The organism is Micromonospora sp. DT53, from assembly GCF_049841535.1.
Lineage (GTDB): Bacteria > Actinomycetota > Actinomycetes > Mycobacteriales > Micromonosporaceae > Micromonospora.
The window spans coordinates 288,165-345,835 of record NZ_JBNCKM010000007.1 but is presented as its reverse complement, the minus strand read 5'-3'; the positions used below and the strand labels follow the sequence as shown (position 1 = coordinate 345,835).

Here is a 57,671-nt window from a genome sequence, read left to right as displayed (position 1 = left end):
GACGGTGTTCCAGTAGTCGGCCCCGACCGCCTTGGGTACGACGGCGAGCTTCAACGGACCGCTCGCGTCCTTGGTCGCGCCGTCGCCGCCGTCACGGACCTCGACCCCGCCGCAGGCGCTGAGCAGAGCGGTCGCCGCGGCCGCCGCCAGGATCGCCTGCGCGCGCAGGAGGGGTCCTCGCGTCCGCCGGCTGGTGGTGGTGTGTGCCATGGTGTGTGTCCTTCCTCGTTCGGACTCTCGGAATGGCATGTCAACCCCGTGATTCCAGCCGCCGGCGGCGGTACTGGTCGAAGTAGACGGCGGCCCAGATGATCACGCCGACGATCACCTGCTGGTAGTGGATGCTGATGTCGAGCAGGACGGCGCCGTTGCGGACCAGGGCGATGAGGAACGCGCCGATGATGGTCCCGACGATCCGGCCCTGCCCGCCGAACAGGCTGGCTCCGCCGATGACCGCGGCGGCGATGACGTCGAGCTCCAGCGAGATCCCATAGTTGGGCTGGCCGGAGTTGACCCGGGACGCGGCGATCATGCCGCCCAGCCCGACCAGGACGCCGGCCAGCACGTACACCCCGGTCAGGTGGCGACCCACCCGGATGCCGGAGCGGCGGGCCGCCTCCAGGTTGGAGCCCATCGCGTAGGTGTGCTGACCGAAGCGGGTCTGGGAGAGCAGGAAGGCGACCCCGACGGCGACCAGGACGGTGATCACCACGGCGAACGGAATGCCGAGGATCTCGCCGTTGCCGAGCAGTTGGAAGGATCGGGGCAGGCCGTAGACGCCGACCGCTCCGGTGATGATGAAGACGAGGCCGCGGCCCACCGACATCGTCCCCAACGTCGCGATGAACGGTGGGATCCGGGCCACCGTCACCAGTAGCCCGTTCAACAGCCCGGCCAGCGCGCCGACGCCGATCGCGACGGCCGTCGCCGCCCACAGCGAGAAGCCGAGGTCGCGCACGACCATCGCGCCCAACACGCCGGCGAGCGCGGCGACCGACCCCACCGACAGGTCGATGCCCTTCGTGATGATGACCATCGTCTGGGCCGTGGCGATGATGGCGATCACCGCCGTCTGGGCCCCGATGTTGAAGAGGTTGTCCGCGGTCAGGAAGTACGGACTCGCGAAGGTCAAGGCGATGAACAGGACGACCAACGCGGTCGCGGCCGTGAACTCGGAGACGGCGTGGGAGACCCGTTCCCGGAACCAGTCGCTGAGTTCGCCGCGCTGCGTGCCGGCGGTTGCCTCGGCGCTACTCATCGTCGGACCTGACCTCCCCAAGCGTGGCGCTGGCACCCGACGGGAACCCGCCGACGAGCCGAACGTCCGTGCGCGACCGACCCGGCTCGGATGGCAGTGCGGCAACGTGCCGCACGACCCTCGAGATAGGTCGGATGTTTGCCCCGATCAGGCGTTACCTTCCCACGCATTCACGTATGTTGCCAAGGTCTTACGGGCATGTTTTGCCATCGTTACCTGCACCACCGAAGGCATACATCTGACCAAACGCCATCGGCCGCCGTCGCTAGCATGTTATCGATAACATGCTATGTCCCCAGTTCGGAACCCGCTGCCGGGTCAGAAAGGGCTCAGTTGGTACACCCGGGCGGCGGTCTCACGCCAGATGGCCGCCCGCTCGTCCTCGGACAACGGGTCCAGCAGGTCGCCGAGGACCGTGACCCAGCGGGTGTACGAGGTGGCGAGCAGGCACACCGGCCAGTCCGAGCCGAACATCAGCCGATCCGGCCCGAACACGTCGAGGGCGTGCTCGACAGCGGGCCGCAGGTCGGCCGTCGTCCAGGACGCGCCGTCCACTTCGGTCACCAGGCCGGAGAGCTTCGCCGTCGTGTTGGGCTCGGCCGCGAACGCGCGGAGGTCGCGGCGCCAGTCACCGAGATCGGCGCGACCGAGCGGGGGCTTGCCGAGGTGGTCGAGGACGAACCGCACCTGGGGCAGGTCGCGGACGAGTCGGGTGGCCGCCGGCAGCTGACCGTGGCGCACCAGGAGGTCGAAGGCGAGGCCGGCCGCGCCGACCGCGGCGATGCCCCGCCGCACGTCGGGGCGGTCGAGATAGGCCGGGTCGGGCTCGGACTGGACCAGGTGGCGGATCCCGACCAGCCGTTCGCCGCCACGCGCCTTCCGCAGCCGGTCGAGGCGACGACCGACATCGGCGGCGGTGAGGTCGACCCAGCCGACCACCCCGGCGACGAGAGGATCGTCGGCGGCGATACCGAGCAGCTCGGGCGTCTCCGACCGAACGGCGACCGACTGTACGACCACGGTCTGGGTGACCCCGGCGGCCCGGGTCGCCGGGGCGAGTTCGACAGGGGTGAAGTCGTCGTCGATCGCGGCCATGGTGTGCGGATCGATCCAGGGCTGTGGGTGCCGCGCCCGGACCCAGAGGTGATGGTGCGCGTCGACGATTCCCGGCCGTCGCGCGACCTCGCCGGTCGTCATCGGACCCATCCTGGCGTGTTCACGTTCACCCCCGCCCCGCCACCGACCGAACCCCTCCGGGTAGACCCGGAGCCACAGAGTCGATCTGGCAGGTTGACCATGTTAGCGGTAACAGGCTGTTCCCGCGTCGCGGAACGCGCGCCGGACCGAATTCCCACCGGGTCGCCTTTTGGTCTGACGAATCCGCCGGCACCGACGGCTGGTCCGACTCGTTGACCCTCCGGTGGGCGGACGCCGTCCGAGCGCGGCGCCCGGGTTGACCGCCTGAGGTGGCACCGATACCGTCGACCCACTATCTGCGGCGACGCGAGGGAAGCCGGTGTGAATCCGGCGCGGTCGCGCCACTGTGAGCGGTTCCCAACCACAATTGGGGGCCGCGAGCCAGGACGCTCGGTCGTCCGCAGCCTTGCGATGGGGACGCGTCATCCCTGGGGAGGTTCGTGTATTCATGTCTAGTTCCGCTTCCAGCCAGCCGGTGGTGCACCCCGTCGGCAGCGCACGTCTCCTGTGGACGGCTCTGGCGACCGTTGCCGTGCTCACCCTGCTGGCCTACCTCGTCGCCTTCGACCAGGGGGCGGTGTCGCGCAGCGGGATGTACCTGCACGAGCTGATGCACGACGGCCGGCACCTGCTGGGCGTCCCGTGCCACTGAACACCACCACCGCTCCCCCGTTCCTCGCCGTCCTCGTCCGCGGTCTGCTCGCCGGCCTGCTCGCCGGCCTGCTCGCCGGGGCGTTCGCGTACGTCGCCGGCGAACCGCACGTCGAGGCAGCCATCGCCATCGAGGAGGCGGCGGCACACGCCGAGCCCGCCGCTGGTGCGCACGACCACGAGGACGCCCTGGTCAGCCGCACGGGTCAGCGTGGCGGCCTGTTCCTGGCCACCGGCCTGTTCGGGGCCGCGATGGGTGGCTTGCTGGCCACGGCGTACGTCCTGCTGTCGCGTCGGCGGCGCGCTGACGACGACGGGCGGTCGGGCCTGCTGCTGGCCGGCGCGGCGCTGCTCGGCGCGGTGATCGTGCCGTTCCTGAAGTACCCGGCGAATCCGCCGGCGGTCGGCGACCCGGCCACCATCAACCAACGGACCCTCACCTACCTGTTGATGGTGGTGCTCGGGCTGGTGGCCGTGTGGGCCGGCTCGCTGGGCTACCGGGCGGTCGGGGCCCAGGCGCCGCCATGGCTGCGCGCCGCCGCGGCCGTGGGCGGGTTCCTGCTGGTCGCGGCAGTGTCGTACGTGGTGATGCCGTCCTTCCAGGAGGTGCCGGCGGACTTCCCGGCGACCCTGCTGTGGAGTTTCCGGCTGGCCTCGCTCGGCACCCAGGTCGTGCTCTGGACCGGCATCGGCCTGCTGTTCGCGGCCCTGATGCATCACGAGCGGCGTCGCCGGTCCGCCACCGCGCTGCCGAGCACGTGACCGGCACCAGCCTCCGGCTGGTCGCCCACGGTCGTACCGCCGCTCTGCGTCGGGCCCGCTTCGGCGGCACCGACGACGGCCTGGACGAGGGTGGCCTTCGTGCCGCCCTCGCCCAGGCCCACCCGGGTCCGGACCGGCGTGGGCCCCTCGGCGTGCACGACACCTGCCTGTCCAGCCCGGCGGCGGCGGCCCGACAGACCGCCGACGCCCTCGGCCTGCTGCCGACGATCGAGGCGGCGTTGGCCGACTGTGACTACGGCGACTGGTCCGGACTGTCGCTCGAGGAGATCGCCGGCACGCACCCGCAGGCGTTGCGCGACTGGCTGTCCGACCCGGACTCCGCGCCGCACGGCGGTGAATCGGTCACTGCCGTGCGGGATCGGGTCGGTCGCTGGCTGGACGAGCACCGTGGCGCCGGTCGACGCGTCGTCGCGGTCACCCACCCGCTGGTGATCCGGGTCGCGGTCGTGCACGCGCTCGGCCTGCCGACGGCGACGTACCGACAGGTGGACGTGGAGCCCCTGGCCGTCGTCCAGCTCACCAGCCAGGGCACGCGCTGGCACCTCCGGCTGGGCCCGCACTGAGCTGAGCGGTGGGTGGACGGCCCGCTGAGCCCGACCGGACGGTCTGCTTCAGCCCTCTCGAGTGCGGACCAGGGCGGCGGCGCGGCCCAGGGCGGATTTCTCGACTGCGGACAACGCGGGGTCGACCCGGCGCTGGCCCAACGCACGCCGTAGTTGGCTGACCCGGGGCGGCTCCGCGCGTCGCTGAAAGGCGTCGAGGCCGTCCCGGGCAAAACCGGCGAGTTGGGCGTCCGAGCCGACCGCCACCTCGGCGAGGATGAGAGCGGTCATGGCCACGTCCAGGTCGGCCGGGCCCTCGTCCGCATTGCGCCAATCTATGACCACCGGCCCGCGCGAGGTCACCATGACGTTCTGTGGGTGCAGATCGAGGTGCAGGACGCGGTCCGCCGGGTCGGCGCTGAACCGGGCCGGCAGGGTGTGGAGGCGGTCATGCAGGCCCACAAGCTGGTCAGCGGCCGCGCCGATGCCGGTGCGCCCGGCGAGCAGCGACGCCAGCAGAGTCTCGCCGTCGAGTCGTTCGAGCACCAGGTCGGGCCCTTGCGCGTCGTACACCACGGGCACCGGGTAGCCGGCGGCCCCGACGTACGCCATCAACGCCGCCTCGGGCGCGCTGTCCCCGCCCTGGCGGTAGCGGCGCAGCACCCGCGACTCGTCGAGCGCGTAGACGTCGGCGTCGCGCCCCGAGGCGAGCAGCGCGTGATCGGCCATGGCAGACGACGCTAACAGTCGGTCGCGCGACAAACGCGTGGGGCGGGCCCTGATCGCGGCCCGCCCCACGCGGCTGCACTGTCCCCGGCTCGGTGCTAGCCGGTGACGGTGAACGGTCGGGACACAGTCGTCGCCGACGTGGCACCGTTCAGCGTGACGCTTGTCGCGCCCGCCTTCGCCGCACCCGGAACGCTCACCGTCGCGCCGGAGAGGACGCCGTCACCGTTCGCGCGCACGATGCTGACCGCGAGGCCGGTCCCGAACGTGATCGTGACCGCCTCGTTCGGTACGAACCCGGAACCGTCGACCATGATCGACGTACCGCGCGGCCCCGAGGTGGTCAGCAGCGCCACCCGCGGCTGGTAGGTCCGCGTCTCCGGCTCCCCGGTCACCTGCACGGTGGCCGTGGCCGGCGTACGCGAGGACGCGCCCGTCGCGGTCACGGCGTACCGCCCGGGTTGCGCGTCACCGGAGGTCGGCACCGAGGCGCGAACCGTTCCCGTCGCGGAGGCCGCGACCTTCACGGTCCGGCCCGGGTCGGTGCCGACGCTGACGGTCACCTGCTCGCCGGCGGCGAAGCCGCTGCCGTCGACGGTGACCGCGCCACCGGTGCTGACGGTGCCGGACGCGGACAGCGCGATCGCCGGCTGCGATCCGCCCCGGGCCACGGTCACGGTGAAGGACTGGGTGCCGCTCGACATCGTGTCCCACGCGGTGACGCGCACCGTGTAGGCGCCCTCCCTCGGGTAGGTGTGCTGGCCGCTCATCGCACCGGACGCGCCGATCGTCACGTCGTCCGGAACCGTGCCGTCACCCCACTGGACGCGGGCACGGTAGCCCGTCGTACCGGGAACGCCGCCGGTCACCGCGCCGAGGTTCGCCGCGAGGGCCTGCCCGGCGGTGGCCGTCTGGTCCTTCGGGGCGACGGTCGCCAGCGCCGGTGCGGGCGTGCCGTCGTTGGCCACGGCGAACACGTGGATCCGACCCGCCGAGCGAGGGTCGCCGGTCTGCGTCGGCAGGGTCACCGACACCAGCGTCTTGCCCGCCGGGATCTGGTACGGCGCGGTGGCGAACAGGAACGGCTGGGCGCCGTCACGGCTCGTGCCCTGCAGCCGGTACGCCGTCCGGGCGACGATGATGTTGCCGTACGACGGGGTGCCGTTGGCGTTGCCGCCCAGCGTCCAGTCGCTCAACTGGATCGGAATGCTGGCCGTGCTGCCGTCGCTGAACGTCGCCGTGCCGGTGGTGCTCTGGTTGCCCTGCGTTCCGGCGCCGATGAACGAGATGCTCTTCGCGTCCGCCGGAAGGTCGAGGACGGCAGTCGCCCCGTTGCCGGTGGCGTTGTCCGGCTGCCCGGCCGGGATCACCGGCAGGGTGAACCGCAGCTCGGTTCCGGGAACCTGCCGGGGCTGGCCCTGGGTCGCGCCGCCCGCCGCGAGGGCCGCCCGCGAGTACGCCCACGACTTGGCGTCGCAGTCTGCCGCCAGTGCCCCTTCGTCACCGACGCAGACGCTGTCGAACGCGGCGGTGAGACCGGAGGCCGGGGCGTACGCCACCTCGACGCCGACCGTCGCGGAGCTCTGGCTGTCGCCGTCGGTCACCGTGACGTTCGCCTGGTGGTAGCCCGGCGTGGCGTAGGTGTGCGACCCACCGATGCGGTAGACGGCCCGCGAGCTCAACGTCACGGTGCCGGCGGTGACCGGCGTGCCGTCACCCCAGTCGATCGTGGCCTGGTAGCCGCTGGCGTCGCCACCGATGACGGTGGCCAGCGGCACCGAGACGGGTGCGCCCGACGTCGCGTGCACGCCGTCCGCGGCGGTGACCGCGATGTCGCCGCCCCCGAGGTCGAGGTCGCCCCCGGCGAGCAGCTCGACCTCGGCGAGGTTGGTCTGCGCGGCGCCGACGGTCTTGGTGACGGCGAGCCGGAACTGCGCGAACCGCCCCGGCTTGTCGATCGAGTACGGGCGGGTCTGGTTGCGCCACGGGAACACCTGGCCGGTGCGCGAGTCCAGTGTGGTCCAGGTGAGGCCGTCGTTGGAGCCCTGCAGGCGCCAGTCCGCCGGATCGCCCACAGCGGCCCCGGACGTGACCGTGTAGTACTTCGGCTTCTGCTTGCCACCACGGAAGGCCCAGGTGATCTGCGGGGTCGCCGAGGTGAAGGTCAGCTGGGTGGTCGACGAGTCGTCGAACAGCTTCGACGCGTCCTGACCGCCGGTCGCGGTCGCGGTGCCGAGACCGGGCCCGGTGACATCCTGCAACGGCTTGGGCGCCTCGTCACCCTTGGTGAGCGACGGCGGCGCGTCGTTCTTGCCGCTGCCCCACGACGACGGCCTGGGGCCCATCTGGAAGTCGATGGTGCCGCCCTTGGCCAGCGTTGCCACATCCAGGGACAGGCCGCGCTGCTTCTTGCCGTTGACCCGCACGTCCTGCACGTAGACGTTCGCCGTGCTGTTGTTCGGCGCGTTGACCACGATGTCGCCGCTGCTGCGGTGCACGGTCATTCTGGTGAACTGCGGCGAGCCGATCGCCCACTCGGACGACCCGGCCTGCAACGGGTAGATGCCCAGCGAGCTGAGGATGTACCAGGACGACATCTCGCCGTTGTCCTCGTCACCCAGGTAGCCCTGGCCGATCTCACTGCCGACGTAGAGGCGGCGCAGGATCTCCCGTACCTTCTCCTGGGTCTTGGCCGGCGCGCCGGCGACGTTGTACATGTACGGGATGTGGTGCGACGGCTGGTTGCTCATGCCGAGCTGCCCCATCCGCACCGCGCGCGCTTCGAGCATCTCGTGGATGACGCCGCCGTACCCACCGGGGCGGTCGGCGTTCTCCGGGGTGGTGAAGAACGCGTCCAGCTTGTCCCGCAGCGCCTTCTGCCCGCCGTACAGGTTGGCGAGGCCCCGGCCGTCCTGCTGCGCGGTGAACGCGAAGTTCCACCCGTTGGTCTCGGTGTAGACGCCACCCCAGTCCAGCGGGTCACCGGCGAGGAAGTTGCCGGCGGCGTCGCGGCCCTGGAAGAGCTTCGTCTTCGGGTCGAAGAGGTGGACGTAGTTGCGGGCCCGCTCCAGGAAGTACCGCGACTCCTCCTTGAGCCGTGCGCGCTGCGACTTCGGCGTGGCCGGGTCCTTGGCGAGCGCCGCACCCATGTTGCCGATGCCGTAGTCGTTGATGTAGCCCTCCAGTGCCCAGGACACCGACTCCCCCGTGGACGTCGGCGTGTAGCCGAGGAACAGGGAGCTCTCGATGCCCTTGCGTCCGACCGCGCTGCGCCCGGACGCGACGGTCGCGTCCTTGACCGCCGCGTCGTACGCCGCGAGCGGGTCGGGCAGCTTGACCCCGGTGAGGTACGCCTGGGCCAGCGCCACGTTCGCGCTGGTGCCGGTCATCAGGTCGGCGTAGCCGGGAGACGACCAGCGGGCGATCCAGCCGCCGTCACGGTAGTGCTGGACGAACCCGTCGGAGATCTTGGCGGCGACGTCCGGGTACAGCAGCGCGTAGGCGGGCCACACGGTGCGGTAGGTGTCCCAGAAGCCGTTGTTGACGTAGATCTGGCCGTCGACGATCTTCGCGCCGGTCTGGGTGGCTGTCGACGCGCCGTTCGCCGCCGAGACCGGGCTCGCGTACCGCCAGCGCGGCGCGGCGGCGGTGCCGGTGTTCTCCGACTGCGAGTTCGGGTAGAGGTTCAACCGGTACAGGTTCGAGTACATCGTGACCAGCTGCGACTCGGTGGCGCCCCGCACCTCGACCCGGCCGAGCCGGTCCTTCCACCCGGCCGTCGCGGCGGCGTGGATCTGGTCGAAGCTCTTACCGGAGACCTCCAGGTCGAGGTTCCGGCGCGCCTGGTCGACGGAGAGGAACGACGTGGCGAGACGCATCGTCACCTCCCGTGACGCGGAGACGTCGAAGGTGGCCGACGTCGCGGTCGAGGCCGTCGGCGCCCGGTCGAAGGCGCCGGAGACGAACATCCGGCTGCGACCGGCCGACAGGCCGCTGCCGTTGTCGACCCAACCGGTGAACGTGCCGTCCGTGCCGATGGTGAACGTGCCGTTGTGGAAGACGAGGCTTCCGGTCGCCTGCCCGGTGGGGAAGGTGAACCGCATGATCCCGGCGTGGTCGGTGGGCGACACCTCGGCGACCAGGCCGTTCTGGAGCGTGACCCGGTAGAGGTCCGGCTGGGCCGTCTCGTCGTCGTGCCGGAAGGCGACCGCGCGGCTGGCCGGCTGACCGGTGAGGGGCCCCCCACCGACGACAGGCATCACCGACATCTGGTTGCGGTCACCCATCCAGGGGCTCGGCTCGTGGGAGATCGCCAGGCCCTGGAGCATCGGGAGGTTGGCCTCGTTGTTGACCCGGTGGTACTCGTACTCCCACGAGTCGGAGGTCGCGTCGGTCACCGGGGTGAAGAAGTTGAACCCGTTCGGCACGGCGGTGATCGGCAGGTTGTTGCCGCGCGAGAAGCCACCTGTCGAGTTGGTGCCCCGTCGGGTGTCGACGTAGTTGGTCAGCTTCGAGCCGTCGATCGACGCCGGCGCGGCCGTCAGCTCGATGTCGTCGAGCCAACCCTGGAACCGGGTCTCCCCGGTGGCCTGCGGATTGTCGTACGCCAGCAGGATCCGGTCGATCGTCTTGCCGCGCGCGACGGTGCCGAGGTCGGCCTGCACCATGTTCCACTGGTCGGCGAAGAGCACCTTCGAGGCGCCCTGCCCGGCGCCGGTGAGCGGGTTGCCGTGTTGGTCGGTCGGCGAGCGGCCACTCAGGTAGCTGCCGTCGGTGAAGTGCAGGTCGACGGCGGTGTAGGTGGACGGGTAGCGGCCGTCCCCGTTGGTGAGCTCGGGGAAGATCTTGTACGACAGGCGGGTCTTCGGCCCGACCGGGATGGTGACGTCGAACAGCTTGTTCGTCGCGTACGAGCGGCCGTTGCCCTCGGCGCCGCCGGAGTAGCGCAGCGCGGCCAGGCCGGTGAACCCGACGTCCGGCTTCGTGGTGTAGCCGCCGTTCGGGCCGGCGGTCGCCTCGCTGACCATGGGGGTGGCCGGCGGGCGGACGTTCGAGCCGTCGCTGATGTTCCAGTCGGCGAGCTGCACGAGTGAGTCGCCGGAGTTCGCGGTGACGTTGAGCCGGTAGAAGCCGTACGCGTTCGTGTTGGTGAAGTTGTACGTCCTGGTGGCGAAGCGCCCGCTGAACTTCTCGCCGGCGCGCTTGTCCAGGTCGGTCCAGGTGCTGCCGTCGTTCGACCCCTGGATGACGAAGTCCCGGGGGTCCCGGGTCGGCGCGTCGTCGGCCGCGGTCAGCGAGTAGCGCACCACCGTCGCCGGCTTGGCGAGTTGGTAGGTCACCCAGCCGGTCGACGCGAACACGAGCCACTTGGTCGACGGGTCGTCGTCCTTGAGGTTCGCGGCGACCTCTCGCGGCTGGTTCTCGCCACTCGCGGTCACGGCGCTGACCTGGCCGAGCAGGCTGCCGGGCAGGGAAGCGACAGTGCCGCTCAGGTTGCCCTGGACCGGCTTTCCGTTCGCGCCGACCTCCACGGTGCTGGTGGCGGGCTGCGGGTCGGCGGACTCGAACGAGGAGGTGAAGTTGCCGGGTGGTGCGGGGGTGGGGGCGGCGTTCGCCAGGGGCGCGGCGACGAGCAGGCCCAGCGGTAGCAGGACGGCTGTCGTCGCCGCGATCAGGCGGGGAGAGAGGGGACGCGCAAGGGGGGTGTGCGACATGAGGGACGGAGCCTTTCGACTCGAACCGGGTCGAGTACGTCGAACGTCTGGGCAGAGTGGAGCGGGTGGTGGTCGGGCCCTGACATCGTTGTCATAGGAGTTCGTGAACAACGAGAGCCGGAGCGGTGGACTGTCGCTGATAGTTCCGGGCGCACCACGGCCATGTCAACGGGTTGGTCGCGCCGAACGACCGCCGCCCCCCTACCGGGCCCCGGCGGTCGATCTGCCGGGCCTCGACTCCGTCCGCCGACGGACGCCGAGGCCCGGCCACCGATCAGCAGTAGAGGTTGGCTCCGGCGGACACGCCGAGGATGCCGACGAACTGCTGGTACCTGGTGACGCGACTCTGCACCTGGGCGGGGTTTCCGCCGTCGCACTCGATGGAGCCGTTGATGCTGCGGATCGTCTGACCGAACCCCGCGCCGTTGACCATCGCGTTGTGGGCGGTCATGGTGCCCGGCCCGTTCTGGGTCATCCAGTACCAGATACCTGTCTTCCAGGCCACCGCCGCGTCGGTCTGCACCAGCCACGGATTCGCCAACAGCGGCAGGTTGAGCGCGTTACCGGCGGCGTTGTAGTTGAAGTTCCAACTCAGCTGGATCGGCCCCCGCCCGTAGTAGGCGGCCTGCCCGGCGGGGCACCCGTACGGCTGCCCGTAGTCGCAGTAGTGCGGGTAGTTCGCGGTGTTCTGCTCGACGACGTGCACGAGCCCACCGGTCTCGTGGTAGACGTTCGCCAGGAAGGCCGCGGCCTCCTGGCGCTGGACGGTGGCGCTGCCACTGCGCGCGAACGCCGGGTAGGCGCTGAGCGCGGCGACGAGTCCGGAGTACGTGTAGAACGAGTTGCGACCCGGGAACATCTGGTTGAACTGGGCTTCGGTGACCACGAAGCCGCCCGGGTTGGTGGGCGGCGGGGTGGTCGGGGGTTGGCCGCCACAGGTGTAGGGCTCCCAGTACCAGGTGCTGACGACTGGGTCGTACCCGGGATTGTCGTGCTCGGCGATGTAGTAGGCGCCGTTGGTGTACCGCACGATCGCCCCGGTGGCGTACCAGGTCCCGGCGGTCCAGTTCGGGTAGCTGCACGTCCCGCCGGTGGGCGGGGTGGTGCCCCCGACGCACGCCCCGAGGTCCTCCCAGACGCCTGTCGTACCCGGCGGCGCTTCGTTCTGGGTCCACCACTTCGCCCGGTAGTTGCGGCCGTTGTGGGAGACCTGGGCGTCTCCCCAGTAGACGGCCGAGGCCTGCCACGATGCTGAGCAGGCCGCCGCCGACGCGGCGGTGGCCGGGATGACCGCGACCAGTCCACCGGCGACGATCAGTGCCACCAGCGCGACCAGCGCGCGCAGTCTCGTCATGTGATCACTCCAATCCTGGGACCTCACCTGCCGAAACCCGAGCCGGATATCGACCGAAGTCACGGTAACACCTTCTGTTCACACTCTTTACTATTCCGTGCGGGTCCTGGCGCGACGGACCCGCCGATCGACGCCCGATAATTCCGGCCGCTTTCCGGATCATGTCGAGTGCGACCCCGTCGATCGCCGCGATCGAGACACCACACGAGCCCTTCCTCGACCGCGACATGCCTGGCCAGCCCTCGAACGGCCTTCTGCGGCGTTCCGGGGATGTTCCGGAACTTGTTGACGCGTTGGAATTCTCGCTGTAATACTCCGATCCATTGAGGTCAATGCAATCGGCGCGGTCTCACCTCCACCACCCCACTCATCCACACCTGTCTGGACGCTGCCCGCACACCGGGCGCGTCCGGCCTGCGCGAAGGGGCACCAGATGAGCAGGCTCTTCCCCCGCACGGCCCTGTGGTCGAGGCGGTTGCGCGCGGCGCTCGCCGTCCTCGCCACCGCCGTCGCCATGTGCGGCGTCGTCCTCGCGGCCACCTCGACCCCGTCGAGCGCCGCCACCTGCAACGGCTACGTCGGCCTCACCTTCGACGACGGTCCGACCGGCAGCACCAGCGCGCTGCTGAACGTGCTGCGCAACAACGGCGTACGGGCCACGATGTTCAACGTCGGCCAGAACGTCCAGAACAACCGGTCGGCCGCGCAGGCCCAGGTGGCTGCCGGCATGTGGGTCGGCAACCACAGCTGGAACCACGCCCACATGACCTCGATGAGCCAGTCGCAGATGCAGTCGGACCTGTCCCAGACCAGCTCGGCGATCCAGTCGGCGACCGGCAGCCGACCGGTGCTGTTCCGGCCGCCCTACGGCGAGACCAACTCCACCCTGCAGTCCGTCGCCTCGTCGCTGGGCATGCGCCAGGTGATCTGGGACGTGGACTCCCAGGACTGGAACGGCGCCAGCGTCAGCCAGATTGTTGCCAACGCGAGCCGACTCCAGGCCGGTCAGGTCATCCTGATGCACGACGGGATCCAGAACACCCGTGACGCGATCCCGCAGATCATGGCCAACCTGACCAGCCGCAACCTGTGCCCCGGCATGATCTCGCCCTCCACCGGCCGCGCGGTCGCGCCCGACGGCACCACCCCGCCGCCCACCACCACCCCGCCGCCCGCCGGCGGCACCTGCACCGCCACCGCCACGACCCCCAACGTCTGGGGCGACAGGTACAACACGTCGGTGACGGTCAGCGGCGCGAGCACGTGGACGGTGGTCGTGGCCATCACCTCGCCGCAGCGGGTCTCCACCATCTGGAACGGCACCGCCACCTGGGACAGCAGCGGCACCGTCATGACCATGCGATCCAACGGCAGCGGCAACACCTTCGGCTTCACCACGATGACCAACGGCAACAGCAGCGCCCGCCCGCAGATCCGCTCCTGTACCTCGGGTTGACATCGCCGAGGTTGAGTCGTGCGCGGTGGGTGCGCCCGGCACCCACCGCGCACTGCGACCCGGCGCGCGGACCAGACCGCGCTAGCCTGCACCGATGCGACACACCCTCACCCCTGGGGACGACAGCCTGCACGGCCACTTCTCCCCCGCTCTCCCGCCGGTGCTCACCATCGACCCTGGCGACACGGTCACCTATCGCACCCTGGACTGCTGGTGGTCCGCCGGCCCGTACCCCGGTGGGGCGAACCGGGACCGGCCGCGGGTCGCGCAACATCGGCCCGACCACGGCCACGCGTTGATCGGCCCGGTCGCGGTCCGCGGTGCCCGCCCCGGCCAGACCCTCGCGGTACGCATCGATGCGGTCGTCCCGTCCAGCTGGGGAACCACGGTGGCCGGCGGCTGGCCAAGTGGGTTCAACGAGCGCTACGGCGTGCAGGACCAACAGGTGGTGCACGCCTGGACACTGGACCCGGCGACGATGACCGGCCACAACCAGCACGGCCATGAGGTCGCGTTGCGGCCCTTCATGGGGGTGCTCGGCATGCCACCCGCCGAGCCGGGACGGCACTCGACGACCCCACCGCGCCCCTGGGGCGGCAACCTGGACTGCCGAAACCTCACCGCCGGCAGCACCCTCCTGCTGCCGATCCCGGTGGACGACGCGCTGTTCTCCGTCGGGGACGGGCACGCCGCACAGGGTGACGGTGAGGTCGGCGGCACCGCGATCGAGTGTCCGATGGACGAGGTGACGTTGACCTTCGACGTGCGCGACGACTTTCCGGTCACCGGCCCGGTGGCCCGGACCCCCGACGCGTGGCTGACCCTGGGCATCGGCGCCTCCCTCGACGACGCCACGTTCACGGCACTGAACTCGATGCTGACCCTGATGCAGCGGCTGCACGGTCTCAGCCGCGCGGACGCGGTGGCGCTGGCCAGCGTCGCGGTCGACGTGCGGGTGACGCAGATCGTCAACCAGAGCGTCGGCGCGCACGCGGTGCTACGCGATGACGCGCTGCGCTGGCCGGACGCCGGTTCTGTCGGGGGGCGCCGTTAACGTGTGGTCACTGTCGCCGCGCCGGCCGGATCGCGCCGCTCGCTGACCCTCGGAGGCCCCCCATGTCCCAGGAGACGACCTACCTCGAACTGTCCGAAGTGGACGGTGCGCACAAGTTCTACGAGGTCATCGTCGACAATGCCACGCTGACGGTGCGCTACGGCCGGATCGGCGACCAGGGGCAGGTCAAGGCCAGTGCCTATCCGGACAACGCCCGGGCTCGGGCCGCCGCCGCGAAGAAGATCGGAGAGAAGGTCCGCAAGGGCTACGCACCCGCGATCCCCGGCGTCCGCCAGAAGCGCACCGTGTCGCGCCGGCAGATCGTGAGCACCCGCTCCACCGCCCACACCGCCCCGGTGCTCTGGCGCTACGACTCCGGCGCCCCCGCCTTCGGCATCTTCGTCGACGGGCAGCACTGCATGGTCGGCAACGAGCACGGTGTCATCACGACGCTCGACCACGACGCGCAGGTGCGCAGCCAGGTCCGCCTTCCCGACGGGGTGAAGTGCATCGTCGCCGACGACGCCTGGATCTACGCCGGCTGCGACGACGGCAACGTCTACGACCTGTCCGGCAAGGTGCCCCGGGTGGCGTACGCGATCGCCCCGGAGATCGACATCTACTGGCTGGACATCCACGACGGCGTCCTCGGCGTCTCCGACGCGGACGGCGGCATCACCGCCGTCGACCACGAGGACGAGTTCCTGTGGCGTCGTCCCGGGCGTGGTCGTTCGGCCTGGATGGTGCGGTGCGACGACGACGCCATCTACCACGGCCACTCGCAGGGTGTGACCGGCTACGAGTGGCGCACCGGCGGCGAACTGTGGCACACCAGGACCGGCTCGGTGCTCTTCGGCTGGCAGGAGCACGGCAGCGTGTTCGCCGGGACGGGCACCCGGGAGGTGGTGCGGCTGTCCAAGTCGGGTCGACTCGAACGCACCTACCGCTGCGACGCCCCGGTCTTCTCCTGCGCCACCGCCGAGGGCGGTCAGTACGTCTTCGCTGGTGACAGCCAGTCCTCGATCTACTGCTTCGACGCGGCGGGCACCCGGCTGTGGAAGCTCGGCACCGGCTGCGGCTCGGCGTACTCCATGCAGTACCACGACGACCGGCTCTACGTCGTCACGACCGGCGGCCATCTGGCCTGCATCGACGCGAGCGAGCCGGCGATCCGCGCGGCGCAGGCCGGCACCGTTCCCCAGGTGCGCGACATCAAGGCCCCGCGCCAGGCGCCCCAGCCGGTGCAACCGACGATCGTCGAGGTGACAAGCGACGCGGGCGCCGGCGTGGTCGTGCAGTGCCTGGACGATCGGGGGCGACTGCGGGTTCAGGTGCTCTCCGACGGCTACCGGCCCGACTGGTCGGTGCAGTTCCCCAAGGGGATTCGCGAGCCGGGCGCCCGCTATCTGGTGACCGAGGTGCGCGAGTCCAGCCGCGGTGGTTACTACCGCGCGTACGGCGACATCCGCCGTCTGCGCTGAGCGGCGGGCGCGCCGGCTCCACTATCGAGGAGGGGTCCCGGTCGCGCACACCCGTGTCGTAGGGTGCCGCCATGGCGCACCCCGTCCCGGCCAACGGCGACGCCACCGGGGCCTGGTGGGCCGCCCCGCCGACGCGGCGGGTGAGTCACCTGCCGGGCGTCGACCCGGAACTGCTGCGGGTGGCGCTCGACCCGCTGCCACCGGCGGCGCCCGCGATCGTGCACTACCGGCCCACGGTGGTGGGTCCGCTCGGTGACCTCGTGGACGCCCTGCTCGACCAACTCGACACCGCAGCCCTCGCGATGTTTCCCCGCTGGCTGGCGGGGGCCGACCGTTTCGACAGCGCGGGCCCGCTCGGCGTGGCGGCGGTGCGCGCCCTCGCGGCCCGTACCGCCGCCCGGTCCCGGCACTTCGGCCCGTTCCTCGCCGACCTCGCCGAGCGTGGGCTGCGCGATCCGCGCCGTGCCGCCGCCCGGTCCCGCTTCGCCCCGGGGGTACGCGCCGCCGGGCTCGCCCGGGTGATCGCCGAGGCGTACGACCGGGAGAGTTGCGTCCTCGTCGTGGCCCTGCCCGACCTGGATGCGGACGCCGAGCGGACGCTTGTGGCCGCCGCCGAGTGGTTCGTGCGGCATGGCGGCTTCACTGTGTGGTTGGCCGGCGGGCCGCTGCGCCACGTCGACCGGGTGCGCTCGGTGCCGGTGCCGGTGCCGGCGCGGTTCGCCGAGCTGGCCAGCACGACCGAAGGGGTTGCGGCCACCGCCGCCGAGCCGGAGTCGACGGTGCTGGCCTGGCCCCCGATCGCGGGCGTGCCGCGCGGTGACAGCGCCGCCGAGCAGGCGTTGGAACGCGCGCTCGCGCCGCACGACTGGGCACGGGGCCGGCGGTGGAACCAGACCTACGAGTGGCACATCCTGGGCGCGGTTTACCGACTGGATCTGTTTTGGCCCGTGGAGGGTCTTGCGGTCGAGGTGGACGGCCCGGAGCATCGTGGGCGAATCGCTTTCGCCAACGATCGGCGGAGAGACGTGCAGCTGCAACTCCTCGGGCTGGACGTGCTCCGCTTCACCAACGAGCAGGTGCTCACCGACGCGCCGGCGGTGGTCGACGGGATCCGTCGGCTGCTGGCCCGGCGTCGCGCGGGCGGCACGTACCCCCATGGAGATGAGACATCATGACGAGCCCGGCGGACGTCCCGCACCTGACGCCGAACCAGATCAACGCCCTCGTGGTGCTGATGGTCGAGGCGCGCCGACTCACAAACGTCGAGCTGCGTGAGCTGGCCGGCTTCACGCTGACCGGCAAGGACAACACGAAGCTCGTCGACCTGGGCCTGGTGGACACCGATCGGACGCACCGGCCGTTCGCCCACGAGCTGACCGACGAGGGCTGGCGGGTGGCCCGTCAGCTGCACACCTCCCCGCCGCCGAAGCAGGGCGGCTCGACGACCCGCTCGCTGTTCGTCGTCCTGTCCAACCTGCACCGTTCGCTGGACCGGCTCCGGGTCAGCCACGGCGACTTCTTCAAGCAGACGGGAGCAACGGCGCCGGCGGCCGGCGAGTCTCGGCACGAAGCACCGGCACCCAGTGCGCCGGCACCCGCAGCGGCGGCTCCTGTTTCCGCGGCGGAGGTGGAGGCGCTGGTCCGTTCCGCGTACCGGGATCTGGCCACCGCGCCGGGCGCCTGGGTCGGCCTCGCCGACGTCCGGGACCGGCTCGCCGACACCGACCGGGCCGCCCTGGACGCGGCGCTGCGGGCGATGGTCGGCCGGGAGGACGTCCGCATCATCCCGGTGGCGAACACCAAGTCACTGACCGCACGGGACCGGGCCGCGGCCGTCCGCATCGGGAACGAGGACAACCACGCCCTGGCGATCGGCCCGGCATGATCTCGGACGACCAGCGGGCCGCGCTGGACGCGGTGAGTCTCAACCCGGCGGTCACCCCGGACGACGTCTGGCGACCCAGCCCACACAACGTGCCGGAGCTGCACGAGAAGGTGGCCGCGGAGATCCTGCGCGGGGTGGCGCGGGCCCGCACCGACGACACGAGCATGCCGCTCGGCGTGGCCATGCAGGGCCGCGCGGGCGCCGGCAAGACGCACCTGCTCGGAGCGGTCCGCGAACGGATCCAACGCGACGGCGGCTACTTCTTCCTGGTCGACATGGTCAGTGGCAAGACGTTCTGGGAGAGCGTGGCCCTGGCCCTGGTGGAGGGGATGGGCCGCCCCCACGTCGGCTGGGGCACCCAGCTGAAGACCTTTCTGCGTCGACTCACCCCCCAGCTCGGCCTGCCGACGGAGGTCCGCGACGCGGTCGCCGGCGCTCGACCGGTGACCCGTGCGCATCTCGACACCTTCATCTGGGCGCTGCGCGAGCGCGATCGGGAGGTCGGGCGGGACGCCCAGGACACCGCTCGGGCGCTCGTCCTGCACGGCGCCATCGACTTCGAGGCACAGGACGTCGGTTACGCCCACCTGATCTCCGAAGCGGGTGACCCGGTCGCGCGGGCGGCGTGGGGGTTGAGCACCGCGGTCCGCACCCCGCAGCAGGTCGTGCAGGACATCTCCCGGCTGATGGCGCTGACCCTGGACCCCACGGTCATCGCCGTGGACCAGCTCGACACGCTGTTCGCGCAGACCAGCACCTCACTGCTCAACCAGCATCAGGGGCTGGAGGACGGCCAGGCCAAGGTGCTCGGGCCGATCGCCGACGGCCTGCTCAAGCTCCGCGACATCACCCGCCGCACCCTTGTCGTGGTCTCGTGCCTGCCGGACACCTGGGTGCTGATGACCCGCGCCGCGCCCACCCCGGTCGCCGACCGCTTCCGTACGTCGACCCTGCCGGACCGGATCCCCACCCCGGAGATCGGGCAGGCGATCGTGGCGAAGCGCCTCACTGCCGCGTTCGCGGGCATGTTCTTCGGGCCACCGCACCCCACCTGGCCGATCGCCCCCGCGGCCTTCGCCGACGCACCGACCCTGACGCCGCGCGCCCTGCTGCGCCGGGTGGACCGCCACATCGCCTGGTGCCGTGACCGCGACGAGGTGGTCGAACTGGACCGGCTCATCGACGGCGCCGACTCGACGCCGACGGTGGGCGCCGCCCGTGGCGCTTCCGGTGACCCGACGACGGACGAGCGCCGCCTGCACGAGTTGGACACACGGTTCGCCGAACTGGTCGAGGCCGCGGACGTGTCGGCCGCCGTCGACCCGGCGGGCGAGGACGAGCACATGCCGCCGCTGCTCGCCGCCGGCCTGGCCGCCTGGATCGCCGAGCAGGCGCCGACCGGCGCCACCTACAAGTACGATCCGCCGCCCGGGCGCAAGCCCGCGCTGCACGGGCGGCTGATCGAGGTGCTCGACGAGGCCACCGAGAACGAGGCGCACTGGTGCTTCCGGGCCATCGCGCACCCCAACGCCGTCGCCGTCACCGCCCGGGTCAAGGCCGCGTGCACCCTCGCCGGGTTGGACCGGGACCTGCCGCAACGGCGGCTGATCCTGCTGCGCAACGGTCCGTGGCCGACGGGGAAGCGTACGACCGAGGTGTTGGCGGGCTTCGACGCGGCCGGCGGCCTGCGGTGCGCCGTGCCGGAGGCGGACCTGCGGGTCTTCGCGGCGCTGCGGGTGATGGCGGCCGAGCCGTCCACGGCCCTGCAGGAGTGGCTGGTGGCCCGTCGCCCGGCCAGCGGCACCGAGCTGTTCCGCGCGGTCCTGCCCGGGCCCGACGCAACGCGCGGCGGCGCCCCGCCGACGACGCCCGACGACGACGAGCCACCGTCGGGCGGCGGCGATTCCGACCCGACGAACGTGCCGGTCGCCGACCTGTCAGATGGTCCGTCGACCGGTTCGACGAACGGGCCCGTACCCGCTGACCCGGCCGACGCCGCCGCGCCCGACGCCGACGGTCGGGCGGTCGGGCTGGGGCGGACCGTCGACGGTGGTCACCCGTTCACGGTGCCCCTGGAGTCGCTGCGCCGGCACGCCGTCGTGTTCGCCGGGTCCGGCTCGGGCAAGACCGTGCTGATCCGTCGGCTGGTCGAGGAGTGCGCCCGCGAGGGGGTCTCCGCGATCGTGCTCGACCCCAACAACGACCTCGCGCGGCTCGGCGACGCGTGGCCCGACCCACCGAGCGGCTGGGGTCCCGGTGACGCCGAACGAGCCGCCGACTACCTCGCGCACACCGAGGTGGTGGTGTGGACGCCCCGGGTCACCGCCGGTCGACCGCTGAGCTTCCAGCCGCTGCCCGACTTCACCTCCCTGCGGGACTGGCCCGACGAGTTCGACCAGGCCGTCCGCTCCGCCGTGGAGGCGCTCGCGCCACGGGCCGGCGTCGACAGGTCGAGCCGGCTCGCCCAGCAGGGCAAGGCCGTCCTCACCGAGGCCCTCCAGGCGTACGCGCGAAGCGGAATGGTGGGCCTGCCCGGCTTCACCGACTTCCTCACCGACCTGCCCGAGGGGGTCAGTCGGCTGGCCCGCGCCGGGAAGCTCGCCGAGGAGTTGGCCGAGGCGCTCAAGGCGGCGATGGTGACCGATCCGCTCTTCGGCGGGGTCGGCGCGCCGGCCGACCCGGGGCTGCTGCTGACACCGTCGGCGGGGCGACGGGCCCGGGTGTCGGTGATCAGCTTCGTCGGCCTCACCTCCGACCAGGAGCGGCAGAGCTTCGTCAACCAGCTGCAGATGGCGCTCTTCGCGTGGATCAAGCGGCACCCCGCCGGTGACCGACCGTTGGGTGGGTTGTTCGTGATGGACGAGGCGCAGACGCTCGCGCCCTCGACCGGCACCACGGCCTGCACCGCCAGCTCGATCGCGCTGGCCTCGCAGGCCCGCAAGTACGGGCTCGGGCTGGTCTTCGCCACCCAGGCGCCCAAGGGTCTGCACAACCAGATCTCCGGCAACGCGACGACGCAGTTCTTCGGGCTGCTCAACGCGCCGGCGCAGATCGACGCGGCCCGGCAGCTCGCCGAGGCCAAGGGCGGGCGGCTGCCGGACATCGGCCTGCTCAACAGCGGTGAGTTCTACGCCGCCGGGGAGGGCTTCTCGTTCGTCAAGGTCCGCACCCCGTTGTGCCTGACGCACCACCCGAAGGCGCCGTTGACCCCCGAGGAGGTCGTCGCCCGCGCCCGCCCGGCTGGCTAGCCTGTGGCCATGATCTTCATTACCGCCAAGTTCCGGATCTTGGCGAGCACGCCGACCGGTGGCCGCGGATCGTCGCCGGTCGGCGACCCGCCGCCCGCCGTCAGCGCAGCCGACGCGCGGTGAAACGGGTCGGCGGATCAGCGATCACGTCCTGCGCCGCGACCAGCTGGATCTCCCGGGTGCCCGCCGCGAGAGTCGCCTCGAGCACGGCGTAGACGGAGGCGATGGTGCGTTCCAGCGCGGTCGCGGGTGAGCGGGTCGTCCACAGGTGCGCGAGGTACAGCGCCGCGGTGACGTCGCCCCCACCGTTCGGGTTGATCGGCAGCAACGGCGTGGTCACCGCCCAGGCGCCCTCGTCGGAGACCGCCACCACCTCCAGCGAGTCCGGTGGCAGGTCGCCGTGGAGCACGCTGGTCACCAGGACGTGCCGCGGCCCGGTCGCGCGCACCACGTCGACCGCGTCGAGCACCTCGGCCAGCGAGTTCGTCGTACGGCCGGCGAGGAAGTCCAGCTCGAAGTGGTTCGGCGTGATGATGTCCGCACGTGGCACGACGGTGTCCCGCAGGTACTCCGGAATTCCCGGCCGAACGAACATGCCCCGACCGGTGTCGCCCATCACCGGGTCGCAGCAGTACACCGCGGCCGGGTTTGTCGCCTTCACCGTCGCCACCGCGTCCAGGATCACCGCGCCCATGGCCGGGTCGCCCTGATAGCCGGAGAGCACCGCGTCGGCGGTGCCGAGGACCCCTCGGTCCTCGATGCCCGCGATCACCTCGGCCACGTCCGCCGCCGGGAGGATCGGGCCCCGCCAGGCGCCGTACCCGGTGTGGTTGGAGAAGTGCACAGTCAGGACCGGCCAGACCTCGTGCCCGAGCCGCTGCAGGGGAAAGGCCGCCGCCGAGTTGCCGACGTGACCGTAGGCGACCGACGACTGGATGGACAGGATCTTCACCGGCCCATCATCGCCGTTGCGGCCGGCGCCGTACGGACGGCCCGCCGTTTCTGTCGGGTGGCCCACTCGCCGCGCACCCGAACGGGCGGCCCGGACCGTGTCGTCCGGGCCGCCCGAGCGGGCGTACGGTCAGCCGCCGAGGCTCGCCGCGGCCGAGGCGATCGACGAGGCGAAGTAGCTCACCTGGGTGTAGACGCCCGGGTAGTTGGGCCGGGCGCACCCGTTGCCCCAGCTCACGATGCCGACCTGGATCCAGGCGTTGCTGGCGTCGCGGCGGAACATCGGGCCACCCGAGTCGCCCTGGCAGGTGTCCGTGCCGCCGCTGGCGTAGCCGGCGCAGATCTCCTGGGCCGGGATGAGGTCCCCGCCGTAGTTGGCGTTGCAGGTGGAGTCGCTGACGAACGGCACGGTCGCCTTGAGCAGGTACCGCTGCTGGCCGCCGCCCTCACGCGCGGCGCCCCAACCGGCCACGGTGAAGGTGCCGCTGTCGTACGCGGTCGTGCTGGCGATCGGCAGCGTGCTCAGCCCGGTCACGGGGCTGGCCAATCGGATCAGCGCCCAGTCGCGGCCGGCGCCGTTGTAGCCGGGGGCGCGGTAGACGTAGTTGGACCGGACGGTGATCCGGCTGGACGACTGGAGGTCGACCGTCCCGAGCGTCGCGGTGATGCTGGTGTTGGTGCCGGTCGCGCCCACGCAGTGGGCCGCGGTGAGCACCAGCCGGGAGCTGTACAACGCCCCGCCGCAGCCCATCGAGAGACGCACCATGAACGGGAACTCGCCCTGAGCGGCGCGGGTGCCGCCGACGACGTTCGGCGTCACGGGGCTGTCGGCCGCGGCGGCCGGCGCGGCGAGGGTGAGGCTGGCCGCGGTCACCGCGGCCAACGCGGTGGCCAGCAGGCCAGTGAGGGTACGCCAGCGAACCATGCATTCCTCCGCATCAGGATGGCACGCCTCGTGAGCGCACCCCGTTTCGAGATAGCGGTCATCATATTGAGGTGCATGGATGTTGCGGGTCATCCTCTCTGGGTCGTACCACCGGGGCTATGGATCTCGGTCTCACCCGTCCGGCGTGCCGGTGCTCTCCCGGCGGATGAGCCGGAAGGGCGTCTGCACGGTCAGCGGCCCGGCGACCTCCGCGCCCTCGATGCGAGCGACGAGACGGCGTACCGCCAGACGGCCGATCTCCCTCTTGTCCGGGGCGATAGTGGTGAGGGTCGGGGCACTGAACCGCCCCTCCTCGATGTCGTCGATCCCGACCACCGCGACGTCCTCGGGCACCCGGTGACCGGCCTCGGCCAGCGCCCGCAGGGCGCCGATGGCGACCAGGTCGTTGTAACCGAACACCGCGTCCGGCGGGTCACCGAGGGCGATCAGGTCCCGCATGGCCCGCTTGCCGTCGAGCCGGCCGAACCCGTCGGTGCGGGCGACCAGGCGCGGTCGGTACGGCAGGCCGGCGGCGGCCAGTGCTTCCCGGTAACCCCGGACCCGCAGGTGCGCCGACTGCCGGTCACCGCCCGGGGTGGCGCCGATGAACGCTATCCGGCGACGCCCGATCGCCACGAGATGCCGGATCGCCGCGTGGCTGGCGGCCACGTTGTCGATGGCGATGTGGTCGTGCGGCACGTCGAAGACGCCCTCGCCGATCAGCACGAGTGGGCTGCCGGCGGCCCGGGCCAGCACCTCCTCCCGGCCGATGCGCACCGGACTGAGGATCAGGCCGTCGATGACACGCTGCCGGGAACCGTCGAGGAGCGCCAGCTCCGCTCCCCGGTCCGCCGCGGTGTTCTCCATGACGAGCGTGTAGCCGAGCGCGGCGGCCTCGGAGATGGCGATCTCGGCGAGCTCGGCGAAGTAGGGGTTGGTCAGTTCCGGGACGGCCAGGGCGATCAGGCCGGTACGCCCGCGGCGGAGATGCCGGGCGCCGAGGTTCGGGCTGTAGCCGAGTTCGTCGATTGCCTGCTGCACCCGTTGTCGGGTCCGCTCCCCCACCGGCCGGTACCCGTTCACCACGTTTGAGACCGTGGCCAGCGAGACACCGGCGCGCTGCGCGATGTCCTTCAGGTTGACGCCCATCCACCAACCTTTCGCGAATTCGACAGACGGGCCGACAAGGCATTGATGAACAGGCATTGACGGGGCACCCGGTGCGGCTCTATAACGTTATACAGGTGATGATGGATGTCAATATGCCTGTCACCGTTGGCGTGTGGAGATCCCACCGACATCCGTCGCTGACGCCCGTCCCCCGTCAATGACCACCCGATGCCCACCACCCACGCGCTTCGGGCCTGGCTGCACCGCCCGCGGCGACTCGCCCCCTCGGAGACGGCATGACACGTCACGTCCCCATCCGCCCCGCCCTGCCGCTGCTGCTCCTTCTCGCCCTGGTGGCCGGCGTTCTCGCCGCACCCTCCACGTCGGCGTACGCCGCGCCGGCGAAGACGCCACCCCTGACCACCCCCTGGACCAGCCAGGCCCTGGCCGGCACGCCACTGCCCGAGTACCCGCGACCGCAGATGACGCGGCCGGACTGGCTCAACCTCAACGGCGAGTGGCAGCTACGCCAGTCGACGACCGACGACGCCCCGCAGTTCGGCGCCAACCTGCCCGAGCGGGTCAACGTGCCCTTCCCGGTGGAGAGCGCCCTGTCCGGCATCCAACGGGCCGCCAACGACAACCGCAACTACCTGTTCTACCGACGCACCGTCACCATCCCGGCCAACTGGTCGGGTCGACGGACGCTGCTGCACTTCGGCGCCGTCGACTGGCAGAGCACGGTCTGGGTGAACGGTGTCCGGGTCGGCGCGCACACCGGCGGCTACGACGCCTTCACCTTCGACGTGACTCCCCAGCTCACCGCCGGGACGAACGAGATCGTCGTCAAGGTCTGGGATCCCACCGACACCCGGCAGAACGGCAGCCTGCCCGCCATCGGCAAGCAGACCAAGACACCAGGCGGGATCTTCTACACCCCCAGCTCCGGCATCTGGCAGACGGTGTGGCTGGAGCCGGTGCCCACCGCCTCGATCAGCAGCGTGGACGTCTACCCGAACCTGAGCAACAACACCCTGCGGGTCCGGGTCTTCACCCGGGGCGACGTCAACGGCCACAGCGTGCTCGCCGAGGCGCTGAACGGTGGCACAGTGGTCGGCTCGGCCACCGGCGGCTTCACCGACTTCAGCGTGCCGGTGCCGAATGCCCGCCGCTGGTCACCCGACGACCCGTTCCTCTACAACCTCCGGGTGACCCTGCGCACCGCCGCCGGCGCCACCGCGGACCGGACCACGCACTACTTCGGCATGCGGGAGATCACCACCGGCATGGTCAACGGTGTGTTGCGCCCGAAACTCAACGGCCAGTTCGTGTTCCAGGTCGGCACCCTCGACCAGGGCTTCTGGCCGGACGGGCTCTACACCGCGCCGACCGACGCCGCCCTCGCCTTCGACCTGCAGAAGCACAAGGACCTGGGCTTCAACATGGTGCGCAAGCACATCAAGGTGGAACCGCAGCGTTGGTTCTACCACGCCGACCGGCTCGGCCTGCTTGTCTGGCAGGACATCCCCTCGCTGACCGCGCAGGACGTCGACCCGACCGACGCCCAGCAGGCGCAGTTCGAGGCCGAGGCACGCGAGATCGTCGACGAGCACCGCAGCTCACCCGCCGTGATCGCGTACACGCCGTACAACGAGGGCTGGGGCGAGCGGTCCCTCACCGACACCCGGCGGGTCGCGCAGAACATCAAGAACCAGGACAAGACCCGTCTGGTCAACCCGCACAGCGGCCACAACTGCTGCCAGTCCCTCGGCAACCCCGGCAACGGCGACATCGACGACTGGCACGTCTACCTCGGCCCGGACTCCCCCGTACCGTCGAGCAGCCGGATCGCGGTGCTCGGTGAGTTCGGCGGCCTCGGCCTGCACACGCCGGGTCACGAGTACAGCCCGAACGGCAGCTTCTTCGCGTACGAGTGGCAGTCCAGTTCGAGCGCCCTCACCGACCGGTACGTCGGGCTGGTGCAGGGCACCCAGAACCTGATGCGCGGCACGGGGCTCAGCGCCTCGATCTACACCGAGATCACCGATCTGGAGGGTGAGCTGAACGGTTTCGTCACCTACGACCGGCAGGTGATCAAGATGGACCAGGCGCGGGTGCGCGCCGCCAACACCGCCCTGGTCAACGCCTCGAAGACCCTCGGCAGTTCGGCACCCGTCGCCCTGCCGGTGAACACCCGCCGGTCGTTGCAGGTGACCACGCCCGGCTTCACCAACCGCTACCTACGCCATCAGGACAGCCTGGCCTACACGGAGGTGGTCGACGCCGCGAGCTCCAGCCTGCTCAAGGCCGACGCCACGTATACCGTCCGACCCGGTCTAGCCGGCAGCGGTTGCTACTCGTTCGAGTCGGTCAACTTTCCCGGGCAGTACCTGCGCCACCAGAACTCCCGGGTCCGCAACTCCCCGGACGACGGCTCCGCGCTGCTGCGCGCCGACGCCACCTGGTGCGCCCGCACCGGGCTGACCGGCACCGGCGTGTCGCTGGAGTCGTACAACTTCCGGGGTAAGTACCTGCGGCACTACAACGCGGAGGTCTGGCTCAGCAACGGCGCTGGCGGCGACGCGTACAACACGCCGACATCGTGGACCGCCGACAGCACCTGGAACATCGCCGCCCCGTGGGCGCCCTGACCGCCGCACGCTGACCGGGTCGTCACGACACGACGACGCGCGGGGGGTTCCGGCATCGGCTGGAACCCCCCGCTCGCGCCGGGGTCGTTGACCGGACTCGGGCATCACCCGTCGACGCGGCTGTCGTTGCCCCGGTCAGGAGGGAAAGCGGCGGGTCGATTGCACCGTCCGGCTGGGTCGGCTTCACGGCAAGGGCCGAGCCGCAACTTGCATCTGGCCAGGTTCGCTCGGCTGTTGCAGCACGCAATTATTCGGCCAATAAATAGACGTAAACCAATCTTGACTTGCGTGGCCGACCAGCGCACCGTAAAGAGCCAGAGGCAGATGCGCGCCATTATCGGCCCGGCTGACGTGGATCGCCAAATGGGGGCGCTGCCGGTTTCGCGCCGCGTGCATCAGGAGGCTTTCCATGCGGTTGAATCCGTTCACCGGGGTCTATCTCACCGACCCGGCAAGCATGTGGCGACGCGTTCTCGACAATCCCGACGGGGCGCACTACGCCGAGGATCTGGGCCTGTGGTTGATCAGCAGGCACGCACACGTCCGGCGGGCCCTCGCCGACGCCACGACATTCGCCAACGCCCTCACCCTCGCCCCGGTCTACGAGGTGTGCCCAGCGGCGCTGAACGTCATCATGCAGATCGACGCGCCGCCCACGACGGCCGCAGCGGACCCACCGGCGCACCCGCGCACCCGCCGGGCCCTACGGGCGACCTTTGCGAACACCGCCGAGCGGGTCGAGGCCGAGTACGGTGCGATCGTCCGGCGCCGGGTCGACCAACTGGTGTCCCGTCTCGCCGCCCGCCACGGCGACCAGGTCGACCTGATCCCGGAGTTCGCCACCGAGCTTCCCCTGCTGGTGGTCCTGGACATCCTCGGGGTGCCGGACGCCGACATCGGACGGATCCGGAGTTGGGCGGACGGCCAGATCGCGCTCATCTGGGGGCAGCCGGACGCGGCCGAGCAGGTGCGCCTGGCGCAGGGCCTGCTGGAGTTCTGGCACTACTGCGAAGATCTGGTCCGCCAGCGGATGGAGAGCGGACACCGGGGTGACGACTTCATCAGCCGCGCGCTGGCCTACCGGGACGACGACGACAGCGTGCTGACGGTGCCCGAGGTGGCGAGCCTGGCCTTCAATCTCCTGGTGGCCGGCCACGAGACCACCGCCGGCTTGCTCGCGCACGCCCTCGACCAGGCCCTGTCCACTCCCCAGCGCTGGTCGTCGATCGCCGCGGACCCGGGGCTCGTCCCCGCTTTCGTGGGCGAGACGCTCCGGTTCGCGCCCGCCATCGACGGCTGGCTCCGGGTGACCACCCGAGATGTCACTCTGGGCGCGGTGACGATCCCCGCCGGGGCGCGTTGCCTGCTGTTGATCGGAGCGGCGAATCGGGACCCTGCGGCGTTCCGTGACCCGGACCGGTTCGACCCACACCGGCCCGATGTGGGCAGTCACCTGTCATTCGGCCACGGTCCGCATTTCTGCATCGGTGCGGGGTTGGCGCGACTTGAGGCCGGGATCGCCCTCAGCAGGCTCGCCGAAACAATTCCCGACCTACGGCTGTCACCCGAGCAGCATCGCTCGTACAAACCCAATGTCGCGTTTCGTGCACACCGCACACTGCTCGCGACAATCGATATCCCGACGTCCGCGGAGGTGCCAGCGGCACAGGGTGGGGTGACGGTCGAAGCGCACGCCGCCTGAGTGGACGCTTGCGCCAGTGGTGCTGACCTGCGGACGGGTCGAGGGTGGGGGCGGGGTACCGTCCCCCGCTCCACCGGGCGTACCTCGGTGCCGGCAACGGGCCCGGTGCGCACCTTTCGCACTTTGCCCGACGATTCATACCGGTGAACGTCTTCACACCCATCGCATCCTGGGTTAAGAATTGCCCTCTGTGAATGTTCGACTCATCGACCAATCTCGATCTGGTGTCCCGCCGCCGAATGTCCGTTCCACGAAGGTGAGCGCATGGAGCACACGTCCCCGTCGAGCTCGGCTCACTCCCCGGCCAGTCAGCGGTTCCGATGGGAGTTGCGCAACTGTCGCGTCAAACGGGGCCTGACCCAACGCGCCCTGGCGGATCTGGTGCGGTTCAGCCGGGAGACGGTGGCGGCGGTCGAGTCGGGTCGCCGGTTCGGCAGCCACGAGTTCGCGCTGCGCTGCGACGACGTGCTCGGCACCGGCGGCCGGCTGGCCGCGCTGTGGCCGCAGGTCGCGGCCGAGCAGTTGGCGGCCGACGGTCGTCGGGGCCCGCGCGATCCGGAACCGGCTCGGCTGGATCGGCAGGTGCCACGTCAGCGTGGGCGGCGCGACGCGCGCGACCCGGGCGCCGTCGTGGACGCGATCGACGAGTTGCGTGAACTGATCGGCCAGGTGCTCAACGGCCCACCCGAGTCGGACGACCCACAGCGGCGGCACCCGCCGGCCGAACCCCTCGACAACCAGCGCTGACCCGACCGATCCGGCACGACCCCGTGACGTCACCGGTCGCTGACGTTGGGTACAGATGCTGGTACGGGCAGTTTGTACCACGGCCAGGTCTGGTCTACGAGCGCGGCGTCCGGCCGAATGGGACTTGCATTCGGCAAGGTGCGGATAGACCGTCATCGACGAGTCGTGGGAGTCAATCTTGGCGTCGAGCACCCGGTCCCACGCGGCCAGACCCTACCCGACCCGCCGACGCGGTTGGAAGATAGCCGGCCGGATGCGCCTCATCGTCGCGGCCCCGCTGGTCGCCGTGATCGGCTTCGCCGGTCTCGCACTGACCGAGAGCGCACGCCAGACGGCCCGTGCCAGCGACCTGCAGATCCTGGCCCAGGTGGGTGCCGAGGCCGGCGACCTGGCCTACCGGCTGCAACGCGAACGCATCGCCGCCGCCGACCTGCTCACCTACGCCCGACCGGAGCAGCAGGACGCCTTCGGCGCGGAGATGGCCGCCACCGACGACGCCGTCGCCCGCTACCGCGAGCAGCGGGACCGGCTGTCCACCGACAACGACGCCACCCCGTCTCTGCTGCGACGCATCGACGCGGCCCTGGACGGCCTCGCCCCGCTGCGCACCCAGGTGCGCACCGCCACGCACGCCTCGGTGTCGGCGATGACCTTCAGCTACCGCATCGCGATCGCCGACCTCATCAACTTCCGGGAGAACGTCTCACACGGCGTGGTGGACGCCCAACTCGCCGACGGGATCCGGGCCTCGGCGGCGCTGTCGAAGACCGCCGAGGCCATCGGTCAACAGCAGGTGGCCGTGCTGCGCGCCGTCGCCGGCGGCGAGCTGACCCCGGCCATGCAGCAGGACATCACCGCGGCCCGCACCAGCTACACCGAGTCGAGCCTGTCGTTCCTGGCCCTGGCCCCACCCGAGTGGAGCATCTGGTGGGAGCAGGCCGGCACCGGCAAGGAGGCGCTCGCCCTGCAGCGGATGCAGGACGAGGTGTCCCGGGCCCGGCCGGGATCGCAGCTGCAACTGGAGACCGGCGCGTGGGTGTCCACCACCCAGACACGCGCCGCCCGCCTGGCCGACCTGCGCGCCCGGGTCGACGACGCGGTCCGCGACGACGTGCGGGCCGCGCACGCCGACCAGCGCCGCCGGGCCGTGGCCGAGGCGGCCAGCGTCCTGCTGGCCCTGATCCTGACCGCCCTGGTGACCTGGGCCGTCGCGCGGCAGATCACCCGACGGCTGCGCCGCCTCCGGGACGCGGCCAACGCCGTGGCGTTCGAACAGCTCCCCGCCGTGGTGGCCCAGCTCCAACAGCCCGGCAGCGCCACCGTCGACCCACAGAAGCTGGCCCACCAGCAGTCCAGCGCCGCCCTCGAACCGTCCAGCGACGACGAGATCGGCGAACTGGGTCAGGCGTTCAGCGCCGTGCACCAGGCCGCCGTGCGGACCGCCGCCGAACAGGCCGTCATGCGTGCCAACACCGCCGACATCTTCATCCACCTGAGCCGCCGCGAACAGCGACTGGTCGACGCCGTCCTGGCCCAGGTCGACCTGGTCGAGCGGGACGAGACCGACCCCGACCGGCTCGACCAGCTGTACACGCTTGACAACCTGGCGACCCGGATGGGCCGGATCAACGCCAGCCTGCTGGTGCTCGGCGGCGTCGGCGTGGGTCGCGTGCGCCAGCGCGACGTCCCCCTGCAACAGGTGCTCCAGGCGGCGCTGTCCCAGATCGAGCACTACGCGCGGGTTCGGCTCGGCATGATCGACGGCGACGTCGCCGTGGCCGCCAAAACCGTCGACGAGGTCGTGCACCTGCTCGCCGAACTCATGGACAACGCCACGACGTACTCGCCGCCGGGCAGCGAGACCTGGGTGAGCGGCCGGAGCCTCGGCGACCGCGTCATCGTGCAGATCAGCGACGAGGGCGTGGGACTGTCCGCGCAGCGGATGCAACAGCTCAACGAGCTGCTGGCCCACCCGCCGGCAATCGACGTGGCCGCCGTACGGGCGATGGGGCTGGTCGTCGTGGGCCAGCTCGCGGCCCGGCTGGGCGCCACCGTCCAACTACGACGCGGCCCCCGACGCGGCATCCTCGCCGAGGCGACGCTGCCCGCGGCGATCATCCGGTCGCTGCCACCGGAGGAGTACCTGCTCGCACCCGGCCGGCTGTCGCGAAGGGCAGCGCGGACGCCCAGCCCTGCCCCGCCGTACCAGCCGCGCCCCGAGCCCACCGCCGGACGTCCTACGGCCGAACGGACCCTGCCGGCGGCGCCGGTCTTCCGACCGGCGCCCCAACCGACGGCCCGGGGTGACGCGCCCACCGAGGAGCTTCTCATCTTCGAACAGGTCAACCACTGGTTCCAGAACGACGTCGTCGACGACCAGAGCGGTCACAACGGCCAGAACGGCCAGCAGTGGTCCAGCCCCGCCGACGACGCCTGGCGGACGGCCGCCCAGGCGCAGACCCCCGAGGTCGCCACCACCACCGACTCCGGTCTGCCCAAACGGCAGCCACAACGGCACCTCGTGCCCGGCGGTGTGGCCGTACCCCAGCAGCAGCAACGGTCCGAGTACCGCGATCCCGCGCAGGTGGCGACGGCGATGGCCGCGTACGCGCGGGGTGTGGCGAACCGACGGCGCACCCCGATCAACCTCGGCAACAAATGACGCGACAGGAGAGCACGTGACCGACCAACAGGATCTCGGCTGGCTGCTGGACAACTTCGCGGCGCGCGCGACCGAGGTCAGCCACGCGATCGCCATTTCCAGCGACGGCCTGATGGTGGCCGCCACCCGCGACCTGCCACCGGACCGGGCCGACCAGTTGGCCGCCACCGGCAGCGGGCTGGTCAGCCTGCTACGGGGGGCGGCAGCCTTCTTCGACGCCGGCGCGGTGATCTCCAACGTCACCCAGCTCGAGGGCGGGTTCATGTTCTCCATGGCCTTCAACGACGGCGCCTCGCTGCTGGTGCTCGCCGCGCCCGAGTGCGACGTGGGCAAGGTCTCCTACGAGATGACCGAGCTGGCCAACCGCATCGGGGACGCCCTGACCCCTGCTGCCCGAGCGGCGCTCGCCCGCAGCCGCTGACAACCCCGGCGCCCCCACGCCGGAGACCCCTTCCCCTTCCTCTGGAGTCAGACATGCCTCTCACCACCCCGTGGCGCAGCCGTGCCCTGACCGCCGCGCTGCTCGCGGCCGTGCTGACCACCAGCACGGCCTGCGGTGACGACGCGCCGGGCACGAGCGCCGGCGGCTCGATAAAGATCGGCCTGCTCGCGTCGCTGTCCGGGACGTACCAGGCGGTCGGTACGGAGATCCGCGACGGCTTCCAGCTTTACCTGGACACCCACGACGGAAAGTTGGGCGGTCGGCAGGTCGACCTCGTCGTCGCGGACGAGGGCAACGGCGCCCAGACCGCGGTCCCGGCGGCGACCAAACTGCTCAAGCAGGACCGGGTGTCCGCGCTCACCGGCATCGTCGGTGGCGGCTCGGTCGCCGGGGTGACCCCGCTGCTCAACGAGACCAAGGTGCCACTTGTCGGCTCCAACGGCCGGCCGGAGCTCAAGGACGTCTCCCGGGTCTGGCACACCTCGTACCTCTCCGACGAGCCCGGGGCGGCGATCGCCCAGCACGTCCGGGACAACGTGAAGGGCTCCGTCTACGCGATCGGCCCGGACTACCAGGGCGGTTGGGACGAGCTGCGCGGTTTCACCGACGCGTTCGGGAAGATCGGCGGGAAGCTCGCGAACACCGACGGCAAGACGACCTTCACGCCGTTCCCGGCCACCACCAACTTCCTCCCGTACTTCGCCCGCATCAAGGCCTCGGGGGCGGCGGCGGTCTACACCTTCTACGCCGGCAGCGCCGCCGTCGACTTCGTCAAGCAGTACGCGCAGTCCGAGATCAAGGACGTCCCGCTGTACGCGGCCGGGTTCCTCACCGAGGGCGGCGTGCTCAACGCGCAGGGCGACGCCGCCCGGGACATCTACTCGGTGCTCAACTACTCGCCCGACCTGGACAACGCGGAGAACCGTGCCTTCGTGGCCGCCTGGAAGGCGAAGCACGACGGCTCACCGACGACCTACGCGCTCGCCTCGTACGACGGGGCGGCGGTGCTGGACCGGGCGATCGGCGCCGCCGGAAGCAACCCGACCCCCGAGGCCATCAACACGGCCATCGGCCAACTCGGCCAGATCGCCAGCCCGCGCGGCACCTGGCAGTTCTCCACCACCACACACTCCCCCGTGCAGAAGTGGTACCTGCGGCAGGTCCGCCAGGACGGCCGGGCGCTGTCCAACACCGTCGTGGGTGACCTCGCGACCGTCGGCCGGTGATAGCGGTGGCGGCCGGGACGAACCGGATCGACCCGTACCTGATCCCGGCGTTGGACGGGGTCGCCTACGGGCTGCTCGTGTTCGTCGCCGCGTCGGGCCTGGTCTTCTGCTTCGGCGTCGCCAACATCCTCAACCTGGCGCACGGCCTGCTCTACGCGATCGGCGGGTACACCGCCGCGGCGCTGCTCGACGGCGGCTGGGCGAGCCTGGCGTTGGCCCTCGCCGTCGGTGTGCTGGCCGCCGCCGCGGCGGGGGTGCTCCTGGCCGGCCTGCTCACACCTGTCGCCACCGGCAATCACCTGAGTCAGGCGCTGCTGACGTTCGGGGTGGCCCTGGCCGGCGGCAGCCTGCTCGTCGCCGGCTTCGGGCCCGACAACCCGCAGGTCCGGGTGCCCGCCGCCCTGGAGGGGTCGGTGACGGTCGCCGGTCACCGCTACGCGGCGTACCGGTTGGTGTTCATCGTCGTCGCGGCGGTGCTCGCCGCCGTGCTCTACCTGGTGGTGCGGCGCACCCGGGCCGGGATGCTGGTCCGCGCGGCCGTCGACGACCCGGAGATGGTCGCGTGTCTGGGCGTGAGTCCGGCGCGGATCCGGGCCGGTGTGCTCGCCGCCGCCGGCGCGCTGGCCGGCGCGGCCGGGGTCCTGGGCGCGCCCATCATCGGCCCCGGCACGGGCACCGCCGACACGGTGCTGCTGCTGTCCCTGGTGGTGGTCGTCCTCGGTGGTCTCGGGTCGATGGCGGGCACCCTGCTGGCCGCGCTCGCGATCGGTGAGATCCAGACGCTGGGCGTGGCGCTGCTGCCGTCCGCCGCGCCGTTTCTGCTGTTCGCCGCCATGGCGGCGGTGCTGGCCGTGCGGGCGCGCGGCCTGGCCGGCAGGTGGAGGGCGGCATGAGAGGCGAGGTGATCCGGCGGGTTCGGGGCGGCATCGCGGCGCTCGTCCTGGTGGGTCTGGTCATGGCGCCCTGGGTGGTCGACGACTACACCACCGCGATCCTCGCCCGGACGCTGGCGCTGGCCCTGGTCGGGGTGAGCGTGGCGCTGCTCACCGGCGTCGCCGGCATGCCGACGCTCGGCCAGACCGCACCGTACGCGGCGGGCGCCTACGCCTGCGCCGTGGTCGGCAGCCGAATCTCCGACGTCGGCGTCGTGCAGCTCGTCGTCGCGGCGGCCGCCGGGGCACTGCTGGCCGCGCTCACCCTGCCGCTCGTCGTACACGCCCGAGGGGTGATCGTCCTGATGATCACCCTGGCCATCGGCGAACTCGTCGTCGTCGTCCTCGGCCGGTGGCGATCGGTGACCGGTGGCACGGACGGGCTGGCCGGCATCGCCGCGGTCCGCCCGTTCTGGGGGCTCCCGGCCCTGGCCAGCGATCAGGCCCGTTACCTGTACGCCCTGGTCGTCGTGGCCACGCTGATCGGCACGGTGCTGCTGTTGCTGCGTACCCGGGCGGGGTTGGTGTTGCGGGCCGGCCGCGACGACGAGACGCGGCTGCGCGCCAGCGGTCACCGGGTGGCGCTGCACCTGTCCGGCGCGCACATCGCCGCCGGGGCGATAGCCGGTGCCGCCGGCTCACTCCTGGTCGTCGCCCAGCAGTACATCTCCCCCGCCGATTTCGGCTTCGACACGTCCGCCCTGCTGCTGCTCGGTGTCGTCATCGGTGGCACCGCCTCGGTGGGCGGCGCCCTGGTGGGCGCGGCGTTGGTCATCGCCGTGCGGGACTGGCTGTTCGGGGTGCTGCCCGGCCACGCGCCGCTGGTGCTGGGCGCGCTGTTCGTGGCGACTGTCTACCTGCTGCCCACCGGCGTGAACCGGGCCCGGGATCGGCTGCGCCCGGCGGGCGCCCCAGCCCACCAGCCGGACCCGCCAGCCGCCCAGAAGCAGACCACCGTCCCGGGGCTACGCCGATGACCTGCCTGCTCGACGCCCAGGAGATCAGCGTGCGGTACGGCTCGCTCGCCGCGCTCGACGGCATGGACCTGTGCGTCCACGACGGCCAGCGGCACGCGCTGATCGGCCCGAACGGGGCCGGCAAGACCACGCTGCTGAACGTGATCGGCGGGTCCACGAGGCCGCAGCGCGGCACGGTGCGGTTCGACGGACGCGACGTCGGTCGACTCGGGCCGGCGGCCCGGGCGCGGCGCGGCATCAACCGCATCCACCAACGGCCCGCGGTCTTTCCCACGCTCACCGCGGCGGAGAACGTCGTGGTGGCCGCGTTGCCACGGGTCATCTCGCGCCGCCGATGGTGGCCGGGAGGACGCCGAGCCGCCGCGCGACACCTGGCGGGTCCGCTGCTGGATCAGATGGGGCTCACCGCCGTCGCCGAGGTGCCCGCCGGGCACCTCGCGCACGGGCAACGACGCCAGTTGGAGATCGCGATGGCCCTGGCCGGTCGCCCCCGCCTGCTGCTCCTCGACGAACCGGCGGCCGGGCTGTCCGCCGTCGAGGTCGGCCGGCTGGTCGAGTTGCTCCAGGCGCTGCCCAGGGCCGTCGCCGTGCTGCTCGTCGAACATCGACTGGACCTGGTGTACGCCCTCTCCGACACGGTCACGGTGCTGCGCGACGGTCAGACGTTGGCCGCCGGCACACCTGACGAGATCCGTACCTCGCCGCTGGTGCGGCAGGCCTACGCCGACGGGGTGGCCTGATGCTCACTGTGGACCGCCTCTGCGCCGGCTACGGCGGGGGAATCGTCCTGCACGAAGTCAGCCTGCGAGTGCGCCCGGGAAGCATCCAGGCCGTGGTGGGCCGCAACGGGGCGGGCAAGAGCACGCTCGTGCACACCATCGCCGGGCTGGTTCGCGCGTCCAGCGGTCGCATCGAGATCGGCGGCGTGCACGTCGCCGGCCGACAACCGCATCGCATCGCCCAGTCCGGCGTCGGTCTGGTCCCGCAGGGCCGACGGGTCTTCTCCCGGTTGACCGTGGCCGAACACCTGCACCTGGCGGCCGCACCGTGGCGGGCCCCCGCCTCCGGCGGCGAGGGCTGGACGGTCGCCCGGACCCTGGAACTGCTGCCGAGGTTGGCGGTGCGGCTGCGACACCGCGGCTGCGAACTCTCCGGCGGCGAGCAGCAGATGCTGGCGATAGCCCGTGCGCTGCTCGGCCAACCACGGGTGCTGCTGCTCGACGAACCGTGTGAGGGTCTCTCGCCCGATCTGGCGGCGCGGGTCCGCGAACTCGTCAACGGTCTCGCCGCCGACGGCCTGACCGTGCTGCTCGTGGAGCAGCAACTCCAGCACGCCATCGAGATCGCGGACCGGGTGGCGGTGCTGGAGTACGGCCGGGTGGTCTACGACCGGCCGACCGCGGAGGCCCGCCGCGACCCGGCCCCGCTGGCGGCGATGTTGAGCGTCGCCGCCGTTGCCCCGCCCCCGGCCAACCGATCGACCCCCCGGCTCTGGGCCGACACCCCGTAGTCACCCTTCACGGAGAGGTAGACACCGATGACAACCGCAGCGAGCGATGACACGTACACGTTCGACAACGGCGCACCGGACGCCGTTCCCCAGATGCACGCGCTGGAGTCCTTCCTGGATCCGATCACGACACGCCGGCTGGCCCGCCCGGTGCTGGAACCGGGAGCGACCTGCTGGGAGGTCGGCGCCGGTGGCGGCTCGATGGCCCGGCGGATCGCCCGCGCGGTCGGCGACGACGGGCACGTGCTGGCCACCGACATCGACCCCACCCACCTCGTGGCCGAGGGCAACCTGCACGTACGCCAGCACGACGTGCGCACCGAACCGCCGCCCGGGGACGCGTTCGACCTGATCCACGCCCGGCTGGTGCTGCTGCATCTGCCCGATCGACGGCGGGTCCTGCGCACGCTCACCGGCGCGCTGGCGCCCGGCGGATGGCTGGTGGTCGAGGAGTTCGACTGCACCGCGCCGCAGCGGGTGCTCACCGCCCCCACCGACGACGCCGCGAAGCTCTTCGCGCAGGTCATGGACGCCATGATGGGTGTCCTGGAGGCCCACGGCGCGGACCTGGGCTGGGCGCAGGACGTGCACACCGAGATGTCCCTCGCCGGTCTGACCGACCTGGACACCATCACCCACTCACAGAGCTGGGCCGGCGGGTCGACCGGAACGTCGCTCTACGAGACCAACTCCCGCCAGTTGGAACCGGACCTGCTGGCCGCCGGGGTGTCGCCGCAGCAACTGCACGCCTTCCGACGGCTGCTCGGTGACCCCGGGTTCGCCGTCATGTCGTACCACTTCGTCTCCACGCGGGGCCGCCTGCCGAGCTGAGCAGGCGGACCACCGCGCGGAGCGCGGTCACGCCGTCCGCACCCCTTCCCACGCGCGGCAACCCCCCTCCGCTGTGCGTCGGACAGCGCTACGACGGCGTCGACCGCACCGGCCGGGCTTCCCGCAAGGGAGCCCGGCCGGCCCATGTCCGTGGTGCCTGGCACCGTTCGAACAGCGCAGGCGGTACGTACTGCACGTGCGCCGGTTGGATGAACAGCGAGCGTCGCGCGACGGCGTCACCGCTCGGACCGAGTTAGCCGATCGCGCGTGCCCCGCCTCAGTGACATTGCCATGATCTTGGGCTGTTCTGTCACTGATTTGAGCAAGTACGATCCATGCCATCGTGGCGAAGTGAACGGTGCAGGAGCAGCTGATGATCACCGATGAAACGCTGACCCGCATTAACCAAGGCGTGCAGTTGAATCATCATCAAGGCCAACGTGAGGCTGCTCGCGACTTGTTCGCGCAGATCTGGGACGAGATCGGCGGCGAGCGAGGCGATCTCCTGCATGTTTGCGTCCTCGCGCACTCGATGGCCGATGTGCAGGAAGACGTCCACCAGGAGTTGGTCTGGGACGAGCGGGCGCTGGCGGCGGCCGACTTACTCACCGAAGACCGGGTTGCGCAGGCCGGCGTTCCGATGTCGGTGGCCGGCCTGTATCCGTCGTTGCACCTCAACCTGGCTGAGTGCTATCGCAAGCTCGGCGATCTCGACAGTGCCCGGGAGTGCCTCCAGCGTGCGCAGGCGGGACTCGGCGCGCTTGGCGATGACGAGTACGGGCAGCTGATCAAGGGGGGCCTCGATCGGCTGGTGCAGCAGCTGGCGACGTCTGAGTAGGCGCGGTTGCTCCTTCCAGATCGACCAGATGGTGGCGCCCGCGCCGCCCTTGGCCGCCGATCTTGCACTTCCGGTCGCCGATAGGCCCCTCCATATCAGGACAAAAGTACAAGATCGCGGCACGAGGACCGGCTGACCTCGTGGATCATGGAGTTGTGGTGCCTGAGTTGTTGCTATTCGGGGCTTTTGTTGCCCACCACAACTCCATGATCGACGAGGTGGTGCCGGGTTACCCCTGTCGAGGCCGTCGATCCCGGTCCGGAGGGCGGTTCCCGGCAGGTCTTTCGCCTGGCCGTCAGCTGATCGACCCAACGGTGGCCCAGGCAACGGCGTTCTGCAGGAGGGTCTGACCGGACCCGTTGGGAACGATGCGGGCACCACCGAGCCGAGCTCTGGGCTCAGCGCGGAGTGGCCTCCTGGCCGGCCAGGACGACCAGGTCGTCGGGGCGGGCCGAGAGCGGCGCCGTTGCCCCATCGAGCCACACGAGATAGCCCACCGGGGGACCGGACGAACCCCACCGGGCACCGATGATCGTCGCCGACTGCACGTCGTGCGGCGGTGTGAGCAGGCGTACCCGGGTGCCCGGTGCGTGTCCGTCGTCGGCGACGATGAGCAGCGCGTCGAGGATCTGCCGGGCACCGGCGACGGGCAACCCCGGAACGTACGGCTCGCCCGCGTACCCCAGACGGGGCGTCATCATCGTGCTCAACAGCGCGGTCTGCCGGATCGCCTCCTGGCGAACCTGCCCGTCCACAATGCGTTCGGCCACGGACAGCGCCTGCTGGATGCGCGACCAGAGGGCCAGTGGCTCCTGGTCGAGCAGTCGGCGGGCCTCGCGGTCGACGTCGGCGCAGGCCGTGTCGAGCGCGGTGTCCTCGCCGAGTTCCGCGATCCAGGCGAGGTCCCCCACCTCGGGCAGCAACCCTGGCGACTCGGCCACGATCACGATGTACAGCATCGCGAGCAGTTCCTCGCGGCCCTCGCCGTGATACAGCGAGCCCACCCCGCTGCCGGTACGCCCACGGCTGGGTGGGAACCGCTCGACGAGGTGCCGCGCGCGGCCATGCGGCAGGACAGCGGCCCGCCTGGTGTCCGACACCCGCTCCTCGAAGGACCGCCGCTCACGGCGTTCGACGAGCAGTTGGCGATGCGGGTCGAACCCGATCGGATAGATCGTCCGCCCGTACCTGGAAAGGGTTTCGCCGGGCCGGAGGCCGGCCGACTCGAGTTGCCGGGCCGCCTCCGAGTAGGCGACGCCGGCCCGGGCGGCGTGCTCCCGGATGGCGCGCTTGCGGGCGCGCCCCGGGGCCGGGGTCCGTCGGGAGGTGGGATCAGACATGACGCCTCCGGTGCAGCCCCACGCACTCCACCGAACGGGCGGCGTGGCCGGCACGCCGAGAGTCGACAATTTGGCGCGGAGTCGGAGACTCTTGGCCCCAGGAATGTGGTCAGGCGTGGGCCACCACATCGGGCGCTGGCAGGCGCTCTGCCGTGGCCAGCATATCGTGACCCCGACCGGCGGTGTGGACGTGCACACCCCTCGCGGCCCCGGTGTCAGCCCGTGTCAGCCGGTGTCGGTGGCGTGTCGGGGCGGTGTCAGCGGGCCCGCGCAGACTGGGCGCATGACAGCTGACCTGGTGATCGAGGCCGAGGGCCTCGTGAAGACGTTTGGGAAGACGAGGGCGCTTCAAGGCGTGGACCTCGCCGTACCCCGTGGGACGGTGCTCGGGGTGCTCGGCCCCAACGGCGCCGGCAAGACCACCGCCGTGCGGATCCTCTCCACCCTGCTCACCCCCGATGCCGGGACCGCCCGAATCGGTGGTTTCGACGTGGTACGGGACGCCGAGCGGGTTCGGCAGAGCATCGGACTCACCGGCCAGTACGCCTCGGTCGACGAGGACCTGACCGGGCGGCAGAACCTGGAGCTCTTCGGCACCCTGCTGGAGCTGGGGCGCACCGGCGCCCGGCGCCGGGCCGCCGAGTTGCTCGACTGGTTCGACCTGACCGATGCCGCGAACCGGCCGGCCAAGACCTACTCCGGCGGCATGCGGCGACGGCTGGACCTGGCCGCCAGTCTCGTCGGCTCCCCCGACGTGATCTTCCTGGACGAGCCGACGACCGGGCTCGACCCGGCCAAGCGCGAGGACATGTGGGACGTGGTCCGCTCGCTTGTCAACAACGGCTCGACGGTGCTGCTCACCACCCAGTACCTGGAGGAGGCCGACGCGCTCGCCGACGCGATCACGGTGATCGACCACGGCCGGGTCATCGCCCACGACACGCCGGAGGGGCTCAAGCGGGTGGTCGGCGGGCAGACCCTGGAGGTCCGACCGTCCGACCCGGCGCAGCTGCCCCGCACCGCGGAGATCCTGACCCAGGTCGGCTCCGGCGGGCAGGCCGACGAGATCCGCAAGGGCGTGCTCGCGGTGCCGGTCACCGACGACGCGGCCCTGACCGAGAGCGTCGCGCGGTTCGCCACGGCCGGCATCGCGGTCACCGAACTCTCCCTGCACCTGCCGAGCCTCGACGAGGTGTTCTTCACCCTCACCGGGCGTACGGCGTCCGAAGACGACACCACCCGCCCCACGGAGGTCGCGGCATGAGCACTCTGACCGACACGGCGCCCACGAGAAGCCGCACACTCTCGACAACCGCGCCCAACCCCCGGCCGTTCCGGCTGGTCCGGCACTCGCTGGCGCTCGCCAAGCGCAGCCTCATCAAGACCTGGCGTACGCCCGAGGCGCTCATCGACGTCACCCTGCAGCCGGTCCTGTTCCTCATCATCTTCGTGTACGTCTTCGGCGGCGCCGTCGCCGGATCGACCCACGACTACCTGCAGTTCCTGCTGCCCGGCATCCTGGCGCAGACGATCGCGACAGGCGCCATCGCGATCGGCGTCAACCTGAACACCGACATCGCCAAGGGCATCTTCGACAGGTTCCGGTCGTTGCCGATCCCCCGTTCCGCACCACTTGTCGGCGCGGTCCTCGGCGACGTCGTCCGGTACGTCATCGTCACCGTGTCGACCCTCGCGATCGGCTACGTGATGGGTTTCCGGATCGACACCGACCCGTTCCGGGCGATCGCCGGGTGTCTGCTCGCGGTGCTGTTCGCCCTCTGCCTGAGCTGGCTGCCGGTGCTCGTGTCGATGAAGGTGCGGACCGCGGGCGCCGTGCAGGGTGTGATGTTCGCGCTGATCATGCCGCTGAGCTTCGCGTCCAACGTGTTCGTCGGCGCCGAAACCCTGCCGGGCTGGATGCAGGCGTTCGTGGACGTCAACCCGATGACCCACCTGGTGGCGTCGGTACGCGGGCTGTTCCTCGGCACCCCACTGGGCAACCACGTCTGGTGGACGCTCGCCTGGTGCGCCGGGTTCGTGGCGGTGTTCATGCCGCTGGCGCTGCGGGCGTACCGCAAGAAGATCTGAGTCAGGCGAGCAGGTCGTCCATCAGCTCGCGGATCCGGCTGACGGCCGCGGCGGGTGGCCGCTCGCGCCACGCGGCCAGCAACGGCTCACGCTGCTCCTCGTCCCTGAGGATGGCGTTGAGTCGTTCGCCGTTCTCGGACGGGAAGAACATCTCGATCTGGGTGCCGATCCGCTTGGCGAGCGCGGACAGTTCGCGGGCCGTGTCGGCGTCGTCCCGGTACGCCGCGAGCTCCGCGCCGCCCGACGCCCACGCCCCGATCACCGGCAGATCCCGTGAGGTGAGCGCGTCGTCGCGGACGAGCGACAGCGTCGCGGCCGCCTGGGCGGCGACGTCGTTGCCGAACTCCCGCCGAACCTCGGCGACCCGCAGGTAGAGCACCGCCGCCGTGGTCCTCAGCATCACGCGCGGCTGTGGCAGCGCACCGGCCCAGCCGGCGAGGATGCCCGTCACCTCGTCGGCGTGGGCGAGCACCTCGTCGTACCGCTCGCGCTGCCAGGCGAGGCGGGCCAGGCCGAGCAACGCCTGCGCGGCGTCCATCTCTTCGGCCTGGCCCAGGGCGGCCGTCTCACCGAGCCGCCGCTCCGCCTCCGCGTCGCCGGTGAGGGCGAGTTGCACGTCCAGCCGGACCCGGATCGACCGCGCGTCCTGCGCGGCGCCGACCAACTCCATGTGCTGCACGCTGCGAGTCAGCCACTCGGCCGAGCGGGCATCCCCGCCCGGGACCAGGAACTGCCCGACGGCGCCCGCCGCCATTGCCATGCCCCAGTGGTCGCCGGCGGCCTCGAAGCGGTGGTACGCCTGCTCGGCGTCGCCTACAGACGCCTCCGGATGGCCGCCGTTCTCCCGTACCGCCGCGCGCGCGAACAGCCCGAGCCCCTGCACGTACGGGTCCGGGTGCGCGATCATCTCGGTCGCACTCTTCAGGTTCTGCTCCAGATCGGACATGTCGAAGCCGGGCAGCGCCGAGGCGAGAGCGGTCAGCCGGGACGACACCCCGCCGGAGCGTTCGGCCAGCAGCGTCCGCAGCGCCTGCCGGGCGAGCACGGCGGGCCGCAGATCGGCGCTGACGCCGGCGTTGACGCTGATCACCACGCACATCCAGGCCAGCCGGTCGGCGTTGGGCAGTGGCCGACCGCTGGCCGCGCCGCGCATGATCGCCGACCGCAGCCGCCGCTGCGGGTCGTCGATGTGCAGCAGCCCGCGCGCCCAGGCGAGGACCTCGAGGTGCAGGCCGCGCACCGACCAGAGGTGGAACAGCGCGGTGGCGACGTCGACGGCGGCGGGCTCGTCGTCCGCCGCCATTGCCCAGCGCAGGCCCGCGACCAGGTTGTCCTGCTCGGCGGCGCAACGGTGCAGCGCCTCGACCTGGCCGGGGCCGATGAATCTGCCGGCCAGTGCGACGGCCTGCTCCCGGGCCCACCTGACCAGGCCGGCCATGGCCTGATCCCGGTCACCGGCCGCGTCCAGCCGGGCCTCGCCGTACTCACGGACCGTTTCGAGCATCCGGTAGCGCGGCGGACCGTCCCCCTCGACCAGGGTCAACAGGGACTGTTCGACGAGGGTCGCCAGGCCGCGACGGACGTCCGGGGCCTGCGCGACGGCGGCGGCGAGGTCCGCTGTGAACGGCGCCGGGATGACCGCGACCCGCTGGAGCAGGTCGCGGTCGTCCTCGGCGAGCAACTCCCTGCTCCAGTCGACGAGCGCCCACAGGCTCGCGTGCCGCTCGGGCAGGCCGCGCAGGGCGTCGTCGAGCAGCGCGAACCTGTCGGTCAGCCCGGCGAGCACGTCGTCGATCGGCATGTGCCGCAGTCGCGCGGCGGCCAGTTCGAGCGCCAACGGCAGGTTGTCGAGCCGGTGGCACAGGGCGAGCGCCCGTTCGGTGTCCCAGGTCGGCACGGCGCCACCGGCCCGTGCCCGGGACTCGACAAGAGCGAGCGCGTCGGCGTCCGGCAACGCGGTCAGCCGGTGCACCAACTCGCCGACCAGGCCCAGTGGAGCGCGGCTCGTCGCGAGCACCGCGACCTCCGGCGAGGCGGCCGCGACCAGGTCCGCGACGACGACGGCCACCGCGTCGAGCACGTGCTCGCAATTGTCCAGCACCACCAGCCCGTCCAGGTCGGGCGCCACGGCGCGCAGCCGCTCCTCGGGGCTGAGGACCCGCCGTTCCAGACCCAGGTTGCCGCCGGTCGCCGTGGTGTCCGCGCCGCCCAGCGCGGCCAGCACAGTGGGCAGCACCTCGTCGGGTGAGCGCAGGCCGGCGAGTTCGATCACGCGTACGGCCCGCCCACCCGCTGCCGTGCGCCTGGCCACCTCGGCGGCGAGCCGGGTCTTGCCCGCCCCGCCGGTCGCCACGATCGTCACGACGGGTGTCTCGGCGAGCGCGCCAATGATGGTCTCGACGTCCCGCTCCCGCCCGACGAGGGCGGCCATGGGGCGGCGCCACGCGGCGGGCAGCGTGATCCGCGCCTGCTGCCGGGGCGGCGTCGCGACGGGCGGTGCGGTGAGTTCACCGCGCAGCAACGCCAGGTGGACGCTCGTGATCACGGGCGACGGGTCGGTGCCGTACCGGTCGGCCAGGTCGGCGCGCAGCCGCTCGACCACGTCCAGCGCCTCCGCCTCCCGCCCCTGTGCGGCAAGCACCCGGACGAGCAGGGCGGCGGACGGCTCGTCCGGCGGTGTCCGCGCGACGAGTCGGCCCAGGTCGACCTCGTCGAACGGGCCCACGCCGGCGAGTGCCGCCTGCGCGCGCAGCGCGGCGACCTCCGCGAACAGGCGGGTGTCCTCGGCGCTGACCAACTCCGGCACCTCGGGGAACCGGGCCCGTGCCTGATCGGCCAGGGAGCGGGCGGCTCTGACGTCACCGCAGCGGAGCATGGTGCCCGCCTGATCGACGAGCGCACGCGCCTCGACCGCGTCGACGGTGATCTCCTCGGCGGGCAGCCGGTATCCCCCCGGCACCGCGACCACGGGCAGGCCGAGTCGGCGCACCCGGGACACGAGCGCCTGGACGGCGCCTGTCGCGTCGTCGGGTGGCGCGCCGTCCCAGACGGCGTCCACGAGCAGGCTCACGGAGACCGCCCGCCCCCGCGCGTCGACGAGCGCGCGGAGCACCGCCGCGAGCCGTTCACCCCGAACGGGCTGGCCGTCGACGGCGAGTGGGCCAAGGGTCGCGATGTGCACGGACCCAGCATCCCCCACGCGCGCACGGGCCCGACGGCCACCGGTCCGCCAGGCGGATCATCGTCTGCGGCGGCTTGACAGGCCGTCATTCCGTTAGGTTAGCCTAACCTCATGCAGAACGAGTTGGCATCGGCCAACAGGGAGCGCAGCGGCAGCATGACCGAGACCCTGCCCATCGCCCCGTGGCGCGTGTTCGCCGTCGCCGTCCGCGCGGTACGCCGGCTCAGCCCGTCCTTCACCCGGGTGACATTCACCGGGGCGGACCTGGACCACTTCGCCGACAACGGTTACGACCAGCGGATCAAGCTGGCGCTGCCGCTGCCCGGTCAGCGTGCGGGGACCCTGCCGAACGGAGCGGACTGGTACGCGGCGTGGCGAGCCCTGCCGGAGCACCTGCGCAACCCGATACGGACCTACACGGTGCGGGCGGTCCGGCCGCACCTGGCCGAGGTCGACGTCGACCTGGTGCTGCACGGCGACAGTGGCCCGGCGACGCGCTGGGCTCGGCGGGCCCGCGTCGGCGACGAGATCGCCCTCGTCGGGCCGGACGCCGGCTACGACGGCAACCACGGCGGGGTCGAGTTTCGACAGTCGACCGGCGGCGCCCTGCTGCTGGCCGGGGACGAGACCGCCGTGCCGGCGATCAGCAGCATCTGCGAGCGGCTCCCCCTCGACGCCCGCGGCACCGTCGTGCTGGAGGTGCCCGACGCCGCCGACGTGTTGCCGTTGGTCGCGCCGCCCGGCGTCGAGGTCCGCTGGCTGTCCCGGGGCGCCGACGGGTACGGCAGTCAGCTGGTGCCCGCCGTCGTCGCCGCGGCCGGGGAACTGCTGACCCCCGGCGCGTCGAAGGCCACCCAGCCGGTGCCTGACGTGGACGGGGACGGAGACACCGAGATCCTGTGGGAGGTGCCCGAGGAGGTGGCCTCCGTGCCGCTGTACGCGTGGCTCGCCGGGGAGGCCGGCGTCATCCGTAACCTGCGCCGGCACCTGGTCACCGAGCGAGGTCTGGACCGGCGGGCGGTCGCCTTCATGGGCTACTGGCGTCTCGGTCACGTCGACGCCGACTGACAGCGCCGCGAGGCGCGCCGTCCCGGGCAGCCCGCGAGGTGCGTCGGACGCCGTGAGGCGCGTACCGTTTCGGGTCGGACTTGGGGGGACCGGCTGGAGCCGGCACGAAACACGGGACGAGACAAGACGCATGACGGTGGACAACATTACCGAAAACGGTCAAGAGGGTATTGACCGGAGCCGGCTGGAGGCCTGCCTCAGCGTCTTCGAGGCGTTGGAGGCGCTGCCCTCCGACCATCCCGACGTGGTGCAGGTGCAGCGGGCCACCGCCCGGCTCTACAAGGTGATCAAGCAGCGGCGGCGGGAGGAGCGGCGGGACGCCATCCTCGCCGCCGACCGGGCGGTGACGGAGGCCACCGCCACCGGCGCTCCCGGGCGGATCGACGACGAGACGCAGGGCATTCCGCTCGCGTCCACCGTCGCCGGCGAGACGGCCGGGTTCCTGCACAACCCGCGCGGTTGCTACGTCTGCAAGCAGCGCTACCGCGAGGTGGACGCCTTCTACCACCAACTCTGCCCGTCCTGCGCCGCGCTCAACCGGGAGCGCCGTGACGCCCGTACCGACCTGACCGGCCGGCGCGCGCTGCTCACCGGCGGCCGGGCCAAGATCGGCATGTACATCGCGCTGCGCCTGCTGCGCGACGGCGCGCACACGACGGTGACGACCCGGTTCCCGCACGACGCGGTCCGCCGCTTCGCCGCGATGCCCGACAGCGGGGACTGGCTGCACCGGCTGCGCATCGTCGGCATCGACCTGCGCGACCCCGCCCAGGTGATCGCCCTCGCCGACGACGTCAGCAGCCAGGGCCCCCTGGACATCCTGATCAACAACGCGGCGCAGACCGTCCGCCGGTCCCCCGGGGCGTACGCGCAGCTCATCGCGGCAGAGGCCGCGGCCCTGCCGGACGGCCCACTGCCGGAGCTGATCACGTTCGCCAAGCCGGACGGGCAGGGCGGCCCGGTGGGCAGCCTGACCGCCGGGCCGCAGTCGACCGCGCTCACCCCGCACGCGCTCACCGCGCTGGCACTCACCAGCGGCTCGGCCTCACCGGAGCGGATCGCGGCGTCCACGGCCATCGACGCCGGGGGTCTCGTGCCCGACCTCGACTCGGTCAACAGCTGGGTCCAGCGCGTGCAGGAGGTGGACCCGGTCGAGTTGCTCGAAGTGCAGCTGTGCAACGTCACCGCGCCGTTCGTGCTGGTCAGCCGACTGCGCCCGGCGATGGCCGCCGCGTCGGCCCGCCGTAAGTACGTGGTGAACGTGTCGGCGATGGAGGGCCAGTTCGGCCGCGGCTACAAGGGGCCCGGGCACCCGCACACCAACATGGCCAAGGCGGCGCTGAACATGCTGACCCGCACCAGCGCCGAGGAGATGTTGACCGACGGCATTCTGATGACCAGCGTCGACACCGGCTGGATCACCGACGAACGCCCCCACCCGACGAAGATGCGGCTGGCCGACGAGGGCTTCCACGCCCCACTGGACCTGGTGGACGGCGCGGCCCGGGTGTACGACCCGATCGTCCGCGGCGAGCAGGGCGAGGACCTGTACGGCTGTTTCCTGAAGGACTACGCGCCCTGCGCCTGGTGATCACCCCGTTCGCCACGGATGACCGCCCCGAACGATGAGGAGAAGACAATTGTCAGCCGACCGTGAATCGTGGCCGACGCTGGACGAGCTGCTGCGCGAGGAGAGCGAGCTGGAGCTCGCGGGCCTGTCCGAGACCGACGCGTACGAGCTGGGGATGCTCGCCGTCGCCGCGGCGACCGAGCAGCGGCTGCCGATCTCGGTGGGCGTGTGGCGGGCCGGGCGGCAGCTGTTCCACTGTGGCCTGCCGGGGTCGACGGCCGACAACGACGCCTGGCTGCGCCGCAAGGGCCGGGTGGTGATGCGGTTCGAGCACTCCTCGCTCTACATGGCCCGGCTGTGCCAGGACAAGCAGGTGACGCTGGCCGAGAGGTTCGGCCTGCCGGCTTCGCGGTACGCGGCGGCCGGAGGTGCGGTGCCGCTGCGGGTGCGCGGCACCGGTGTGGTGGGCTGGGTCGGTGTCTCCGGGCTTCCGCAGCTGGACGACCACCGTTTCGTGGTCGACATCCTCCGCAAGCTCCCCCGGTAGGGCTGACCCGGCGACCTCTCCACGAGGCCGCCGGGTCCCCCGCTCAGAGTGCGCGCCGGTTGGCGCGCAGGGCGCCCAGGAGCACGCCGGGCCGGGCCAGCGAACGCGGGTGCGCGCGCATGGAGACGACGTCGTTGAACCGCCGCGCGGTCGCCACGTCCGTGACGGTCGCGGCGATGATCTGCGCGCTGGCCCAGCTGGAGAGCCGGTAACCGCGCGGGTACGGCCCGTCCACGTGGGGCAGCGCCAGGTCCGCCGAGGTCGAGAGCGACCAGGCGGCGTCGACCACTACCTTCTGCAGCTCGAGGAATTGGCGCGCGGGCGCCCGCAGATCCGGGCCGGACCGGAGGTACGTCGACAGGCAGGCGGCGTGCAGGGCCGCCGCCGTCATGCCCTGCCCGTACACCGGGTTGAACGACGCGACGGCGTCACCGACGCTGATCAGCCCGGCCGGGAACCGCTTGAGCGCGTGGAAGTCCCGTCGCCGGCTGTCGGCATGGTGGTAGGTCTGGACGTCGCCGATCATCTCCCGGTCGGCGACCTCGCCGAACTCCGGCGGGAACTGTTCCCGCAGGCGGCGGACGAAGTCCTCCGCGGTGCGCCCCGGGCGGTCGTCGCCGTAACCGGCCATCATGGCCATCCACCGGCCGTCCTCGATGGCGAAGAACGCGGCCCCGGCCACGTCCGTCGCCGTCCTCGGGGTGTTCAGTGCCAGCACGACCGTCGAGGCCGGAGTGGCCTCCGGGCGGCGGAACAGGGCGGTCGCGTAGTTGAGGTGCACTGTCATCCGCCGGGTGACCGGCCGGTCCCAGTTGGCCTGCTCCAGCCAGTCGGACAGTTTGCTGGACCGCCCCATGGCGTCCACCACGAGGTCAGCGCGCTCGACACCGGGCACCCCGCCGACCTCACAGCGGACCCCGGTGACAGCGGTGCCGTCGAACACGAGGCCGGTGGCGCGGGCGGTGATCGTCTTGACGTTGGGCAGGCGAAGCACCTGCTGGCGGATCAGGCCCTCCAGGAGCGGCCGGCTGCCCGCCAGGCTGTCGGCGTCGTCGGGGACGACGACCTTCAGACGCCCGTCGAGGTAGTTGCGCCGGGCTGCGGGCGGCGCCTCGACCGCTCCGCGCGCCAGCGCCTCGTAGCGGAATCCGGGAAACAGCCGCTCCAGCTGGAAGAGGCCGCCGGGCAGCAACGCGTGCAGCTGCGTCCCCTGGGGTACGCCGGGCCGCGCGCCGGGCACCTGCGGGTCATCTCGATCGATGATGACGACGGTGTCGGCGTGGTCGGACAGCACCCGGGCGGCCAGCAGACCGGCGACACTGCCGCCGACCACGACGGCCGTTCCCATCGTCGGGGACGGCTGGTCAGGGGGTCGCGTCGCGTTCAGCTCTGCGAAGACCCGGGACGGGGAGAGGGACATCGTGCTCTCCAAGGGGGTAACGAGGTGTGTGCCCTCCCCGGTTACTGTCCGCGACCGTGTGCGGACAGACCGGTGGATGGTCGTTCGACGTGATGCCCGCCGATCGTCGCACAACCGCCTGAACGGCAACCGGCTGTGTCTGCCAGATGACCACCTGTTGACCGATGCGTCGGACGGGGTCGACGTTCGGACGGCCGAGGTGGCGCATTTTCGGGCCGACTGTCACGATCTCCGACATGCCCGTTGCGCGTCGTACCCTGCTCGGGGCCGGCCTGGCGGCCGCGACCTCCGCCCTCACCGGTTGCGGCGGCAACGGCGTGCCGAACCCGGGTGCGGGCGGCCCTGGCGACGCGGCGACCGGGACGGGCGCCGCCGGGAGCCGGGTCGGTTTCGGCACGGCGGGAGACGCCGGGTCGCCGCAGAGGGCACCGACCGCACCGGTCGGCGGCAACCCGCCGGTCCGTCAGGCCCGCTACGCGCAGGACGTGACCGCCCTGCTCCGGAAACACCTGCCCGCCACACCGCAGACCGTGCAGCACAAGGGTTTCCCCGGTGCGGTCGCTCTCGTCCTGGTGGGCGGAAAGCTGACTGTGCACACCGCGGTCGGGGAGGCGCTGCGGTACGAGGCGGGCCCGAAGCTGCTCGCGACGGGCCAGCGCGTCGCGATGCGGCGCGACTCCATCTTCGACCTCGCCTCGGTCACCAAGGTCTACACGGCCATCCTGCTGTTGCAGCAGGTCGACAAGGGGCGTGTCGACCTCGGCGCTCCGGTTCGCGACTACCTGCCCGGCTTCACCGGCACGGGCAAGGAGCGGGTCACCGTCGAGATGCTGCTCACGCACACCAGCGGCCTGCCCGTCGGCGCCAGGGTGACCGGCCTGCCCGACAACACGGCCCGCTGGAACGCCGTGCTCACCACACCACTGGTCTCCGGCGCCGTGCCCGGGAACACGTTCCGCTATTCCAGCGTCGGGCTCATGGTCGCCGGCAAGATCGTCGAGAAGGTCACCGGCCAGCGGCTCGACCAGGCGCTCAAGAGCAACCTCACCGACCCTCTCGGCCTGCGCGACACCGGCTTCAACCCCAACAGCTGGTTGTCTGCCGACGCGAAGGCCAGCCGGCTGGTCGCCACCGACGCCCGTTCATCCCGGGGCCTGCTCCGTGGCGTCGTCCACGACGACGTCGCCAACCACCTCGGTGGCATCGCCGGTCACGCCGGCATCTTCGCCTCCGCCAGCGATCTCGCGGCCATCGGCCAGCTGCTCCTCGACGAAGGCACCCACCGTGGCAAGCGGATCCTCGCCGCGGCGACCGTGCGGCGGATGCTCAGCGACCACAACGCCGGCAAGCCCGCCATCGACCCCGAGCGACCCAACCGGACCTCGGCGCACGGCCTCGGGGTCGTGCTCAACCAGAGCTGGTTCATGGGGAAGCTCGCCTCGACGCGAGCCTTCGGCCACACCGGGTTCGCCGGCCCCTCGTTCCTGGTCGCGCCCGACCGCAGACTCGTCCTGGCGCTGCTCACCAACCGGGCCCACCCCAACTGGAGCTGGTCGAACCCCGACCCCGTCCGCGCCGCCGTCGGCGACCTGCTCGCCACAAAGGTCAGCTGACCGGTAGGTGTGGACCATCGCGCCGCACCCTGACACGATACTTGCGCTAGTAGTGCAAATACTTCGTCCGTCCAGGTGGAGGATCGATGCACACATCTCGCCGGAGGCTGCTCTCCGTGCTGGCCGGAGTCGCCCTCGCGGCCAGCCTGTCCGCCGTCGCCGTTCCCCGCGCGGCCGAAGCCGCCGCCACCCCGACGTACCGTCCGGTGATCTTCGTGCACGGCAGCGCGGGGTCGGCGGCGCAGTTCGAGACCCAGGCCAAACGGCTGGCCAGCAACGGGTACCCGATCGACATCGTCGAAGCCCACGAGTACGACTCCCCGAACGTCGCGACGATCCTGCCCCAGGTGTACGCGGGCCTCGACGCACGAATCTCCCGCCTGCTGGCGGCCACCGGCGCGGACCGGGTCGACCTGCTCGCGCACTCACTGGGCACCTTCGTCACGCAGGCCTATCTCACCAGCTCACCGGAACGTGCCGCCCGGGTCGCGCACTACGTCAACCTGGACGGGCGCACCGCGACCTCCCCGCCGGGTGGTGTGCCGACGCTCGCGATCTGGGGTGAGGGCGACCCGGCCCGCGCCGTCGTCGGCGCGACAAACGTGCACCTGCCGAACCAGTCGCACACCCAGACCGTGTCGTCGGCGGAGTCGTTCACCGAGATCTTCGGTTTCCTCCGGGGCCGTGCGCCCCACACGACGCGCATCGTGCCCCAACTCTTCGGCGCCGCCCGGGTCTCCGGCCGCGCGGTGCTCTTCCCGAGCAACGTCGGTGTGACAGGTGCGACTCTGGAGGTCTACCCGGTCGACCCGCTGACCGGCGGCCGACTGTCACACCGACCCGCGCATCGGCTGTCGCTCGGTGGCGACGGCTCGTTCGGCCCTCTCCCGGTGCTCGCCACGGCCCGCTACGAGTTCGCCATCGTGCGCCCCGGCGCCGCGACGCACCACTTCTACTTCCAGCCGTTCCTCCGCTCGGATTCGTTCCTACGCCTCACGACCAGCGAGCCGGGCGAGGGCCTCAGCGGCCTGGTCGAGACCAGCGACCGGCACACGGCGCTCACGATCCAACGCCAGAAGGAGTGGTGGGGCGACCAGGGCGACGCCGGCGACCGCCTCTGGATCAACGGCAGGGATGTCCTGAACGCGGCGAACACACCGCGCGCCGTGCGGAAGATCGGCATCTTCGCCTTCGACGACGGCAGCGATGGCGTCACGGACCTGACGACCCCGCTGCCGGAGTTCTTCAGTCAGAGCTTCATCACCGGCATGGACGTGTTCATCCCGGCGACGCCGGCACACCTCGGTCTGGTGCGGATCACCGTGGGCCAGCGCGGCGGCGGCCACGAGGTGATCAGCGTGCCCAACTGGAGATCGAGCACCGACCGGGTGACGGTCGGCGTAAACGACTTCTGACCGCGTCTCGCGGGCGGCCCGGCCACCTCAGCTCGGAACGGTGGCCGGGACCCCCTCGCCCTCCTCAGACGGCGGCCGGGACCCGCTCGCGCACTCGTCGCCCGACGGCGAAGCTGACAAGTCCCAGGATCAACCCGACGACCGCAAGGACGACGCCCACCCGGGCCGGCGCGAGGTAACCGAGTCCGGCGGCGATCGCGACGCTGCCCAGGGCCGCGCCCAGGCTGTTCGCGATGTTCATGGCGGACTGGTTGAGCGCCGCGCCCATCAGTTGCGCTCCCGGTGCGACGGTGATCAGACGTGCCTGCAGGACCGGGCCGAGGTAGAGGCTTGTCGCACCGACCAGGAACGCGCCCACGAAGAGGCCGACGTGGGTCGACGCCACGAGGCTGAACACGGCGATGCTCACGATCATCGCCACGAAGCCGATGACCATGCTCCGCTGCAGGTCGCGGTCCGCCAGCCAGCCGCCCAGCGCGTTGCCGACGGTCATCCCGAGACCCACCGCGACCAGAGCCCACGGCACCGTCGCGGCGGAGAGGCCGGTGACGTCGGTGGTGACCGGAGCGATGTAGGTGTTCACCGCGAAGAAGCCGGCGAAACCGACAGCGCCGGTGGCGGCGACCAACCAGACCTGCGACGTCCGCAGCGCCCGCAACTCGGCGGCCGGCGAGCCGTCGACCGCCGCGGCGACCTCCGGAACGACCGCCAGCACCGCCAGCAGGGTGAGCACGAAGAAGCCGGCGATGACCAGGTACGCGACACGCCAGTCGGCCGCCTGCCCGAGCCGCGTGATGAGGGGTACGCCGACCAGGTTGCTCACGGTCAGACCGCCGAGCACTGTGGCGAAACCGCGGGCCTCGTTGCCGGGGCCCATCAGGGTCGCGGCGAGCAGACCGGCCGCGCCGAAGTACGCCCCGTGCGGCAGCGCCGCCGCGAACCGGGCCACCAGCACCAGGTCGAAGGTGGGGGCGAGCGCGGATGCGACAGTGCCGAGGGCGAACAACACCAGCAGCCCGAGGACGAGCTTCTTGCGGGGCAGGCGCGCGCTCAACGCGGCGATCAGCGGCGCGCCGACGACCACGCCGAGCGCGTACGCGGTGATCATCCAGCCGGCACGGGCGACCGCGTCCGACGACGACTGCGCGTACTCGTGCGGGAGTAGACCGCGGGCGATGTCGGGCAGCAGCCCCATCGCCACGAACTCGGTCAGGCCGACCGCGACGCCGCCCAGTGCCAGAGCGGCAAGCGCCGCCAACCGTCGACCTCTACTCAACTCGATCACCGAAAAAATTTAGCAACAGCGTTGCGTAATAGGGTGGTGGGATGACTCGCGTCACTGCCGACGTCACCTTCCTGCGCGGCTACAACCAGGCCCTGGTCATGGCGGTGGGGCGTACCACTCGCACGTTCGAGCGGGCGACAGTGGTCGAGGCCACCGGTCTGACACCACAGGCGGTCTCCAAGGTCATCGCCCGGCTGACCGCCGACGGGCTGATCCGCCCCGCCGGCGTCCGACGCCCGGGCATCGGCAAGCCAGCGGTCGTCTACGAGCTCGTCCCGGACAGCCGGTACGCGATCGGCGCGCACGTGGCCCGGCGCACGCTGCGGCTCGTCCTGGTCGACCTGGCCGGCACCGTGCACCACTCGGCGGTCAGCCCGCTGCCCCGCGACTTCACCCCGGAGCAGCTCCTCGACGCCCTGGGAGCGGGCATCGACACGCTGGCCGGCATCGGTGACCTGCGGAGCCGGCTCACCGGGCTGGGCATCGGCATGATCGGCCCACTCGACCACGCCAACGGCCTGGTCCGGGACGCCCACGGCCTGCGGCACTGGCACGACGTACCGCTGCGCGAGATCGCCGAGAAACACCTCGGCCTCCCCGTCCACCTGGACAAGGACGTCACCGCGGGAATCACGGCGGAGGCCTGGCGGCACGGCGCGACGTTCGGCGACGCGGCCCTCATCGTGGTCGAGTCCGGCATCGGCGGCGGCTTCTGGCTGGGCGGCGCGGCCCACCGGGGCGCGCACACCAACGCGGGCGAGTTCGGCCACACGGTCGTCGACCTGACCGGCCCCCTCTGCGTCTGCGGCAGGCACGGGTGCCTGGAGATCGTGCACCAGCACGCCGCCGAGGCCGGGGACATCGCGCACGCCGCCCGCGTGCTGGCAGTGGGCGTCGTCAACCTGCTCCAGACCCTCGACCTCGCCCACGTGGTGCTGGCGGGCGCGGACCTCCTCCGGCACCCGCAGACCTATCTCGCGGCGGTCAACGAGGCCGTCCAGGCCGATGCTCGGCGCGCGGACTGGCTGAGCACGAGGGTGGCCCTGTCCAGTCTCGGCGCGGACGTGATCGCCGCGGGGGCCGCCATGCAGGTCCTCGGCCAGCATTACGGCATCCCGGAGCTGGCCCATCCCTTGATCGTTGGCAGCTGAGCAGCTCGACACGCCGAGCGACGCCCCGCTGAGCTGCCACCGATCGACGCGAGGTCAGATTTCGGCGACGGGGACTCGCCGCGTCGCTACGCCATCGCGGCGTCGGTGTCCGTTCGGGTGCAACCGTTGGTCGGGCTCTCGCTGAGCGCGATGACCTCGTCGAGCCGCTTGCGCGCCTGCCGGAGTTGGGTGATCTGCCGATCGATGCGGTCGCGCTCGGCGCGGAGCATTGCCCGCGACTGCGGTGTGTTGACCTTCGCGTCGACGCAGGGCAGCAGGTCCAGGATGGTTCGGCTGGACAGGCCGGTCGCGTACAGCATCTGGATCAGATACACCCGGTCGACCGCGTCGTCGAGGTAGTGGCGCTGGCCGCCACTGCTTCGTGCGGCAGCCAGCAGGCCCTGCTCCTCGTAGTAGCGCAGGGCTCGTACCGACACCCCGGTCTTCGTGGCGAGTTCCCCGATCCGCATGGACCGTTACCTTTCGGTGCGCTTTAGTGAGCACATGATCGGTTGCCCCGCCTTGCGGTGAGGGCGGTCCCGGTCTTGCCGGCGGATGCCGTGCCGGGTTCACGCTTCACAGCCACCTGCCCTCGTGCGAGGGTCTTCTGGTCGGCTCCACGTGCTGCCACCGAGCCACTCCCGGCGGTGGTGAACTCGGCCGCGAGGGCGGCCAGGTTGAGTGCGGCGTTGCGGTCACGGTCGATGACCAGGCCGCACGCCTCACAGTCGTACTCACGCTCGTGCAGGGCGAGCTTGGCTTTCACCGCGCCGCAACCCGAGCAGGTTTTCGAGGACGGATACCAGCGGTCGGCCACGAGCAACCGGCCGCCGTTCCACCTGGTCTTGTATGCCAGCTGACGGCGGATCTCGGCGAACCCGGCATCAGCGATGTGCCGGGCCAGCCGCCGGTTGCGCAGCATGCCCGCGACGTTCAGGTCTTCGACAACGATGGTGCCGTGTTCGCGTGTCAGCCTCGTGGTGAGCTTGTGCAGCCCGTCGCGGCGCAGGTTCGCGACTCGCGCATGGGCACGACCAAGCCGGTCCGAGGCGCGTTGCCAGCGGTTCGAGGGGCGGCAGCCGGTACGCCGGTGGGGGCCGGACTTCCGCGACGACGCCCGACCGAGCGCCCGCAGTCGGGCCTGCGCGGCGACGAGGTGGCGCGGGTTGTCGACCCGCTCACCGGTGGACAACACCGCAAGATGTTTGATTCCGACATCCACCCCCACCACCGAGGCGGGCCGGGCCGGTTGCCGTTCGGCCCGCTGCACCTCGACGGTGAACGAGACGTGCCACCGTCCGCCGTCGCGGCGCACGGTGGCGGACATGATCCGCGCGGTGCCGCCCTCGATACGGCGGGCGAGCTTGCGGGCGGATTCGTGCAGCTTCAACCGACCCAGCCTCGGCAGCACCACGTGCCGGCGGTCGGGCTCGACGCGGATCGCGCCGGTGGTGAACCGCACCGCCGGTGCGCCACGGCGGCGGGACTTGAAGCGGGGGAAACCGACCGGCCTACCGGCCCGCCCGCCCCTGCGGGAGTCAGCCCAGTTCTTCAAGCCGCGGGCGAGAGCGTCCAGGCCGGTGTTGAACGCCTCTTTCGACACCTCACCCCACCAAGGCGCCGCATCAGCCTTCGCTTCGTTCCACGCCTTACGCAGCCCGGCGAGCGACCACGACAGTGACGGCGTCAGCAACTCATCCGGCACCCCATAGGAGCGCTCCGCAGCACGCTGGTCCATGACCGCCTTGACCCGGGCGAGCGCCCAGTTGTGCGCCGCTCGCGCGGCCCCCACATGCGCCCTCACGGCGCGTTCCTGGCCTGGGGTGAGGTCGAGGGCGAACCGGTACGCCTGGATCGTCTTCACGCCGCGTCCTCGATGACCACCTCGACCGCGCGGCGAGCCGGTACGCGGGACCAGGCAACGTCCCGGACTCGTACCGCCGTCGCGTACGAGACGCCGGTAGCCGCCGCCCACTCCTTCAAGTTCACACCGCCCCTCTAGACGACCACTGAACACTCCTGACCGTCAGAACGCCAGCAGTTACTTCCCCTCCCCCAGGCCGGTGACGCCAGCCACACAGCCTCGCCTCTCACGTGAACGTCAGGTTTTACCGTAGCTGGCAGTTGTTGACGTTCACGT

Annotated in this window: 45 protein-coding genes and 1 riboswitch (1 of these 46 only partly in view); of the genes, 29 read left to right on the top strand and 16 right to left on the bottom strand. The window is 71.5% G+C overall.

All coding sequences use genetic code 11. The features are described 5' to 3' along the window. The 3 genes from ACLQ3B_RS23385 to ACLQ3B_RS23375 form a co-directional block, all read right to left on the bottom strand. Positions 1 to 210, bottom strand: the 5' end (the start) of a protein-coding gene (locus ACLQ3B_RS23385; protein WP_425782821.1) for an ABC transporter substrate-binding protein. It extends 843 nt beyond the left edge of the window; the window shows 210 of its 1,053 coding nt (coding positions 1–210); it begins with the start codon at positions 208 to 210; its stop codon lies beyond the left edge, outside the window. 40 nt (positions 211 to 250) lie between these two features. Then, positions 251 to 1,258: an ABC transporter permease gene (locus ACLQ3B_RS23380; RefSeq protein ID WP_425782820.1), complete on the bottom strand. Its 1,008-nt coding sequence runs from the start codon at positions 1,256 to 1,258 to the stop codon at positions 251 to 253. Between the two features lie 318 nt (positions 1,259 to 1,576). Next, complete coding sequence (locus tag ACLQ3B_RS23375) at positions 1,577 to 2,455, bottom strand: amidohydrolase family protein (protein WP_425782819.1); 879 nt, start codon at positions 2,453 to 2,455, stop codon at positions 1,577 to 1,579. 268 nt (positions 2,456 to 2,723) lie between these two features. Continuing rightward, positions 2,724 to 2,868: riboswitch (cobalamin riboswitch) on the top strand. Between the two features lie 35 nt (positions 2,869 to 2,903). Between ACLQ3B_RS23375 and ACLQ3B_RS23370 the strand changes: the two genes are divergently transcribed. Genes ACLQ3B_RS23370 through ACLQ3B_RS23360 form a run of 3 tightly spaced genes read left to right on the top strand, consistent with a single transcriptional unit; the run spans position 2,904 to position 4,452 of the window. Next, on the top strand, positions 2,904 to 3,107 hold the full coding sequence (locus tag ACLQ3B_RS23370) for a CbtB domain-containing protein (protein ID WP_425782818.1): 204 nt from the start codon (positions 2,904 to 2,906) through the stop codon (positions 3,105 to 3,107). Continuing rightward, on the top strand, positions 3,098 to 3,868 hold the full coding sequence (locus tag ACLQ3B_RS23365; RefSeq protein ID WP_425782817.1) for a CbtA family protein: 771 nt from the start codon (positions 3,098 to 3,100) through the stop codon (positions 3,866 to 3,868). The genes ACLQ3B_RS23370 and ACLQ3B_RS23365 overlap by 10 nt, the downstream gene beginning before the upstream one ends. After that, positions 3,865 to 4,452, top strand: a complete 588-nt coding sequence (locus ACLQ3B_RS23360) for a histidine phosphatase family protein (protein ID WP_425782816.1) — start codon at positions 3,865 to 3,867, stop codon at positions 4,450 to 4,452. The genes ACLQ3B_RS23365 and ACLQ3B_RS23360 overlap by 4 nt, the downstream gene beginning before the upstream one ends. Positions 4,453 to 4,500: 48 nt before the next feature. Here the strand turns inward: ACLQ3B_RS23360 and ACLQ3B_RS23355 are convergent, their stop codons facing one another. The 3 genes from ACLQ3B_RS23355 to ACLQ3B_RS23345 all read right to left on the bottom strand — a co-directional run bounded on the left by ACLQ3B_RS23355 (position 4,501) and on the right by ACLQ3B_RS23345 (position 12,225). Then, the gene (locus tag ACLQ3B_RS23355) at positions 4,501 to 5,160 is read right to left on the bottom strand and encodes a phosphotransferase (protein WP_425782815.1); all 660 of its coding nucleotides are present in this window, start codon (positions 5,158 to 5,160) and stop codon (positions 4,501 to 4,503) included. Positions 5,161 to 5,255: 95 nt separating this feature from the next. Then, complete coding sequence (locus ACLQ3B_RS23350; protein ID WP_425782814.1) at positions 5,256 to 10,871, bottom strand: GH92 family glycosyl hydrolase; 5,616 nt, start codon at positions 10,869 to 10,871, stop codon at positions 5,256 to 5,258. 274 nt (positions 10,872 to 11,145) lie between these two features. Continuing rightward, positions 11,146 to 12,225: a glycoside hydrolase family 19 protein gene (locus ACLQ3B_RS23345; RefSeq protein WP_425782813.1), complete on the bottom strand. Its 1,080-nt coding sequence runs from the start codon at positions 12,223 to 12,225 to the stop codon at positions 11,146 to 11,148. A 433-nt stretch (positions 12,226 to 12,658) separates the two neighbouring features. Between ACLQ3B_RS23345 and ACLQ3B_RS23340 the strand changes: the two genes are divergently transcribed. The 6 genes from ACLQ3B_RS23340 (at position 12,659) to ACLQ3B_RS23315 (ending at position 21,349) form a co-directional block, all read left to right on the top strand. After that, complete coding sequence (locus ACLQ3B_RS23340) at positions 12,659 to 13,681, top strand: polysaccharide deacetylase family protein (RefSeq protein WP_425782812.1); 1,023 nt, start codon at positions 12,659 to 12,661, stop codon at positions 13,679 to 13,681. A 94-nt stretch (positions 13,682 to 13,775) separates the two neighbouring features. Beyond that, the gene (locus tag ACLQ3B_RS23335) at positions 13,776 to 14,735 is read left to right on the top strand and encodes an acetamidase/formamidase family protein (protein WP_425782811.1); all 960 of its coding nucleotides are present in this window, start codon (positions 13,776 to 13,778) and stop codon (positions 14,733 to 14,735) included. 62 nt (positions 14,736 to 14,797) lie between these two features. Then, positions 14,798 to 16,216: a PQQ-binding-like beta-propeller repeat protein gene (locus ACLQ3B_RS23330; RefSeq protein WP_425782810.1), complete on the top strand. Its 1,419-nt coding sequence runs from the start codon at positions 14,798 to 14,800 to the stop codon at positions 16,214 to 16,216. A 71-nt stretch (positions 16,217 to 16,287) separates the two neighbouring features. After that, a complete protein-coding gene (locus ACLQ3B_RS23325) occupies positions 16,288 to 17,391 on the top strand; it encodes an endonuclease domain-containing protein (protein WP_425782809.1) in 1,104 nt (367 codons plus the stop codon). Next, entirely contained in the window at positions 17,388 to 18,101 is a 714-nt protein-coding gene (locus ACLQ3B_RS23320) for a hypothetical protein (protein ID WP_425782808.1), read from the top strand. Before ACLQ3B_RS23325 ends, ACLQ3B_RS23320 begins: the two co-directional genes overlap by 4 nt. Continuing rightward, complete coding sequence (locus tag ACLQ3B_RS23315; RefSeq protein ID WP_425782807.1) at positions 18,098 to 21,349, top strand: ATP-binding protein; 3,252 nt, start codon at positions 18,098 to 18,100, stop codon at positions 21,347 to 21,349. Before ACLQ3B_RS23320 ends, ACLQ3B_RS23315 begins: the two co-directional genes overlap by 4 nt. 100 nt (positions 21,350 to 21,449) lie before the next feature. On the opposite strand, the gene pdxY is transcribed toward ACLQ3B_RS23315, so the two are convergent. From pdxY to ACLQ3B_RS23300, 3 genes are all read right to left on the bottom strand, one after another. Continuing rightward, complete coding sequence (pdxY, locus tag ACLQ3B_RS23310; protein ID WP_425782806.1) at positions 21,450 to 22,301, bottom strand: pyridoxal kinase PdxY; 852 nt, start codon at positions 22,299 to 22,301, stop codon at positions 21,450 to 21,452. Positions 22,302 to 22,430: 129 nt separating this feature from the next. Then, a complete protein-coding gene (locus ACLQ3B_RS23305) occupies positions 22,431 to 23,225 on the bottom strand; it encodes a S1 family peptidase (protein ID WP_425782805.1) in 795 nt (264 codons plus the stop codon). Positions 23,226 to 23,357: 132 nt separating this feature from the next. Further along, the gene (locus ACLQ3B_RS23300; RefSeq protein WP_425782804.1) at positions 23,358 to 24,374 is read right to left on the bottom strand and encodes a LacI family DNA-binding transcriptional regulator; all 1,017 of its coding nucleotides are present in this window, start codon (positions 24,372 to 24,374) and stop codon (positions 23,358 to 23,360) included. A 257-nt stretch (positions 24,375 to 24,631) separates the two neighbouring features. Between ACLQ3B_RS23300 and ACLQ3B_RS23295 the strand changes: the two genes are divergently transcribed. The 12 genes from ACLQ3B_RS23295 to ACLQ3B_RS23240 all read left to right on the top strand — a co-directional run bounded on the left by ACLQ3B_RS23295 (position 24,632) and on the right by ACLQ3B_RS23240 (position 38,853). Continuing rightward, positions 24,632 to 26,986: an AbfB domain-containing protein gene (locus tag ACLQ3B_RS23295; protein ID WP_425782803.1), complete on the top strand. Its 2,355-nt coding sequence runs from the start codon at positions 24,632 to 24,634 to the stop codon at positions 26,984 to 26,986. Between the two features lie 409 nt (positions 26,987 to 27,395). Next, positions 27,396 to 28,688 carry a cytochrome P450 gene (locus ACLQ3B_RS23290; RefSeq protein ID WP_425782802.1) on the top strand — a complete coding sequence of 431 codons (1,293 nt, stop codon included), beginning with the start codon at positions 27,396 to 27,398 and terminating at the stop codon, positions 28,686 to 28,688. 264 nt (positions 28,689 to 28,952) lie between these two features. Further along, entirely contained in the window at positions 28,953 to 29,435 is a 483-nt protein-coding gene (locus ACLQ3B_RS23285) for a helix-turn-helix transcriptional regulator (protein WP_425782801.1), read from the top strand. Between the two features lie 253 nt (positions 29,436 to 29,688). After that, a complete protein-coding gene (locus ACLQ3B_RS23280; protein WP_425782800.1) occupies positions 29,689 to 32,097 on the top strand; it encodes a nitrate- and nitrite sensing domain-containing protein in 2,409 nt (802 codons plus the stop codon). A gap of 16 nt (positions 32,098 to 32,113) precedes the next feature. Then, entirely contained in the window at positions 32,114 to 32,518 is a 405-nt protein-coding gene (locus tag ACLQ3B_RS23275; RefSeq protein WP_030490280.1) for a roadblock/LC7 domain-containing protein, read from the top strand. Between the two features lie 53 nt (positions 32,519 to 32,571). Further along, positions 32,572 to 33,765 carry an ABC transporter substrate-binding protein gene (locus tag ACLQ3B_RS23270; RefSeq protein ID WP_425782799.1) on the top strand — a complete coding sequence of 398 codons (1,194 nt, stop codon included), beginning with the start codon at positions 32,572 to 32,574 and terminating at the stop codon, positions 33,763 to 33,765. After that, positions 33,762 to 34,658, top strand: coding sequence for a branched-chain amino acid ABC transporter permease (locus ACLQ3B_RS23265; protein WP_425782798.1), 897 nt, complete (start codon positions 33,762 to 33,764; stop codon positions 34,656 to 34,658). Before ACLQ3B_RS23270 ends, ACLQ3B_RS23265 begins: the two co-directional genes overlap by 4 nt. Continuing rightward, positions 34,655 to 35,674, top strand: coding sequence for a branched-chain amino acid ABC transporter permease (locus tag ACLQ3B_RS23260; protein ID WP_425782797.1), 1,020 nt, complete (start codon positions 34,655 to 34,657; stop codon positions 35,672 to 35,674). Before ACLQ3B_RS23265 ends, ACLQ3B_RS23260 begins: the two co-directional genes overlap by 4 nt. Next, positions 35,671 to 36,414: an ABC transporter ATP-binding protein gene (locus tag ACLQ3B_RS23255; RefSeq protein WP_425782796.1), complete on the top strand. Its 744-nt coding sequence runs from the start codon at positions 35,671 to 35,673 to the stop codon at positions 36,412 to 36,414. The genes ACLQ3B_RS23260 and ACLQ3B_RS23255 overlap by 4 nt, the downstream gene beginning before the upstream one ends. After that, entirely contained in the window at positions 36,414 to 37,184 is a 771-nt protein-coding gene (locus ACLQ3B_RS23250; protein WP_425782795.1) for an ABC transporter ATP-binding protein, read from the top strand. The genes ACLQ3B_RS23255 and ACLQ3B_RS23250 overlap by 1 nt, the downstream gene beginning before the upstream one ends. 27 nt (positions 37,185 to 37,211) lie before the next feature. Beyond that, entirely contained in the window at positions 37,212 to 38,015 is an 804-nt protein-coding gene (locus tag ACLQ3B_RS23245) for a class I SAM-dependent methyltransferase (protein ID WP_425782794.1), read from the top strand. A gap of 358 nt (positions 38,016 to 38,373) precedes the next feature. Then, complete coding sequence (locus ACLQ3B_RS23240) at positions 38,374 to 38,853, top strand: tetratricopeptide repeat protein (protein ID WP_425782793.1); 480 nt, start codon at positions 38,374 to 38,376, stop codon at positions 38,851 to 38,853. A 398-nt stretch (positions 38,854 to 39,251) separates the two neighbouring features. Here ACLQ3B_RS23240 and ACLQ3B_RS23235 read toward each other — a convergent pair whose 3' ends face one another. Then, a complete protein-coding gene (locus tag ACLQ3B_RS23235; RefSeq protein WP_425782792.1) occupies positions 39,252 to 40,193 on the bottom strand; it encodes a hypothetical protein in 942 nt (313 codons plus the stop codon). Between the two features lie 283 nt (positions 40,194 to 40,476). On the opposite strand from ACLQ3B_RS23235, the gene ACLQ3B_RS23230 reads away from it, so the two are divergent. Together ACLQ3B_RS23230 and ACLQ3B_RS23225 are read left to right on the top strand one after the other, a co-directional pair. Further along, positions 40,477 to 41,457: an ATP-binding cassette domain-containing protein gene (locus ACLQ3B_RS23230; RefSeq protein ID WP_357718504.1), complete on the top strand. Its 981-nt coding sequence runs from the start codon at positions 40,477 to 40,479 to the stop codon at positions 41,455 to 41,457. Further along, a complete protein-coding gene (locus ACLQ3B_RS23225) occupies positions 41,454 to 42,281 on the top strand; it encodes an ABC transporter permease (protein ID WP_425782791.1) in 828 nt (275 codons plus the stop codon). The genes ACLQ3B_RS23230 and ACLQ3B_RS23225 overlap by 4 nt, the downstream gene beginning before the upstream one ends. Position 42,282: 1 nt before the next feature. Here ACLQ3B_RS23225 and ACLQ3B_RS23220 read toward each other — a convergent pair whose 3' ends face one another. Continuing rightward, positions 42,283 to 45,462 (bottom strand): BTAD domain-containing putative transcriptional regulator, encoded by a 3,180-nt coding sequence (locus ACLQ3B_RS23220; protein WP_425782790.1) that lies wholly within the window; start codon positions 45,460 to 45,462, stop codon positions 42,283 to 42,285. 156 nt (positions 45,463 to 45,618) lie between these two features. Here ACLQ3B_RS23220 and ACLQ3B_RS23215 point away from each other — a divergent pair, with 156 nt between their 5' ends. From ACLQ3B_RS23215 to ACLQ3B_RS23205, 3 genes are all read left to right on the top strand, one after another. Continuing rightward, positions 45,619 to 46,530: a siderophore-interacting protein gene (locus tag ACLQ3B_RS23215; protein WP_425782895.1), complete on the top strand. Its 912-nt coding sequence runs from the start codon at positions 45,619 to 45,621 to the stop codon at positions 46,528 to 46,530. Positions 46,531 to 46,660: 130 nt separating this feature from the next. After that, a complete protein-coding gene (locus ACLQ3B_RS23210) occupies positions 46,661 to 48,121 on the top strand; it encodes an SDR family NAD(P)-dependent oxidoreductase (RefSeq protein ID WP_425782789.1) in 1,461 nt (486 codons plus the stop codon). Between the two features lie 49 nt (positions 48,122 to 48,170). Continuing rightward, on the top strand, positions 48,171 to 48,647 hold the full coding sequence (locus ACLQ3B_RS23205) for a heme-degrading domain-containing protein (protein WP_425782788.1): 477 nt from the start codon (positions 48,171 to 48,173) through the stop codon (positions 48,645 to 48,647). 43 nt (positions 48,648 to 48,690) lie between these two features. On the opposite strand, the gene ACLQ3B_RS23200 is transcribed toward ACLQ3B_RS23205, so the two are convergent. Continuing rightward, positions 48,691 to 50,067, bottom strand: coding sequence for an FAD-dependent oxidoreductase (locus tag ACLQ3B_RS23200; protein WP_425782787.1), 1,377 nt, complete (start codon positions 50,065 to 50,067; stop codon positions 48,691 to 48,693). Between the two features lie 236 nt (positions 50,068 to 50,303). Here ACLQ3B_RS23200 and ACLQ3B_RS23195 point away from each other — a divergent pair, with 236 nt between their 5' ends. Continuing rightward, the gene (locus ACLQ3B_RS23195) at positions 50,304 to 51,680 is read left to right on the top strand and encodes a serine hydrolase domain-containing protein (RefSeq protein ID WP_425782786.1); all 1,377 of its coding nucleotides are present in this window, start codon (positions 50,304 to 50,306) and stop codon (positions 51,678 to 51,680) included. 86 nt (positions 51,681 to 51,766) lie between these two features. Next, a complete protein-coding gene (locus ACLQ3B_RS23190) occupies positions 51,767 to 53,095 on the top strand; it encodes an alpha/beta hydrolase (protein ID WP_425782785.1) in 1,329 nt (442 codons plus the stop codon). A gap of 64 nt (positions 53,096 to 53,159) precedes the next feature. Here the strand turns inward: ACLQ3B_RS23190 and ACLQ3B_RS23185 are convergent, their stop codons facing one another. Further along, entirely contained in the window at positions 53,160 to 54,380 is a 1,221-nt protein-coding gene (locus tag ACLQ3B_RS23185) for an MFS transporter (RefSeq protein ID WP_425782784.1), read from the bottom strand. A 41-nt stretch (positions 54,381 to 54,421) separates the two neighbouring features. On the opposite strand from ACLQ3B_RS23185, the gene ACLQ3B_RS23180 reads away from it, so the two are divergent. Beyond that, positions 54,422 to 55,531, top strand: a complete 1,110-nt coding sequence (locus tag ACLQ3B_RS23180; protein WP_425782783.1) for an ROK family protein — start codon at positions 54,422 to 54,424, stop codon at positions 55,529 to 55,531. Positions 55,532 to 55,617: 86 nt separating this feature from the next. Here the strand turns inward: ACLQ3B_RS23180 and ACLQ3B_RS23175 are convergent, their stop codons facing one another. Genes ACLQ3B_RS23175 through ACLQ3B_RS23165 form a run of 3 tightly spaced genes read right to left on the bottom strand, consistent with a single transcriptional unit; the run spans position 55,618 to position 57,520 of the window. Next, complete coding sequence (locus ACLQ3B_RS23175; protein WP_425782782.1) at positions 55,618 to 56,001, bottom strand: MerR family transcriptional regulator; 384 nt, start codon at positions 55,999 to 56,001, stop codon at positions 55,618 to 55,620. A gap of 23 nt (positions 56,002 to 56,024) precedes the next feature. Next, a complete protein-coding gene (gene tnpB, locus ACLQ3B_RS23170) occupies positions 56,025 to 57,395 on the bottom strand; it encodes an IS607 family element RNA-guided endonuclease TnpB (RefSeq protein ID WP_425782781.1) in 1,371 nt (456 codons plus the stop codon). Continuing rightward, positions 57,392 to 57,520: a hypothetical protein gene (locus ACLQ3B_RS23165; protein WP_425782780.1), complete on the bottom strand. Its 129-nt coding sequence runs from the start codon at positions 57,518 to 57,520 to the stop codon at positions 57,392 to 57,394. The genes tnpB and ACLQ3B_RS23165 overlap by 4 nt, the downstream gene beginning before the upstream one ends. Positions 57,521 to 57,671 lie beyond the last annotated feature (151 nt).

What these genes read in the sequence shown, in the direction of transcription:
- ACLQ3B_RS23330 (WP_425782810.1), top strand. Translation starts at nt 14,798, where the DNA reads ATGTCCCAGGAGACGACCTACCTCGAACTGTCCGAAGTGGACGGTGCG.
- ACLQ3B_RS23215 (WP_425782895.1), top strand. Translation starts at nt 45,619, where the DNA reads ATGACCGAGACCCTGCCCATCGCCCCGTGGCGCGTGTTCGCCGTCGCC.
- ACLQ3B_RS23335 (WP_425782811.1), top strand. Translation starts at nt 13,776, where the DNA reads ATGCGACACACCCTCACCCCTGGGGACGACAGCCTGCACGGCCACTTC.
- ACLQ3B_RS23340 (WP_425782812.1), top strand. Translation starts at nt 12,659, where the DNA reads ATGAGCAGGCTCTTCCCCCGCACGGCCCTGTGGTCGAGGCGGTTGCGC.
- ACLQ3B_RS23285 (WP_425782801.1), top strand. Translation starts at nt 28,953, where the DNA reads ATGGAGCACACGTCCCCGTCGAGCTCGGCTCACTCCCCGGCCAGTCAG.
- ACLQ3B_RS23300 (WP_425782804.1), bottom strand. Translation starts at nt 24,374, where the DNA reads ATGGGCGTCAACCTGAAGGACATCGCGCAGCGCGCCGGTGTCTCGCTG.
- ACLQ3B_RS23350 (WP_425782814.1), bottom strand. Translation starts at nt 10,871, where the DNA reads ATGTCGCACACCCCCCTTGCGCGTCCCCTCTCTCCCCGCCTGATCGCG.
- ACLQ3B_RS23250 (WP_425782795.1), top strand. Translation starts at nt 36,414, where the DNA reads ATGCTCACTGTGGACCGCCTCTGCGCCGGCTACGGCGGGGGAATCGTC.
- ACLQ3B_RS23315 (WP_425782807.1), top strand. Translation starts at nt 18,098, where the DNA reads ATGATCTCGGACGACCAGCGGGCCGCGCTGGACGCGGTGAGTCTCAAC.
- ACLQ3B_RS23255 (WP_425782796.1), top strand. Translation starts at nt 35,671, where the DNA reads ATGACCTGCCTGCTCGACGCCCAGGAGATCAGCGTGCGGTACGGCTCG.
- ACLQ3B_RS23345 (WP_425782813.1), bottom strand. Translation starts at nt 12,225, where the DNA reads ATGACGAGACTGCGCGCGCTGGTCGCGCTGGTGGCACTGATCGTCGCC.
- ACLQ3B_RS23180 (WP_425782783.1), top strand. Translation starts at nt 54,422, where the DNA reads ATGACTCGCGTCACTGCCGACGTCACCTTCCTGCGCGGCTACAACCAG.
- ACLQ3B_RS23175 (WP_425782782.1), bottom strand. Translation starts at nt 56,001, where the DNA reads ATGCGGATCGGGGAACTCGCCACGAAGACCGGGGTGTCGGTACGAGCC.
- ACLQ3B_RS23295 (WP_425782803.1), top strand. Translation starts at nt 24,632, where the DNA reads ATGACACGTCACGTCCCCATCCGCCCCGCCCTGCCGCTGCTGCTCCTT.
- ACLQ3B_RS23370 (WP_425782818.1), top strand. Translation starts at nt 2,904, where the DNA reads ATGTCTAGTTCCGCTTCCAGCCAGCCGGTGGTGCACCCCGTCGGCAGC.
- ACLQ3B_RS23380 (WP_425782820.1), bottom strand. Translation starts at nt 1,258, where the DNA reads ATGAGTAGCGCCGAGGCAACCGCCGGCACGCAGCGCGGCGAACTCAGC.
- ACLQ3B_RS23195 (WP_425782786.1), top strand. Translation starts at nt 50,304, where the DNA reads ATGCCCGTTGCGCGTCGTACCCTGCTCGGGGCCGGCCTGGCGGCCGCG.
- ACLQ3B_RS23290 (WP_425782802.1), top strand. Translation starts at nt 27,396, where the DNA reads ATGCGGTTGAATCCGTTCACCGGGGTCTATCTCACCGACCCGGCAAGC.
- ACLQ3B_RS23280 (WP_425782800.1), top strand. Translation starts at nt 29,689, where the DNA reads ATGCGCCTCATCGTCGCGGCCCCGCTGGTCGCCGTGATCGGCTTCGCC.
- ACLQ3B_RS23260 (WP_425782797.1), top strand. Translation starts at nt 34,655, where the DNA reads ATGAGAGGCGAGGTGATCCGGCGGGTTCGGGGCGGCATCGCGGCGCTC.
- ACLQ3B_RS23230 (WP_357718504.1), top strand. Translation starts at nt 40,477, where the DNA reads ATGACAGCTGACCTGGTGATCGAGGCCGAGGGCCTCGTGAAGACGTTT.
- ACLQ3B_RS23305 (WP_425782805.1), bottom strand. Translation starts at nt 23,225, where the DNA reads ATGGTTCGCTGGCGTACCCTCACTGGCCTGCTGGCCACCGCGTTGGCC.
- ACLQ3B_RS23200 (WP_425782787.1), bottom strand. Translation starts at nt 50,067, where the DNA reads ATGTCCCTCTCCCCGTCCCGGGTCTTCGCAGAGCTGAACGCGACGCGA.
- ACLQ3B_RS23225 (WP_425782791.1), top strand. Translation starts at nt 41,454, where the DNA reads ATGAGCACTCTGACCGACACGGCGCCCACGAGAAGCCGCACACTCTCG.
- ACLQ3B_RS23235 (WP_425782792.1), bottom strand. Translation starts at nt 40,193, where the DNA reads ATGTCTGATCCCACCTCCCGACGGACCCCGGCCCCGGGGCGCGCCCGC.
- ACLQ3B_RS23270 (WP_425782799.1), top strand. Translation starts at nt 32,572, where the DNA reads ATGCCTCTCACCACCCCGTGGCGCAGCCGTGCCCTGACCGCCGCGCTG.
- ACLQ3B_RS23210 (WP_425782789.1), top strand. Translation starts at nt 46,661, where the DNA reads ATGACGGTGGACAACATTACCGAAAACGGTCAAGAGGGTATTGACCGG.
- ACLQ3B_RS23190 (WP_425782785.1), top strand. Translation starts at nt 51,767, where the DNA reads ATGCACACATCTCGCCGGAGGCTGCTCTCCGTGCTGGCCGGAGTCGCC.
- ACLQ3B_RS23375 (WP_425782819.1), bottom strand. Translation starts at nt 2,455, where the DNA reads ATGACGACCGGCGAGGTCGCGCGACGGCCGGGAATCGTCGACGCGCAC.
- ACLQ3B_RS23325 (WP_425782809.1), top strand. Translation starts at nt 16,288, where the DNA reads ATGGCGCACCCCGTCCCGGCCAACGGCGACGCCACCGGGGCCTGGTGG.
- ACLQ3B_RS23320 (WP_425782808.1), top strand. Translation starts at nt 17,388, where the DNA reads ATGACGAGCCCGGCGGACGTCCCGCACCTGACGCCGAACCAGATCAAC.
- ACLQ3B_RS23245 (WP_425782794.1), top strand. Translation starts at nt 37,212, where the DNA reads ATGACAACCGCAGCGAGCGATGACACGTACACGTTCGACAACGGCGCA.
- ACLQ3B_RS23355 (WP_425782815.1), bottom strand. Translation starts at nt 5,160, where the DNA reads ATGGCCGATCACGCGCTGCTCGCCTCGGGGCGCGACGCCGACGTCTAC.